We start from the raw sequence: 57,671 nt of genomic DNA on the forward strand, positions 1-57,671 counted from the left end.
GTCTTTGGGGCGATTGGCTTTGTCGCCGTGGTTGCGGCCCTGCTGCTCTGGGGGGATCGGGGTGGATACGATATCGGGTTTGCCGCCGCGATGAAGCTGATGAAGTGGTATCCGCTGCTGACCCTGCCGATGTTCATTTTCATGGGCTATGTGTTAAGCGAATCCAAGATTGCGGATGATCTGTACCGGATGTTCCATGTCTGGATGGGCGGGCTACGTGGCGGGCTTGCGATTGGCACAATCGGTCTGATGGTCCTGATTTCTGCAATGAATGGGTTAAGCGTTGCAGGCATGGCCATCGGGGCGACAATCGCACTGCCCGAGCTGCTGAAACGCGGCTACGACAAACGCATGGTGACCGGGGTGATCCAGGCCGGATCATCGCTTGGCATTTTGGTGCCGCCCTCGGTCGTGCTTGTCCTTTACGCGATGATCGCGCGCCAACCCGTGGGGCAGCTATGGCTGGCCGGGATCGTGCCGGGGCTGATGATGGCCGCAATGTTTGTGGCCTATATCGCGATCCGCTGTCGGATGAACCCCGGCCTTGGGCCGGTGTTAAGCGCCCAGGATCGGGACATGCCCCGCGCCGAGAAACTGCGCCTGCTGCGGGCGGGCCTTCTGCCATTGGTTATCTTTGCGGTGATGATGGTGCCATTTGTGAATGGCTGGACGTCACTGGTCGAAAGTTCGGCCATTGGCGCACTGGCCGCGTTCGTCGCTGCGGTTCTCAAGGGCCGAATGACCCGGGAAGTGTTCGAAAATTCGGTGCGAAACACGCTTGGCATCACATGCATGTTCATGTGGATCATCCTCGCCGCACTTGCCTTTGGGGCCGTGTTTGACGGGTTGGGTGCAGTCAAGGCAATAGAAAGCCTGTTTACAGAGCGCTTGAACCTGAGCCCGTGGATGATCCTTATCCTGATGCAGCTCAGCTTTATCCTGATGGGGACCTTTCTTGATGACACGGCGATGCTGGTCATCGTTGCCCCGCTTTATGTCCCACTTGTGGATGCGCTGGGGTTTGATCTGATCTGGTACGGGATCCTCTACACGATCACGACCCAGATCGCCTATATGACGCCGCCCTTTGGCTATAATCTGTTCCTGATGCGGGCCATGGCGCCGCCCGAAATATCGCTGCGTGACATTTACAGCTCCATTACGCCGTTTGTGCTTGTCATGGTATTTGCCCTGACACTGGTGATGGTCTTTCCGGGCCTTGCCACGTGGCTCCCCGATTTCGTCTACGGAAAATGAACCATAAGCCGGGCCAACCGGCATCTTGCAACAAGGAGAAACGAAGATGACGACAAGACGTAAGTTTATCAAAGGGGCGGCACTGACAGCGCCGGCCGCATTGGCCGCGCCAGCCCTGGCGCAAAGCACAATTACATGGCGGATGCAGACCTATGCGGGGGCCGCATTGGCCGCCGAAGTGATCGACCCCGCGATCAAGATGTTCAACGACATCGCCGGCGACCGGATGCAGATAGAGCTGTTCTACGCCGATCAGCTTGTCCCCACGGGCGAGCTTTTTCAGGCCATGCAGCGCGGCACGATTGATGCGGTGCAATCGGATGATGACAGCATGGCGTCACCGACCGAAGTCACTGTTTTCGGGGGGTATTTCCCATTCGGCTCGCGGTATTCGCTTGACGTGCCGGTGCTGTTCAACCGCTACGGCCTGAACGAAATCTGGGCCGAAGAATACGCAGCCGTTGGCGTCAAACATATCAGTGCCGGCGCGTGGGATCCCTGCCATTTTGCCACCAAGGATCCAATCCGCAGTCTTGCGGATCTGGAAGGCAAGCGGGTCTTCACGTTCCCGACAGCGGGTCGGTTCCTCAGCCAGTTTGGCGTCGTCCCGGTCAACCTGCCTTGGGAGGATATCGAGGTCGCGGTCCAGACCGGCGAGCTTGATGGTATCGCCTGGTCAGGCATCACCGAAGACTACACCGTGGGTTGGGCAGACGTGACCAACTATTTCCTGACCAACAACATCTCGGGCGCGTGGATTGGACACTTCTTTGCCAATATGGACCGCTGGAATGAGCTGCCCGAAGACTTGCAGAAGCTGTTCCAAGTCTGCTGCGAACAGTCGCACTACTACCGCCAGCATTGGTATTGGGGTGGGGAGGCCGACTTGCGGGTCAACGGCACCAAGATGGAACTGACAACGATCCCGGATGAGGAATGGGCGCAGGTCGAAAACGCAGCCCAAGAATTCTGGGAAGAGATTGCCGCCGAAAGTGACACCAAGCGGCGCGTCGTGGACATCTTCAAAAAGTACAACGCCGATATGGTGAAGGCTGGACGGCCCTATCGTTACGGCTGATACATTGGCGGGGGCGGCCACGATCCGCCCCCGCCCTGCATGAAAGAGGATGACTATGCCCGGAAATCTCAGCTTTGATGACCTGAAGGCCCGTGTCGCCGACGGCACGATCGACACCGTTCTGGCCTGCTTTCCCGACATGCAGGGGCGGCTGATGGGCAAACGGTTTCATGCCGTCAACTTTGTCGAGACATCGTTCAAGGAAACCCATTGCTGCAATTACCTGCTGGCCACCGATCTGGAAATGGCAACACCCGATGGATATGCGGCCACGAGTTGGGAAAAGGGGTATGGCGACTATGTGATGGCGCCTGATCTGACGACCATCCGCCTTTTGCCATGGCTGGAAGGGACAGCCATGGTGATCTGCGATATTCTGGATCACCACACACATGCACCGGTACCCCATGCACCCAGACAGGTTCTGAAAACCCAGATCGCCCGACTCAAGGCGCTGGGCTTTGATGCGATGATGGCGACCGAGCTTGAGTTCTTCCTCTTTGAGCAAAGCTTTGACGATATCCGCAAGGGGGGCTTTCGCGATCTGACCCCGATCAGCGGCTATAACGAGGATTATCACATCCTGCAGACCACGAAGGAAGAAGGCGTGATGCGCCCGATCCGCAATCATCTTTTTGGTGCTGGCCTGCCTGTCGAGAATTCCAAAGGCGAAGCCGAAACCGGTCAGGAAGAAATCAACATCCGCTACGCAGAGGCATTGGCCTGTGCGGACCACCACACGATTGCAAAAAACGCGATCAAGGAAATCGCATGGCAGCACGGATGTGCGGCCTCCTTCTTGCCAAAGTGGCACCATGACAAGGTGGGCAGTTCATCGCATGTGCATCAATCCCTTTGGACGGGTGAAACACCGGCCTTCTACGATCCCGAAGCTGATCTGGGCATGTCGGAACTGATGAAAAACTATATGGCCGGGCTGATCGCCTACGCACCCGACTACACCTTTTTTCTGGCCCCCTACATCAACAGCTACAAACGCTTTGCCAAGGGTACCTTCGCGCCAACCAAAACCGTGTGGTCTGTGGACAATCGCACCGCCGGTTTCCGGCTTTGCGGCGATGGCACCAGCGGCGTGCGCGTTGAATGCCGTATCGGTGGGTCGGATCTGAACCCCTATCTGGCGCAGGCCGCGATGCTGGCTGCCGGCATCAAGGGGATCGCGGACAAGATGGAACTGGCCCCGCCAACACGCGGCGACGTCTACGAAGATGCCAAGGCCCAAGACATCCCGCAAACCCTGCGCGCCGCCACCGAAACCCTGCGCAATTCGGCATTTCTGCGCGCCGCGATGGGCGATGATGTGATTGATCACTACACCCGCTGCGCCGAATGGGAACAGGAAGAATTTGACCGCGTGGTGACCGATTGGGAAATCGCCCGCGGGTTTGAAAGGGCATAGACATGATCCGCTGTATCTCTCCGATTGACGGGTCGGTCTATGCCGAACGCCCCACGCTTTCGACCGACGACGCCACTGCTGCAGTGGCGCGGGCGCAAGCGGCCCAGGCCGCCTGGGCCGCCCGACCGCTGGCCGAACGGATCGCACTTGTGCAGGAAGGCGTGGCGGCGGTTGGTCAGATGAATGATGCAATCGTCCCCGAACTGGCCCATCAGATGGGGCGTCCCATCCGCTATGGCGGCGAATTTGGCGGCTTTCACGAGCGCGCCAGTTATATGGCCCAGATCGCCGAGGATGCTCTGGCCGATATCGTGGTCGAGGACAGCGCCGATTTTCGCCGCGTGATCAAGCGGGTTCCGCATGGTGTTGTTCTGGTGGTGGCCCCCTGGAACTATCCCTACATGACCGCGATCAACACCGTCGCCCCCGCCCTGATTGCGGGTAATTCTGTTATGCTGAAACATGCCAGCCAGACCCCATTGGTCGGCGAACGGATGGCGCAGGCATTCCACGACGCCGGCGTTCCCGAGGACGTCTTTATCAATGTGTTTCTGGATCATCAGACCACATCAGACCTGATCGCCGCCCGATCCTTTGGTTTTGTCAATTTCACAGGCTCCGTCGCCGGGGGGCAGGCCATTGCCGCCGCGGCCGCGGGCAGCTTTACCGGCGTTGGGCTCGAACTGGGGGGCAAGGATCCGGGCTATGTTTGCGATGACGCCGATCTGGACGCAGCCGCTGATACGCTGATTGACGGGGCGATGTTCAATTCCGGGCAATGCTGCTGCGGGATCGAACGGATTTATGTGGCTGAACGGCATTTTGATGCATTTGTCCAAAAGGCCGTCGGCATTGTGCAAAACTACAAGCTGGGCAACCCGCTGTATCCCGAGACCACGCTTGGGCCCATGGCGCATAAACGATTTGCCGATGAAGTGCGCGCCCAGATCGCCGAGGCGACTGCGCAAGGCGCCAAGGCCCATATCGCGACTTTTGCCGAAGATGATGGCGGGGCGTATCTGTCCCCGCAGATCCTGACCCATGTGACCCACGACATGCGCGTGATGCGCGATGAAAGCTTTGGCCCGGTTGTGGGCATCATGCCCGTGAAGGATGACGCCGAAGCGGTCCGGCTGATGAATGACAGCAATTTCGGTCTGACCGCATCGGTCTGGACACAGGACGTGACCCGTGCCGAAGCGATCGCGGATCAGATCGACACCGGAACGGTCTTTATGAACCGGGCAGATTACCTTGATCCGGGTCTGTGCTGGACCGGCTGCAAAGATACCGGTCGCGGCGGCGGCCTGTCTGTGATCGGCTATCACAACCTGACCCGCCCGAAATCCTACCATCTCAAGAAGGCCTGACAGATGTCACTTACTGCAAATTGGTCCTACCCCACTGCCGTGCGTTTTGGCGCAGGGCGCATCGCCGAGATCGCCGATGCCTGCGCGGCGGCCGGCATCACCAAGCCGCTGCTGGTCACTGACAGGGGGCTGGCGGATATGCCGATTACAACGCGCACGCTTGATCTGTTAGAGGCTGCGGGCCTTGGCCGCGCGATCTTTGCAGATGTAGACCCGAACCCGAATGAAAAAAACGCCGCCGCCGGTGTGCAGGCCTTCAAGGACGGCGGACATGACGGGGTGGTTGCATTCGGGGGCGGCTCTGGTCTGGATCTGGGCAAGCTTGTGGCCTTTCTTGCGGGCCAGACCCGCCCGTTATGGGATTTTGAGGATATCGGCGATTGGTGGACCCGCGCGGATGCCGATGCCATTGCCCCTATCGTAGCCGTCCCCACAACTGCCGGAACAGGGTCAGAGGTCGGGCGCGCGTCGGTCATCACCAATTCCGAGACCGCAGAAAAGAAAATTATCTTTCACCCCAAATTCCTGCCAAGCGTTGTCATCTGTGACCCCGAGCTGACGGTTGGCATGCCGCAATTCATCACCGCCGGAACCGGCCTTGATGCATTCGCACATTGTGTCGAGGCGTTCTGCTCGCCCCACTACCACCCGATGTCGCAGGGGATGGCGCTGGAAGGGATGCGGTTGGTCAAAGACTACCTGCCGCGCGCTTATGCGGATGGCGCGGATATCGAGGCCCGCGCGCATATGATGTCAGCAGCGGCGATGGGGGCCACGGCCTTTCAAAAGGGGCTGGGCGCGATACATGCGCTGTCCCACCCCATTGGCGCGATGTATCATACGCATCACGGGACAACGAACGCAGTCTGCATGCCGGCAGTCCTGCAGTTCAACAAACCGGCCATCACAAAAGTAATCGGGCAGGCGGCCGATTATCTGGGGATTGCAGGCGGTTTTGACGGGTTCTGCGCCTATGTTGATGAATTGAATGCCTCACTTGCAATTCCCAAAACCCTTGGCGGGCTGGGTGTGACCGATCCTGATATCGACCGGATTGTTGCAGGCGCGCTGAACGATCCCAGTACCGGCGGGAACCCCATAACCATGACGGCGGACAACACACGCAAATTGTTACTTGCCTGTCTGTAGGCGTTTCCGATAGGAAACATCTCAACGAGATATCGGGAGAACCAGACCACTGGTGCCGAAGGAGCAACCGCCTCGGAAACTCTCAGGCTACAGGACCGATATCGGGAAACGACAACTCTGGAGAGTGGTGCCACATGCACCCGCCGAAGGGATAACGATCTCAGGCGCCCGGACAGAGGAGGCACTGGCGCGCAGGTCTGACCCTGCGCAAATGTGGTGCCGCTTGATTGATCTGAAATCTCGCTGGCTTGAAGAAAGCGAGGGCGCGATGTCAGACCTCAAGACCACGCCACTGCATGCATTGCATCTGGCAAACGGGGCCAAGATGGTTCCTTTTGCCGGTTATGACATGCCGGTCCAGTATCCGCTGGGCGTGATGAAAGAACACCTTCATACCCGCGCCAAGGCCGGTCTTTTTGATGTAAGCCATATGGGCCAGGTGAGTGTGCGCGGCCCCCGTTATGCAGACGCCGCTCGCGGACTGGAAGCGCTTGTGCCTGTCGATATTCTGGGGCTTGCCGAAGGCAGGCAGCGCTATGGCTTTTTCACAAATGACGCAGGCGGGATTTATGATGATCTGATGCTGGCCAATCGGGGGGACCACATTTTTGTGGTTGTGAATGCGGCCTGCAAAGCTGCTGACATTGCCCGAATGAAAGCGGCGCTGGAACCGGGGCTGACAGTGACCGAGATCGCCGATCGCGCATTGCTCGCGTTGCAGGGGCCAATGGCGCAGGATGTTCTGGCGGCACTGGATCCGCGGGCAGCGGCGATGACATTCATGGATGTCGCAACACTTGATTTGAACGGTGTGGCGGCCTGGGTGTCACGCTCGGGCTATACGGGTGAGGACGGGTACGAGATTTCGGTGCCTGCCGCGGCAGCCGAAGATATCGCAGGCGCGCTTCTGGCGCATCCGGATGTGGAACTGATCGGGTTGGGCGCGCGCGACTCGCTGCGGTTGGAAGCCGGGCTTTGTCTTTATGGTCACGATATTGATGCCGGCACATCCCCGGTTGAGGGGGCGCTGACATGGGCGATCCAAAAGGTGCGTCGCGCTGGTGGTGACCGGGCAGGGGGCTTTCCGGGGGCTGTGCGGATCCTTGAACAATTGGCCAATGGCGCAACGCGCAAGCGGGTCGGGTTGCTGCCGGAAGGCCGTGCGCCCATGCGCGCAGGCGTGCCCCTGTTTGCAGGCGCGGACGGGGGTGATCCGATTGGTGCCGTCACCTCGGGCGGCTTTGGCCCGACGGTCGGCGGACCGGTCGCGATGGGGTACGTCGCGGCGGATCACACGACAATCGGCCAGACCATCTATGGTGAATTGCGGGGCAAGCGCCAACCGCTGACGGTCACAAAGATGCCGTTCACGCCAGCCAATTTCAAAAGATAGCAAGGGAGAGACATGATGAAATACACCGAAGAACATGAATGGCTGCGCGCCGAGGACGATGTTTATGTTGTTGGCATTACGGAACACGCGACAACGCAATTGGGCGATCTGGTCTTTGTCGAATTGCCCGAAGTTGGCGACACAGTTGTCAAAGATGACGAGATTGTCGTGATCGAAAGCGTCAAGGCGGCCTCGGACATTCTGGCGCCGATTGATGGCGAAATTACCGAAGTGAATACCGCACTGGTTGATGACCCAAGCCTTGCCAATAGTGACGCCGTTGGCGCCGGCTGGTTCTTCAAGATCAGACCGTCCGACCCCGCGCAGCTTGACGCGATGATGGATGAAGCCGCCTATAACGCGATGATTGGCTAGGAGACCGCAGCAATGACCTTCACGCCGACTGACTATCTGCCCTATGATTTCGCCAATCGTCGCCATATCGGACCGTCACCTGCCGAAATGGACGCGATGTTGCAGGTTGTCGGGGCAAAGGACCTGGATGCGCTGATTGACGACACCCTTCCGCCAAAAATCCGGCAGAAGGCGCCACTTGATTTCGGCAAGGCCAAGTCCGAACGGGAATTGCTGCATCATATGCGTGTCACCGCATCAAAAAACAGGGTGCTGACCTCTTTGATCGGGCAGGGCTATCATGGCACGGTCACGCCCCCGGCTATTCAACGGAATATCCTGGAAAACCCGGCCTGGTACACGGCCTATACGCCATATCAGCCCGAGATATCGCAGGGGCGCCTTGAGGCGCTGTTGAACTACCAGACCATGATATCCGATCTGACGGGTTTGGATATCGCCAACGCCTCACTCCTCGATGAGGCGACCGCCTGCGCCGAGGCGATGACCATGGCGCAGCGGATCAGCAAATCCAAGCAGCCCGGCTTTTTCGTCGATGAAAATTGCCATCCGCAAAATATCGCGGTGATGCGGACACGGGCGCAACCGCTGGGGATCGAGATTGTTGTCGGCAATCCTGATACGCTGGATCCGACGCAGGTTTTCGGGGCGATTTTCCAGTATCCGGGAACGCATGGGCATATCCGCGACTTTACGCCCGAAATCGCAAAGCTACATGAGAATAAGGCGATCGGCGTTGTCTCGGCTGATCCGCTGTCATTGACCTTGTTGAAAGAACCCGGTGCCATGGGGGCCGATATCGCGGTGGGGACCACCCAACGCTTTGGCGTGCCGATTGGCTATGGTGGGCCACATGCGGCCTATATGGCGACCAAGGCCAGCTATGCGCGCAACATGCCCGGACGCATTGTGGGCGTTTCCGTCGACAGTCACGGCAACCGGGCTTACCGGCTGTCATTGCAAACGCGTGAACAACATATTCGCCGTGAAAAGGCGACATCGAATGTCTGTACCGCGCAGGCACTCTTGGCCGTTATGGCCGGGTTTTACGCGGTGTTTCATGGCCCCGAAGGCCTTAAGGCAATTGCCCAACGCATCCACCGCAAAACCGCCCGCCTTGCCGAAGGGCTAAAGCAGGCAGGTTTTGCGGTGCGTCCGGCCAGCTTTTTTGACACGATCACCGTTGATGTAGGCCCGCTGCAGGCAGCCGTGATCAAATCGGCGCTGGACGAGGGGATCAATCTGCGTGCTGTCGGGACGACCCAGGTTGGCATCACCCTTGATGAACGGACCCGCCCTGCCACAATTGAAGGCGTCTGGCGCGCCTTCGGGATTGACCGCAAGGACAAGGACTACACCCCGCATTACCAGATGCCAGAAAAGCTGATCCGGACAACCGATTTCCTGACCCATCCGGTCTTTCACATGAACCGGGCCGAAACAGAGATGATGCGTTACATGCGACGTCTGGCGGACAGGGATCTGGCACTGGATCGGGCGATGATACCGCTGGGATCCTGCACGATGAAGCTGAACGCGGCTGCCGAGATGATGCCGGTCAGCTGGCGCGAATTCTCGCAGTTGCATCCGTTCTGCCCCAAGGATCAGGCGGCGGGGTATACTGAAATGATTGATGATCTGTCCGCAAAGCTCTGTGACATCACAGGCTATGATGCGATTTCGATGCAGCCAAATTCGGGCGCACAAGGCGAATATGCAGGTCTGTTGACCATCGCAAGCTATCATCGCGCCAACGGGCAGGGCCATCGCAATATCTGCCTGATCCCGATGAGCGCGCATGGCACAAATCCGGCCTCTGCCCAGATGGTGGGATGGAAGGTCGTGCCGGTCAAATCGGCCGAGAATGGCGATATTGATGTGGCGGATTACAAAGCCAAGGTTGCAGAACACAAAGATAACCTTGCCGGGTGCATGATCACCTATCCATCTACCCACGGGGTCTTCGAGGAAACCGTGATCGAGGTATGCAAGATCACCCATGCGGCGGGCGGGCAGGTCTATATCGACGGTGCGAATATGAATGCCATGGTCGGCCTGAGCCGCCCCGGTGATCTGGGCGGGGATGTCAGCCATCTGAACCTGCACAAGACCTTTTGCATCCCGCATGGCGGGGGTGGTCCGGGTATGGGGCCGATTGGTGTCAAGGATCACCTGATCGCCCATTTGCCGGGCGATCCCAATGACGGCGAAGGTGCGGTCAGTGCGGCGCCTTACGGGTCCCCATCGCTGCTGCCGATCTCATGGGCATATTGCCTGATGATGGGTGGGGAGGGGCTGACCCAGGCGACGCGGGTGGCGATCCTGAATGCCAACTATATTGCCAAACGCCTCGAAGGGGCGTTTGACGTTCTTTACAAGGGCCCTTCGGGCCGGGTGGCCCATGAATGTATCATTGATACCCGCCCCTTTGCTGACAGTGCGGGGGTCACCGTCGATGACATTGCAAAGCGTCTGTCTGATTGCGGTTTTCACGCGCCCACCATGTCTTGGCCGGTTGCAGGCACATTGATGATTGAACCCACCGAGTCCGAGACCAAGGCCGAACTCGACCGTTTTTGCGATGCGATGCTGGGGATCAGGGACGAGATCCGTGCGATTGAGGATGGCGCAATGGACCCGTTGAACAACCCGCTGAAGAACGCACCGCACACGATGGAAGACCTCGTCAAGGATTGGGACCGTCCCTACACCCGGGAAACGGGGTGTTTTCCGCCCGGTGCCTTTCGGGTGGACAAATACTGGCCGCCGGTCAATCGCGTCGACAATGTCTGGGGCGACCGCAACCTGACCTGCACATGCCCACCCATGACCGACTATGCCGAGGCCGCAGAATGAAGTTCGGCCCGGCTGCAGGCAAGGGCGTGATCACGCATTAACATGGACAGCACGACCGGAGTTTGACTTAATGCTGTTACGCATTGCTGATCAACGTCATCAAGTCGTGGATCCAATAGGGGGAAGTATTTCATGAGACTATCTATGGTTTCGTCAGTCGTCGTCGCAACAGTGATCGGCGCATCAACCGCGCAGGCCGAAACGCTGCGGCTGCTGACATGGGGCGGCTATGCGCCCGAAGACGTGATTGCGATGTTCGAGGCCGAGACCGGCCATACCGTCGAGGTGACCACCTCCAACAACGAGGAAATGATCGCCAAGCTGCGTGCCACAAATGGGGGTGGCTTTGATCTTGCGCAGCCAAGTCAGGACCGGATCACAAGCGCCCAGGAAGAGTTCGGCATTTACAAGCCCATCGACATGTCCCGTGTGAATGCGGATTTGTTCATTCCGTCGATGTTGTCCGCAACGGCCGGGAACACCACCTATGACGGCGAGGTTTACGGCCTGCCGCATGTCTGGGGAACCAGTGGTCTGGTGGTGAACACCGCAATGGCTGGCGATGTGCAGGACTATGTCGATCTGTGCGATGCATCGGTTGCGGGCAAGGTGTCTTACCGCCTCAAGCGCCCGACTTTGATCGGGTTTGCCTATTCCATGGGCCTTGATCCTTTTGCCGCCTATGGCGACACCGACGCCTATCAGGGCATCCTTGACGCGGTTGAGACAAAGCTGACCGACTGCAAGCAGAACGTAAAGACCTATTGGGATGGCGGGGATGAGATCAAGAACCTGCTCCGCTCGGGCGAGGTTGTGGCCTCGATGGCCTGGGATACGGGCGGCTGGCAGCTGAACGCGGACAATCCCGATATCACGTTTGTCGCCCCCAAAGCCGGTGCATTGGGCTGGATCGACACGTTTGTGCTGCCTGCCCGCGGACGGGCTGATGATGCGGCTTATGACTGGATCAACTTTGTGATGCGTCCGGATGTTGCCGCGATGATCACCAATACTGCGGGCAACTTCACGGCGGCCGTTGATGGCGATGCAGGGGTCAGTGCTGATCTCAAGGCCCGTTATCAGCGCAGCTTTGATCAGACCGCGATTGATAACATCAAGTGGTACCCGCCCGTGCCTGCCGGGCTGGAAGCGCTGGAAGGCGCCACGCTCGACCGGATCAACGCGGCGAACTGAACCCGTCTAATCAATCGGCAAAAGGGCACCCTGCGGTGCCCTTTTTGATCCTGCGAGGTTGCAGATTTGGCAAGCGCCCATCCCGATCTGGTATGTCAGGACCTGACCAAGGATTTTGACGCGTTCCGCGCGGTTGATCATGTCAGTTTCGAGGTGCCGCAAGGGTCCTTCTTTTCCATCCTCGGCCCTTCGGGCTGCGGGAAGACAACATTGCTGCGGATGATTGCGGGGTTCCAGTCACCGACTGGTGGCGATCTGCGGATCAAAGGCAAGTCGATGATCGGGGTGCCGCCCAACAGGCGGCCGGTGTCGATGGTGTTTCAACATCTGGCGTTGTTTCCGACGATGAATATCGGGGATAATGTGGGCTTTGGGTTGCGGCAGCGCGGCCTTGCCAAGGCCGAGATCAAGACCCGCGTCGGCGAGGTTCTGGAACGGGTCGGCCTGCCCGGGGTGTCGGCCCGCCGGGTGGATCAGCTTTCAGGTGGCCAAAAGCAGCGGGTGGCCATCGCCCGGTGCATGGTGCTGGAACCTGATTTGCTGCTGCTGGATGAACCACTGGGCGCGCTTGACCTGAAGCTGCGAGAACACATGAAGGTCGAGTTGAAATCGCTTCAGGCCGCGTTCAACACAACCTTTGTCTACATCACCCATGACCAGTCCGAAGCGCTGGTGATGAGCGACAATATCGCCGTGATGAACAAAGGCCGGTTCGAACAGATCGGCCCGCCACACGCGGTTTATCACGCACCTGACACGCCCTTTGTCGCGGGGTTCGTTGGCGAGGCGAACAAGATCAACGCGACCATCACCGCGATCAACGGCCAGATGATGACCCTTGCGACCGCCGGGGCCGAGGTCAAGGTGCAGCGGGCGGGTGCCGACCTTGCGATTGGCCAGGATGTGCAGGTCTTTCTGCGTCCCGAGGCGATTGAATTGCTTGCCGCCGATCCGGGCGATGCGCTGAATGTCTGCCGGGGTGTGGTGGATACAGTGCTGTTCAACGGGGCCAACAGCAGCGTGACCATACGCGATGATCGTGGTGGTTTGCTGAAAGTTGCGCTGCCGCAGACCGGCAGTTTCGCAAGCCTGCGCAAAGGTGACACCGTCTTCACCCGCTGGCAGCCGGATCAGGCCCGCTGCTATCCGGCGACGAAGGGGTAGGCCATGAACGCTGACGCCTCTCGTCTGGGGTTCTACCTATTGCTTGCGCCCATCCTTCTATGGCTGGTCGTGCTGATCATTCTGCCGCATATCGGCCTGTTTGTGGTGTCCATCAGCGAACGTGTCGGCCCGCGCGAGTACGAGACCGGCCTTGGGAACTACGCGGCCTTCTTTGGTGAACCACTTTATTGGCGGACTTTTGCGCGCACGGCGATCATGTCGATCCTTGCGACAGCCCTGACGCTGATCCTCGGCTTTCCGATTGCCTATTACATCGCCAAGCTGACCCGGGGGCGGACCAAAACAACCTTGTTTTTGATGTGCATGATCCCGTTCTGGGTGTCCGAGCTGGTGCGCACATTCGGCTGGATGATCCTGTTGCGCGAAACAGGCGTGATCTCGAACCTCTTGCAATATCTCGGGCTGGTCACCGGCCCGGTTGAGATGCTGTATAATGACGCCGCCATCATGGTGGGGCTTGTCTATACGTCGATCCTGTTCATGGTTGTGCCGCTGGTGACGACCCTGGACAGCCTTGACGACAGCCTGATCGAGGCGGGTTATGATCTGGGTGGCACAAGCACGTCCATCATGCGCGAGATCGTGATCCCGCATGCAATGCCGGGGATCGTGTCGGGGTGCATCGTCGTCTTTATGCTGTCACTGGGGAACTACCTGACGCCGATCCTGTTGGGGGGAAAGGACAGCCTGTGGTTCACAGGCATGATCTATACGCAATTCATCACCCGCTTTAATTGGGAACTGGGGTCGGCGTTCGGGTTTTTGTTGCTGGCGCTTTCGTCCTTGGTGGTTTTTGTGGGGCTTAAACTGTCCGGGCAGTCGCTGTCTGAAACGATGGGGCGCCGATGATCCCCACCGTCCCGCAGCCCGGCTTTGCCAAGTGGTGCTACCGCGCCTATGTGACGCTGTTCTTTGTCTATCTTGCGCTGCCATTGACGGTTGTTTGCGTTTTTGCCTTCAACAACAGCGTTTTCCCGTCGCTTCCATGGGAAGGGTTCACGCTGGCGTGGTTTTTCGGAACCGAGGCACCGTTTATCGGCGTTTTTCAAGAGCGGGCGATCATGCGGTCGATCGGGACATCCGCGTTTGTTGCCTTTTGGGTGTCGGGGTTTGCCGTGGCCGTCGGGACCTGCAACGCGTTCCTGTTTGTGCGCCATGATTTTCGGGGCAAGGCGGTGCTATATATGCTGATGCTGTTGCCGCTGATCATTCCGGGCGTGATCCTGGGCATTTCGATCTTGGTCTTTTCCAGCTCTGTTGCGAACGCGCTGGAGGATGCGACTGACATGTGGTTCGACGGGCTGCGCCCCGGCCTGATCCTTGTTATTCTAGGGCAGTTTTCGTTCATCACGACCTTCGCCACGCTGGTGATTTCGGCACGCCTGCAAAAGTTCGATCCAAGCCTCGAGGAAGCCGCATTGAACCTTGGTGCAAGCAAATGGGGGGCGATCCGTCAGATCACGTTGCCGTTTCTGCTGCCGGCGATTGTGGCCTCTGCGGTGGTGTCGGTCCTGATGAGTTTCGAGAATTTCAACACCACGTTAATGCTGGTGGGTTCGGATTCGCCGCTGACAATCACCATGTTCGATAAACTGAAACAAGGATCAACGCCGGTTTTGAATGCGGTCTCGCTTCTCTTGATCATTGTGTCTGCGGCACTTGGGCTTTTGTCGCTATTATTTCAAAACGCCCGGCGCTAATCCGTAATAATGTCGTCTTTCGGCGCGTCCATGGCCACATGCAGACCGGCCTTTCGCCAGCCCTCAAACGCCTTTTGAACAAGTGGCCCGGTGAAATAGTGAAAGACCATTTCGCGAGGGATATCCTGCTCAAAGCTCGGGAACACCTTTAGCAGGGATTGCTTTGCGTCTTCAGCCGCCGCCGCATTCCCAAGTTCGGCATGAAACCATGCCAGATGGGCGTAGTACCATGCAAAGCCCGGCATCGGCACCTTTTCGATTTCAAGCAGTGCAGCCTGCCAGAAGTCACCCAGCGCAAACCGCCATGCATGCGCATAGTGATACCAGCCGGGGTGAATAGGGCTCAACGCGATGGCCTTGTCCAACAGGGGGATAGCCTTGTCAAATTCGCCCAGAAACGCGTGGCAATGGCCGATTTCGGCAAGGATGTCGGCATGCCCGGGATTAAGATCAAGCGCGGTGCGGGCCGCGTCCCGAAACCCGGGCAGATCCCCGCTGTGAAACTGGCACAGCGCAAGGGCCATATAAGCGAACCCGCTTTGCGGGTCGCTGGCAACCGCATGTTTGGCCGCGTCCAGCCCCAGCAAGGTTGCGTTGACATCGAAGCGTTCGTTCAGGTGGTATCGCTGTTCCTCCAGCAATAGCAGCGCGTAGGCAGCCCAGCCGTCAGATGAGGACGGATCGTTCTTTAACAGCGCTGGCAGTCGGTCGCGCAGTTCAAAATGCAGGGCCGGGTCATAGGTCTTGTAGAATTCGTAGAACTGGCCGACAGCAGCATAGACATCCCATGTGGTCGTTTGCCCTGCCCGGGTCCGTGCGCGCAGGCGACTGCCCAGATCCCCATGCTGGCTAGCCACACGCCCGGCCGTCAAAAGGCCGATTTCGTTTTGCACCTCAAAGATGGCGTCGGGCGTACAGGGCCGGTCGAACTGCTCGGACAGCGCGATGTCACCGGTATGCGCATCGCTGACCTGAACAGTGACGCGCATGCGTTCCGGCGCGCGGCGCAGACTGCCCTCGACGATAAAGTCGACGTCATAGGTGGTCACAAGGTCCGCATGCGCGGCACCGGTGGTCTGATGATGGATTGCCGTCAGATGGGACAATACCTTGAGATTGCGAAAGCGGGTCAGGCTGCTGATCACCTCTTCGCTAAGGCCGTCGGCGATGCATCTATCCGCGTCAGATGTGCTGAGGCTGCGAAACGGCAGGACCGCAATCAGGGGCCTGTCCGCCTTGGGGCGATCGGTTGAGGGTATCGGTGTCACCGGCGCCGCAAGCCGAAATCCCACACCATGCACTGTTTCAATGACCGCTTGTGCAGCGCCAGTATCGCCGACGGCGCGCCGGGCCTCTTTTATGGCGGTCGATAATGTTGCGTCGGTGACGATCCGGCCGTCCCAGACCTGGGCGATCAGATCATCCTTGCTGACGATTTGCCCGTTGACTGCGATCAGGGCACGCAGAATGCCCAGCGATTGGCGCGTCAGCCGTGTCACCCGCCCTGCACGGGTAGCTGTCATCTGGTCGAGATCAATCGCGGTATCTGCGAGCATGATTTTCATGGCCCGCAGGCTACCCCGCCGGCCCGCAATAGCAAAGCCTCAGCAAATCTCAGATACTTCTCAGGTTTCTCTCAAGCTTGGCGGGTCCGGGCGGCGTATCTGCTTTCTCAACCCCGCGCTGGGGCGCATGATGGAAAGGATCGCAGATGAAATATCGTAACGCCTTGCCGCAGCTTGCCGGCAAACAGATGATCACAGATGGCGGGCTGGAAACCAGCCTGATTTTTCGCGACGGCATTGAACTACCCCTTTTTGCGGCGTTCAAGGCGCTTGAGACTGATGCGGGTATGGCCGCAATCGACAGCTACATGACACAGTTCGCCGAAATGGCGCGGCGCGAAAAACGCGGGTTTGTGATGGACACGCCGACCTGGCGGGCCAGTGCAAGATGGGCTGCCGAACTGGGCATGACAGAGGATATGCTGCGCGCGCTGCACCGCGAAACCGTGTGCTATCTGGATGGATTGCGGGACCGGCTAGAGGTGTCAGGCGACAGCCCGTTTGTGATCAATGGTGTCATTGGGCCGCAGGATGATGGCTATGCCCCAGCCCGGATACTCAGCGTGGCGCAGGCCGAGGCTTATCACGCCGCACAGGTCGGCTGGTTTGATGCGTTTGGCGCCGATATGATCTCGGCGCTGACCATGACCTACACCGCCGAGGCGCATGGCATTACCCGCGCTGCCAAAGCCCGCAACATGCCTGTTGCGATTGCGTTCACCGTTGAGACCGACGGGCGGTTGCCATCGGGTGAACCGCTTGGCAACGCGATTGCCGCGATTGACGCCTGCACCGACAGCTATCCGGCCTATTACATGATCAATTGCGCCCATCCCGATCACTTTGCCCATGTGTTGCAGGGCGATTGGACGGGTCGGATCATGGGGATGCGCGCCAATGCATCACGCATGAGCCATGCAGAGCTGGACGCGGCCGAGGCGCTGGATGATGGCGACCCGGCTGAGCTGGGCGCGCTTTACGCCAGTCTGTTATCCGTGTTGCCGAACCTGCGGGTTCTGGGCGGCTGCTGTGGGACCGACCACCGGCATGTGGCAGCAATCTGCGCGGCCACCAGCGGCACCTGAAATATCGAAATGCCGGGTGCGACACGCACCCCCAAAAGAACTGCCGCCTGCGAATTTCACCGCAGGTGTTCAGTGAACATGACCCCAAAACACATGATTGAAAGGAAACGAAATGTTCAAATCTACGCTCTCTGCTCTGGCCCTGGTGGCCAGTACCGGTTTTGCCACTGCCGGTGGCGCGCCCATGTCCTTTGACGTGGCCGAAGACCTGTCGCGCTTTGTCTTTGCCCAAGCGCCGGTTTTTGATGACGGCATGCCCGCTTTTGGCAATGCCTTTATTACCCAAGGCTATATCTACGAAGACGGCACACTTGATGGCGGCGCCGAAGGTACGCTTGCCGATGGCAGCTCGGCTTTTCCCGATAAGGTCATCGGTCGCTGGACCTGTGACGGCTACTTTGTGGGCGAGGGGGCGCGCACCACGTCCGGCGCAATGGTGATTACGCGGCAGGTTTTCGAATTCGACACGGGTGAAATCCTGATCAATCAGGGCGCTGAACTGGCGGATGTCAATGTGATTGCCCCCCGGGTGATTACCGGCGGTACAGGTGCCTTTGCCAAGCTCAGCGGTGAGATGACACAGACGCTGCTGGGCATGACTGACGGCTATGGCGTGCGTTTATCCGTCGATGTCGCACCAGAGCAGCATGCATCACTTGACGTGCAATTGGATGAAATCGTTGATGATTGATCCGCATCACCCCTGGCGCGCAAGCGTCGGGGGTGCTGTTTGGGTTGTCTTGGACGACACAGAAAGAAAGGAACAGGATATGTGCATACTGCATCCGCCATTCCGGCTTGCCAACGCGAATGATGCCAGCCGCCTGGCAGCACTTGTGAATTTCGCAGGCGATGGGTTGCCGCTTTATCTATGGCAGAAACGGGCCAAACCCGGTGAGGACCCCTGGCAGATCGGTCGTGATCGACAGGCTGAAAAGGCAACGGACGGCACGGTTGTCGTCATGGATGATGGCGACGGTGCTGTGGCCAGCCTGACCGGCTACGTGATCGGGGCAGGGCCCGAGCCGATTGATCCGGGCCTTTCCGCATTGCTGCGTCCGTTGCTGGAGCTTGAGAATATGGCTCTGAACAGCTGGTACGTGAATGTGCTGGCTTGCTACCCGGCACGGCGGGGCGCGGGGATTGGCACAGGCCTCTTGGACATTGCCGAACAATTGGCGCGGGCGGCGGGCCTAGGCCGCATGAGCGTTATTGTTGCCGATGACAATACCGGCGCCCGGCGGCTTTATGAACGGCACGGTTTCAAATTCGCGGCCAGCGCCCCCTGTGCCAAACAAGACTGGGACGCAGCCACCAAGGAATGGCAGTTAATGATCCGGACGCTTTCGCCGCGAGGGTCCTGACCCTAGAATGCGTCCTCAAGCGCGCCGGCATCGACAAGTGCCTGATATTTTTCCTGGTCAAACCACCAGAAGTCGACACCGCGGTTAAAGTCATAGGGGGCGGGTTGATCAGGCATACCAAAGATATCCCAGACCGCGACCCGGTGTGCGCCCAGATGCCAATTTCCGATCCAGATGTTCTTGACCCGCAGCACCCGGTCCAGTGCCCGCGCGGCGACCGTTAGCTCTTCGCGGGTTTCTGACTGCACGGCACGTTCGATCAGCGCATCCACAACAGGGTCGGCGAGACCTGTAAGGTTGTTGCTGCCCTCGGCTGCTGCCGCTTCCGAGCCGTAAAAGGCGCGCAATTCGGCACCGGGCGTGATTTGCACCTGCCAGGCCGTCGCAGACAGATCAAAATCGAATGTCTGGCGGCGTTCACTCCATGAGCTGGGGTCCAGAATTTCGAAATTGACGTCGATGCCAAGGGCCTGAAGGTTCTCGGTGAATGGCACCATCACCCGTTCCAGGCTGCGGCTGTCATCGGGGAATTCCAGCGACAACAGCTTGCCATCGGCGTTGCGCCGCATCCCGTCATCACCAACGATCCATCCGGCATCATCCAGCAGTTGCGATGCGGCGCGCAGGGCGGTGCGGTCCCGGGGGCTGCTGCTGCCAGCGTAAGGGATGTGCGGGGGTTCGGTGAAGACCTCGGGCGGTAGCTGATCGCGGAACGGTTCCAATATGGCCAGTTCCTCACCTTCGGGCAGGCCTGTCGCCTCCATATCGGTGTTTTCGAAAAAGCTGTCTGTTCGGTTATAGGTGCCGTAAAACAGTGTCTCGTTGGTCCATTCGAAATTAAACGCATATTCAAGCGCTTGCCGGACCCGGATATCCTGCAATATCGGTCTGCGGGTGTTGAACCAGATACCCTGCGCATTCGCGGGCCGGGCATCGGGAAGCAGCATTTGCTTGACCCAGCCTTTCTGGGCTGCGGGAAAATCATAACCCGTGGCCCAGGAGGCTGACCTGTACTCGACCCGCATGGTGTATTCACCGGCTGCAAATGCCTCTAACCCGACGGTGTCATCAACGAAATATTCGTAGGCAAAGCAGTCGAAATTGTTGCGCCCCACATTCACAGGCAGATCGGCTGCCCAGTAATCCGGGTCTCTGCAAAACGTGATCGTGCGGGGGGCATCCACGGATGTGACCATGTAGGGGCCAGAGCCAAGCGGCAGTTCCATCCAGGTTTCGTCAAACGGATTTTCGTCGTAGAAATGTGCGGGCAGGATTGCCAGCTCGGCCAGATCGCCGGGAAATGCGCTGCCCGCGCCTTCGGCAAGATCAAAGCGAACCCGCTGATCGCTCTCGGCGGTGACAGCAACCACATCGGCAAGCAAATTCCTGTAATAGGGGTGCCCGTCGGTCTTTAGCGCATTGATGGTGAATACAACATCATCCGCCGTGACCGGGGTGTCATCGTGAAACCGGGCCTCGGGGCGCAGGTTGAAGGCGACATATGATAGGTCTTCAGGATATTCGATGGTCTCTGCGAGCAGCCCGTAAAGGGCATCCGGCTCATCATAGGCCCGCGCCATCAGGCTATCATAGATATGCTGGCTGACCTCGGGGGCGCTGTCGCCCTTGATGATGAACGCATTGAGACTGTCAAAGGTGGGGGTCCCGAAAAGCTGCCGCTGGCTCATCGTGCCGCCTTTGGGCGCGTCCGGGTTTGCAAAGTCAAAATGGGTGAAATCAGGTCCATATTTCAGATCACCAAAGGCAGAATAGCCGTGGCTGATGGTGACCTCTGCATGTGCGGATGCGGCAACCACAATGGCTGTCAGGATCGCGGGGATACGTATGTTCATTGTGGTCTCCGGATTGGGTGCATCCAAGACACAACTCAACCGCAAAGGTGTCAAGGGATGCGCGTCCGGCACGATGTCGCATCGGCGCGAAATACGTGGTGTTGCGCCGACAATTGTGGTGGCTTGGGTGGTAAACTTGGCCGTGATCGGCATTTATCTTGATTGCGGATGAAAAATCATTTCCCATTTCGATGAATTGGGCGTATGAAATTTTAGGTAAAAATTTCATGAGATGACCCATGTCAGAAATCAGACCCATAAACCGAAACTCGCTTGGGGCTGATTTGCGGTCGTTGCGCAAGGCGCGGCACATGACATTGGCAGAACTGGCAAGCCGCCTTGACCGTTCTGTTGGATGGATGAGCCAGGTTGAACGCGACATTTCCGTGCCGACAATTGCGGATCTGCGCGCGCTGGCGGACGCGCTTGACGTCTCGGTGTCCAGCCTAGCGCATACTGGCGCGGTCGCGGGCGAAGAGGGTCTGATCGTGCGCAAAAATGCCCGCCGCCCCATTGGGTCACGGGCCCCCGGCCTTGTGGAATCGCTGCTCTCGCCGGATCTGACGGATGATTACGAGGTGCTGCATTCGACCTTTGCCCCGGGCGCAGTCAGCCCCGAGGCGCTGTGCCGCGACACAACAGAGATTGCGTATCTGATCAAAGGCCATTTCGATCTGTGGATCGAAGGCCGGTTGTTTCGGCTTGGTCCGGGCGACAGTTTCCGCCTGCGGGGGGAAACCTTCCGCTGGGCCAACTCTTATGACGAACCCTGCGAGATGATCTGGGTGATCTCGCCGCCGGTTTACTGATGGGGCATGTGATGGCAACCGGACGCTGTGAATGTGGGGATGTGGCGTTTGAGGTCACCGGACTGCGCCAGACCGTGACGTTTTGCCATTGCAGCCAATGTCGCCGGACCAGTGGGCATCAATGGGCCGCGACCAACGCGCCGTTCGATCAGCTGACATTCACGCAGGACAGGGGCCTGCGCTGGTATACCTCATCGGATTGGGCCAAGCGCGGATTCTGCGGCACCTGTGGGTCCAGCCTGTTTTACCGCATGAATGACGAAACCGGCATCGGGATTGCCGCGGGTTGCATCGACAGCCCAAACGACCTGAAACCGGGTAAACACATCTTTTGTGCCGACAAGGGCACATATTACGAAATCGCGGACGATGCGCCGCATATCGAGAAATATTAGGGAGCGACCATGTCAGATTTTCCAAAAACGGCCCGCGTGGTCATCATCGGTGGCGGTGTTGTCGGTGTCTCGACCCTTTATCATCTGGCCAAGGCTGGCTGGACCGACTGTGTTCTGCTTGAAAAGAACGAGTTGACCGCTGGATCTACCTGGCACGCGGCCGGTAACTGCCCGAACTTTGCCCCCAACTGGGCGGTCATGAACATGCAGCGCTATTCGCTGGATATGTATCGCACGCTGGCTGATGATGTTGATTATCCGATGAACTATCACGTCACCGGTGCGCTGCGCCTGGGCCACACCAAGGAACGCGCCCAAGAATTCCAGCGCGTCTGCGGTCAGGCGCAGGCCATGGGACTGCCGCTTGAGATGATCGGCATCGAAGACATGAAGAACTACAACCCATTTGTGGAAACCCATGATCTGTCTGCGGTTCTGTGGGACCCGCTGGATGGTGACATTGACCCCGCCCAGCTGACCCAGGCGCTGGCCAAGGGCGCCCGTGATCTGGGCGCCCGGATCGAACGGTTCTGCCCGGCGACGGGCGTGACGCAGAAAGACAGCGGTGATTGGATTGTCCATACTGAAAAGGGCGACATCACCTGCGAAAAGCTCGTCAATGCAGCTGGATATTACGCCGCCCGGGTCGGTGAGTGGTTCAAGCCCTATGGTGGTCGCGATGTGCCGCTGACGGTCATGTCCCACCAGTATTTCCTGACCGAGGAGATTGACGAGATCAAAGCCTGGACCAAGGAAAACGGCAAGAAGACCCCGATGATCCGGGACGTCGACAGCTCGTATTACTTACGGCAGGACAAGAACGGCTTGAACCTTGGCCCTTACGAGCGGAACTGCAAGGCGCATTGGGTGACCAAGGATGATCCGATGCCGCATGATTTCAGCTTTCAACTGTATCCTGACGATCTTGAGCGGTTGGAATGGTATATTGAGGACGCGATGGAACGCGTCCCAGCGCTTGGCACCGCTGGTGTTGGCCGCAACATCAATGGCCCCATTCCCTATGCCCCCGATGGCTTGCCCATGATCGGCCCGATGCCCGGCGTCAAAAACGCGTTTGAGGCGCATTCATTCACCTTTGGCATCGTGCAGGGCGGTGGTGCAGGCAAGGTCATGGCCGAATGGCTGATCCATGGCGAGACCGAGATTGACATGTGGGCCGTCGATCCACGCCGTTACACCGACTATGCCGATTTCGATTTCTGCCACGCCAAAGCGCTGGAAACCTATGGCCATGAATACGGCATGCATTTCCCGCACAAGATGTGGCCCGCCGGGCGGAACAAGAAACTGTCGCCGAACCATGACCGTCTGATCGCGGATGGCGGCCAGATGGGCGCATACAACGGCTGGGAACGGGCGAACTGGTTTGCCCACGACGGCGAAGACACATCTGTTGAGGCGACCGAAACCTGGGAGCGTGAGGGCCCTTGGAAAGCGGGTGTTGCTCGTGAAGTTGAGGCGGCGACCAATGATGTTGCCGTTCTCGATATGCCCGGTTTCTCGCGCTACACACTGACCGGGGAAGGTGCCGCCGAATGGCTGCGTGGCCAGATTGCGGGTGCGCTGCCCAAGGCGGGCCGCATGAACCTGGGCTACTTCACCGACAGCCGTGGCCGGATCGTCACCGAGGTCACAATCATTCGCTGGGGCGAGGATGACTTTTGGCTGATGACCGCTGCCGTGGCGCAATGGCACGATTTTGAGTTTCTGCGTGATCGCTTGGCCCCAGGCCTGACGATGACCGACATCACCAAAGACTGGTCAACGGCCCTCGTGTCCGGCGCAAAGTCGCGCGACCTGATGGCGCAGATTTCGGATGGCGATTTGTCCACCGGCTGGCTGACCATTCAGGATGCGACTGTTGCAGGCAAACCGGCCAAACTGTTCCGCATCAATTTCGGCGGCGAACTGGGGTGGGAAGTGCATACGTCCTTTGATGATGCCGCTGCCGTTTATACCGCCATACGCGACGCAGGCGCCAAGCCGTTTGGCATGTTCGCCCTGAACGCCATGCGGATCGAAAAGGGCTACCGGACATGGAAGGGCGATCTTTCAACAGATTACACCCTGCTGGAAGGCGGGATGGAACGGTTCATCCGGTTCAACAAACCACAGGATTTCCCCGGCAAGGCCGCGTTGCTGAGTGAACAACAGCAGGGGCGCAAGAAAGGCTTTGCGACCATGACGCTCGACAATCCGGGGCCGGCAGACGCGCCCTATATGTCGCCCATCTGGGCAAATGGCGAGGTGGTTGGCGAAACCACGTCGGGCGATTGGGGGTTCCGGATCAACAAATCCGTCGCGCTGGGCATGGTGCGGTCGGACGTCAATATCGTCGGCGGCAAGGTCGAGATCGAGATCTATGGCGAAAGATACGCGGCCACCATCCACGAAGATCAGCCCCTGTGGGATCCTGAGAATGAACGTATCCGTGCATGACGGATATCACTTTACTTGACGGGGGGATGGGGCAGGAACTGGTCCATCGCGCTGGTGACAACCCGACCCCGCTTTGGTCGACCCAGGTGATGATCGACCACCCCGGCCTGGTCGCCGCGGTGCATGCTGATTATCGCGCCGCTGGTGCCACAGTGCATACGACGAATACCTATGCCATTCACCGCGACCGGTTGGCGGGCACCGGGCTAGAGGATCGCTTTGCTGCGTTGCATCAGGCTGCCGTGGCCGAGGCCGCCGGTGACGGACGCATTGCCGGGGCGATTGGCCCCTTGGCCGCATCATACCGTCCGGATTTGCATCCCGATCATGATACGGCTGTTCGCCTTTATGCAGAAATCGCGCGTTTGCTATCGCCGGGCATTGATCTGATCATTTGCGAAACTGTTGCGTCCGTCGCCCATGCCCGCGCGGTATTGGAAGGCGCGCAGACCATTGGCAAACCCGTCTGGCTGGCCATGACGGTGGATGATCAGGATGGCAGCCGGCTGCGGTCGGGTGAACCACTGGCGGATGTTTTACCCGTGACGACGTCCGCGAAGGCCTTGCTGGCCAATTGTTCAGCCCCCGAGGCGTTGCATGGGGCCATGGACGTGTTCGCGACGCAACGCCTGCCCTTTGGGGGGTATGCCAATGGGTTTGAGCAGATCACAAATGACTTTCTGCAGGACAAGCCAACCGTCGACAGCCTGTCAGCCCGCCGTGACCTTGGCCCGGACGCATATGCCAGACATGCGATGGGCTGGATCGACAAGGGGGCGACGATTGTTGGTGGCTGTTGCGAGGTCGGCCCACGCCATATTGCGACGCTTGCAGACGCGATCAGGGCGGCTGGACACCGGATTGTCTAGGTCATGGCAACCGAGGTCCATTTTGACATTGCACTGGCCGACGGGTTCATCCTGACGGAATTGGCCGGTGTGGTTGATGTGTTGCGCCTGTCCAACAGGATCAGTCGACGGCCGGTGTTCCGGTGGCACTACAGGTCCGTTGCGGGCGGCAATGTGACGGGCAGCAGCGACGCCATCATCCAGACCACAGCACTGCCCGCGCGCCCTGATGCCGACTATCTTTTTGTCCTTGGCAATGCTGACGCGGATTGCCCGGCACTATCGCTGGGGGCAACTCTTGCCAACTATACGAACCGGCAGGCGCGGGTCATCCTGCTGTCCGAGGCGGCCAGCCGCTATATCGCCGATAAACGGGATGCGGGGGCCAAGCATACCACCCATTGGGAAAACCGGGCCGTGCTTTTGGAACGACTGGGGTTGTTTGACACAAAATCCGCGCTTGTCGTGGATGCAGGGTCTGTCATTACCTGTGCCGGTATGGGGGCGACGGTTGATGTGGCCTTGTCACTTGCCAGCCAGCACATGTCGTCAGCTGCGATGATGACGGTGGCGGACATCCTGCTGCATGAACGCATCCGGCACTACAACACCTTGCAGCCCTTTGCCGGGCGGGCGGCCTTGGCGACGGGCGATCAGGGGCTGGATGCGGCGATTGAACTGATGCAGGCACATATCGAATTTCCGCTTTCGATCAGCCAGATCGCCAGCGAAACCCGCCTTTCGAAACGGTCACTTGAACGCAAGTTCAACGCGGTCCTGCGCGCCACGCCAAACGGGTACTATCGAGAGCTACGGTTGAACAAGGCCAACAACCTTTTGCTGAATACAGACATGCGCATCAACGAGATCGGGCTGGCATGCGGGTTTCCCAGCGGTTTCACCGCGATCTACAAAGACATGTTCGGCATGACCCCCAGCACCGCCCGCAAGAAAGGTCGACAGAAGTAGTAAGATGCGCCAAAAATGGCGTTTTTCATACAGACGATTTTCGGTGCCATGGCAATTGTGACGCAAGTTCAAGATCAAAGGAATCGCATAATGGCTCTCCCCCCTTCTTCCGCGCGTGTTGTCATTATCGGCGGCGGTGTGATCGGATGTTCGGTGGCATACCATCTGACAAAACTGGGATGGAAAGACGTTGTCCTGCTAGAGCGCAAGCAGCTTACATCGGGGACAACCTGGCATGCGGCAGGGCTGATTGCGCAATTGCGGGCGACGGCGAACATGACCAAGCTCGCGAAATATTCGCAAGAGCTCTACGGCAATCTGGAAGCCGAGACCGAAGTGGCCACCGGTTTCAAACGTTGCGGTTCGATCACCGTTGCGCTGACCGATGAGCGCCGCGAAGAGATTTTTCGCCAGGCCGGCATGGCCCGCGCCTTTGGTGTCGCGGTTGAAGAGATTTCGCCGACCGAGGTGAAGCAGCGTTATGAGCATCTGAATATCGACGGCGTGAAGGCCGGTGTGTATCTGCCGCTGGATGGTCAGGGTGATCCCGCCAATATCGCGCTGGCATTGGCCAAAGGCGCCCGCCAGAACGGCGCGCAGGTGATTGAACGTACCCTCGTTACGGGCGTGAAACGCGATGGGCGCCGGATCACCGGCGTTGATTGGGAACAAGGGGCCGAGACCGGGCATATCGCCTGCGAGATGGTCGTCAACTGCGGGGGCATGTGGGGCCATCAGCTTGGCAAGATGTTGGGTGTCAACGTCCCGCTGCATGCTTGCGAACACTTCTATATCGTCACTGAAAACATCCCGGGCTTGCAGCAACTGCCTGTGTTGCGGGTGCCGGATGAATGCGCCTATTACAAGGAAGACGCAGGCAAAATCCTATTGGGTGCCTTTGAACCCAACGCAAAACCCTGGGCCATGGACGGGATTCCAAAGGATTTTGAATTCGACCAATTGCCCGAGGATTTCGACCATTTCGAACCCATCCTCGAACAGGCTGTCGAACGTCTGCCAATGCTGGCCGAGGCTGGAATCCATACATTCTTCAACGGTCCCGAAAGCTTTACGCCTGACGACGCCTATCATCTGGGGCTTGCGCCCGAGATGGATAATGTCTGGGTCGCGGCGGGCTTTAACTCCATCGGTATTCAATCTGCTGGCGGGGCGGGCATGGCCCTGTCGCAGTGGATGGATACGGGCGAAAAGCCGTTTGATCTGGGGGATGTTGATATTTCCCGAATGCAGCCCTTCCAAGGCAACCGAACCTACCTGTTTGAACGGGCAAAGGAATCGCTGGGCCTGCTTTACGCCGATCACTTCCCGTTTCGTCAAAAGGAAACCGCGCGCGGCATTGGTCGGTCGCCCTTCCATGAACATCTGCTGGAACGCGGCGCTGTGATGGGCGAATTCGCCGGTTGGGAACGGGCCAACTGGTTCGCCCGCGAGGCACAGGAAGCAAAGTACGAATATAGCTGGTCGCGTCAGAACTTTTTCAACAATGTCCGCGAAGAGCATATGTCGGTCCGCCAGAATGTGGGCATGTATGACATGTCATCCTTTGGCAAATTCCGGGTCGAAGGGCCGGATGCCATGGCCTTCATGAATTACATTGGCGGGGGCAATTACGACGTTCCCGTGGGGAAGATCGTTTATACGCAATTCCTGAACAGGTCCGCCGGGATCGAGGCGGATGTGACCGTCACCCGGATCGAGCAGGATTGCTATCTGGTTGTGACACCTGCGGCATCGCGGGTGGCCGACTTTACATGGATGCGCCGCAACAAGGGTGATTTCAGCGTTGTGATCACCGATGTCACAACCGGCGAAGGGATCCTTGCGATCATGGGGCCACGGTCGCGCGAGTTGCTGCAAGCCGTGTCGCCCAATGATTTCTCGAACGACGTAAACCCGTTTGGCACCGCGCAAACGATTGAAATCGGAATGGGCATGGCGCGCGTTCACCGTGTGACCTATGTGGGCGAATTGGGGTGGGAGGTCTATATCCCCACCGATATGTGCGGCCATGTTTTTGAGACCATTGCGAAGGCGGGGTTCGACTTTGGCCTGCGCCTGTGCGGGATGCATATGATGGATACCTGCCGGATGGAAAAAGGGTTCCGCCACTTTGGCCACGACATCACATCAGAGGATCACGTGCTCGAAGCAGGCCTTGGTTTTGCGGTCAAGACCGACAAAGCTGATTTCGTCGGGCGCGACGCGGTGCTGCGCAAGCGCGAGGAAGGCCTGTCCCGCCGTCTGGTGCAATTCAAACTGACGGATTGGGAACCGCTCTTGTACCATAACGAACCGGTTTTACGGGATGGTGAGGTTGTCGGCTACCTGTCATCGGGTGGCTATGGTCACCATCTTGGTGCGGCGGTTGGCATGGGCTATGTGCCCTGCGCGGAACCGGGCGAAAAACCTGCCGACATGTTGGCCAGCACCTATGAAATCGACGTGATGGGCGCACGCGTCCGGGCCGAGGCGCAACTTAAGCCGTTCTATGATCCGAAAGGTGAGCGCGCAAAGGCATAGGCCGGGCCGCACCTTAGCCGTCAATCGGCAGTATGACGTCGATGCATGCGGGGTCCGATGTCGTGCGCAGACGCAGCTCGGCGCCCAGCATGCGCAAACAATGTCGGGCCAGGGGGCTTGGCTTATATTCGTTTTCGGTCAGTTCATTTTGCCATGTCAGCACCGCGTGCGCTTCATCGGCGGCCGATATTGTCGCGGTGATTTGCGCCGCCTCGGGGGGTGCTGATCGCCGCACATCGCTGACGAGGTCGCCCAGAAACAGCATGAACGCAGACACCTTGGCGGGGAGCATGCGGGGGGCGGTCTCAATGTTAAGGTTCGCGACCGGCAATGCGCCCTGGTCAGGGTAAAGCCAGTCACCCAATGCGGCCTCAACAATGTCCGGCACACCCACCAGCGCGCCCGAAATCGCCGTATGCTCGGCGGCGAGCGATGACAGCGCGTGCGCGTTTGCCATGGCGGTGATTTGCCCGTTCAGCAGTGCAGCAAATTCTTCGACACTTTGGGCTGACCGTCGTTCGATATTGACGAGGGCCCGCATGACCGCAAAGGCGTTCTTGACCTGGTGATCCAGTTCGGCGGTCATCTTGTCTTGCTGGTGCAGCAAATCCTGTGGCATTGCCGCATCCCAAATCACCCCGACCACCCGTTTCAGGGTGCCGTCGGGGGATCGGCTGATCACCTTGCCGCGGATACCCAGCCAATGCTGGCGGCCCCGATCCAGATGGCGTAGCATGATCTGCGCGCTATCTTCACCGCTGCGCAACCGGGTCGACAGGATGCCGATCTTGCCCAGATCCTCGCGATGCAACCGGGCCAGAACCTTGCGCAAGGACCATGGCTGCGGCCGGCCGGCCTGCCCAAGCAGATACCCGGCAAGCGGATCGCCCATGATCGTGCCGGGTTGCAGATCCAGCGACCAGCTGGCCATGCCGCCCGCGTCCAGCGCCATCGCGGCCCGCAAAGGCGCGGATGGGTCCGGCCGTGGCGGATGCTGCATCAGATTGTGCTCTGCCCGCGTTTGCATCGGGGGAAAGCGCGAAACATTCGACATGTAGGGACCTCTAACTCTGCACGGGTGCAGAGGATTGCTGCTTGACCGCAGCAAGCAGATGCGCTTCGGAAATCGGTTTGGATAATGTCACCGCCTCGGGAAATTCTTGCCGCAGACGCGCCTGATTGGCGTTGCCTGTGTGAAAAATCAGCGGTGTATTCTGCGCCTTCAGCCGTGCGGCCAGCGCATAGGCATCGCCGTCAGGCAGCCGGATATCCAGCACCGCCGCATCAAACGAACCGGTGCTCAGCGTATCCGCCTGCGCCAATGTCGCGGCACTTATCACGGATGCGCCGGCATCCTCGAGTATGAATTTCATATCGAGAAGAATCAGAAAATCATCTTCCACGAGGAAGACGTCGAGGCCTTTTAGCGAGTGTGACACAGGAAACCCTTTCGCGCCCGTTGCAGGCTGCGACGCCACTCTATCACATCCACAAGAGCAATGCAACTTATGGTTGTTTTATTTGGTGCGGATTTTGGACTGCGGCCGGACAGGCTGCAGCCCGTAGTCTTTGGCTATTCGGCGGCGAGTGCTGTGGGGCCGAGCGCGTTCAATCCTTTCAGGATATCAATGGCATAGGCGAGCTGGTAGTCATCCTCGCGCAGTTGCGCGGCCGCTTCTGCCCGGGCGCGGTCTTCTTCGATTTGCAGAATTTCGTCTTCTGTCAGGCTGTCATTGTCCAACGACCCGCGCAAATCCGCTTCAGAGCGCTGGCGCGGCTGATCGCTGTCATCGCCTTCCTCGTCAACGCGGGGGACGGGCTGTTCAACGATGATATCGGGTGAAATGCCCAAGGCCTGAATGGATCGACCGGACGGGGTGTAGTAGCGCGCGGTGGTCAAGCGCATCGCGCCTTCGCCCCGCAGCGGCACAACAGTCTGGACAGAGCCCTTGCCAAAGGATTTTGTGCCAACGACGATTGCCCGGCGATGATCCTGCAGCGCGCCTGCCACAATTTCCGAGGCCGAGGCCGAACCGCCATTGATCAGCACGACAATCGGTTTGCCCTCGGCAAGGTCGCCCGGTTCGGCGTTGAACCGTTCGCCATCTTCAGGATCGCGGCCGCGGGTCGAGACGATCTCGCCCGCGTCCAAAAAGGCATCTGACACATAGATCGCCTGGTTCAGCAATCCGCCCGGATTGTTGCGCAAGTCAAGGACGATCCCGTCGATATTGTCGATCCCGCCTGCATCTTCGATTTGCTGTTCCATCCCCTCGCGCAGGTTGGGGAATGTCTGATCGTTGAATGTGGTGACCCGCAAGACGACTGCGTTCCCTTCGGTCCGGCTGCGCACGGCTGTCAGTTTGATTGTGTCGCGAATGATCGAGACGTCAAATGGTTCGGTTTCGCCATCACGCACGATGGTAATGATGATCTCGGACCCAACCGGGCCGCGCATCATCTCGACCGCATCATTCAGGGTCAGCCCAAGAACGCTTTCGCCATCAACGGCGGTGATGAAGTCCCCCGCGATCACGCCGGCAGCCTCTGCCGGGGTCCCATCCATGGGCGAGACCACTTTGACAAAGCCTTCTTCCTGCGTCACTTCGATCCCCAGGCCACCAAATTCGCCCGAGGTCTGGACCCGCATGCGCGCGGCATCATCTGCGGACAGATAGCTGGAATGCGGATCAAGCGATGTCAGCATGCCGTTGATGGCCGCCTCGATCAGTTCCTTGTCATTGACGTCTTCCACATAGCCGGCCCGGATCCGTTCGAAAATGTCGCCAAAAAGATCCAGCTGTTCGTAGACATTGCCGTTATCGGCTGCTTCCTGCGCGAGTAAGGGGCCAGCAATCTGGCTTGTGGCCAGCAGCCCCAGAACAGCACCGCCGGTTGCGGCTATCATCAACTTTTTCATTCCAATTCCTACTCTACTCAAGCGCAAACCAAGCGTCAGGGTTCACGGGACTTTGCCCTTGTCTGACCTCAAGATAAAGGCTTTGCGTGGATTGACCCGTCTCAATTGCATAATTTTCGCTCAATTCGGCGTCATCAGCGGGCGCTGCGCCGCCAAGCATGCCGACCGGGCTGCCTGCCGGAATAATCTGGCCGACCGTACCAAAGGTCTGTTCCAGACCCGCAAAGATGAACAACAGATCAGCCGCCGGTTCCAGAATGATGACAGTGCCATAGTCCAGTAACGGCCCCTGAAACAGCAAGGTGGCCGGGACGGGCGTGGTGACAAGCCCGTTTGCAGGCCCCGCAATACGCACGCCAGGCCGGCCAGAGCCATCGTCAGGCAACGCGTAGCCCCGCACCGGCAATGGCAGATCGCCCGCCGGTTCCAGTGCGGCCTCTGCCGTCGGAAGCTGCGCTGTCAGCGCATCTGTGAATGCGGCCAATGTCGCGGTGCTGGCCAGCAAAATGGCCGTCTGGACCGGGTCTTCGTCAAAGCGGGCGGGCAAGTCACGCCGTTCTGAAATCGCCAGACCCAGGGCGCTTCGGGCGTCCTGCGCCCCGATTAACCCGGCCTGCAACCTGGCCGTCGTTTCCTCGCGCGACGTCCGGAGCGCGCCAATTTCGTCGATCTGGGTGCGCAATGCGTTGGCGCGGGTTTGCAGGGCCGGTGTCAGATCGGCCAACACGCCCGCCGCACGTGCTGCTGCCACAACCCCTTGCGGATGTGCGTTGATCACCGGTGCGGGCGTGCGGGCAACCGATTGCAACGCGCCCAGCAGTTCACCCAGCTCGTCCTGGGTTGCGTCAAATGTTGCTTTCAGTGCGGCTTCACGGGCTGCGATCTGGCGCAAGCCGTCACGCATGGCGGCCAGGCCTTCCTCGTAGGCGCGAACGGTTTCGGTCAATGCGGCCACCCGCTCGCCCGAGGTTTGCGCGGCTTGCAATTGTGCGTTTGCCGCCTCCAGCCGGGCAGCCGCTGTTTCTTCGGGCGTTTGCGCGGCCAGCGGCATTGCCAGACAGATAAGGAACGCGGCCAGTCTCATTTGATCAGGCTGCGTCCTGTCATCTCGGGCGGCAGATCAAGACCCATCAGGTCCAGCAATGTCGGGGCGAGATCCGCAAGACGGCCGTCACGCAGGGTGGCGTTTGTCGGACCGCCGACAAGCGCCACAGGCACCGGATTGGTGGTATGCGCGGTATGCGCACCGCCTGTTTCGGGATCAATCATGACTTCGCAATTGCCGTGATCCGCGGTGACGACCATGGCCCCACCCGCCGCTTGCAGCGCCTCGAGAACTTGGCCCAGACCTTGGTCCACCGCCTCGCAGGCTTTGATAGCGGCATTCAGGTCGCCGGTATGCCCCACCATATCGGGGTTGGCATAGTTGGTGATAATCAGGTCATACCCCTCACCGATTGCCTGGACGAAACGCGCCGTGACCTCGGGCGCAGACATCTCTGGCTGCAGATCATAGGTGGCGACATTCGGCGATTTGGGCATGTACCTGTCTTCGCCATCCGCCGGGGTTTCGATGCCGCCATTAAAAAAGAAGGTCACATGCGGATATTTTTCGGTTTCTGCCAACCGGAATTGGCGCAGACCCTTTTTCGCGACCCAGGCCCCCAAAGTGTTCTGGATATCGCGTTTGGGGAAAACGGTGTCGAACCACGCATCATGACGGTCGGAATAGGTGACCATGCCCAGCCGGGCCGCCAAGGCAGGTTGTTTGCGCTCAAACCCGTCAAAATCCGGATCGGCAAGTGCCGCAAGGATTTCGCGGGCGCGGTCAGAGCGGAAGTTCAGGCAGAAAAAACCATCTTCCGGGGCGATCCCGGCATAATCCCCGATGACCGTTGCAGGAATGAACTCATCCGTTTTGCCCGCGTCATGGGCCGTTTGAATGGCGGATGCGGCCGTGTCTGCCCTGTCACCCTGACCATCAACCATGGCCGCAAATGCCGTCTGCACCCGGTCCCAGCGATTATCACGATCCATCGCGTAATAGCGGCCGATCACCGTCGCGATTGTGGTGTTGCGGGGCAGGGCATCTTGCAGTTTTTGCAGGTAGGTCGGCGCGGATGATGGCGCGACATCCCGGCCATCGGTGATGGCATGCACAACAACCGGCACACCGGCGTCGACAAGGGCGTGCGCGGCTGCAACGCAATGTTCCCAATGGCCGTGCACCCCGCCATCGGACACCACGCTCATCAGATGCGCAGCCCCACCGCTTTGCCGCAGCTTTGCGGCAAATGCCTGCAATGCATCGGCTTTGGCAAAGCTGCCATCTTCGATAGCAAGCTCAATTTGTCCCAGATCCATAGCCACAACGCGGCCTGCGCCGATATTTGTATGACCAACCTCTGAATTCCCCATCTGGCCGGTGGGCAGACCCGCATCGCGGCCATGGGTCAGCAGTTGCGCGTGTGGGCCTTGCATGATCCGGTCAAAGTTGGGTGTCTGCGCCAATTTCGGGGCGTTCCCGTCCGTGGCGTCCCGCGCGCCCCAACCATCCAGAATGCACAGAACGACAGGTTTTGGGACGGGCATAGGATACTCCTTTAAAGACTTGCGGCTGATTTAACGCAACATGCCCATAGAAGAAACAAGCAGGCCGTCATTTCGGCGAAAAAGCGGGGAATCGGGGTCAGGATCAGGCCCGATGGTACGGACCGCCCGACAGAATGCTTGCAGCACGATAAAGCTGTTCCGACAGCATCACCCGTACCAGCATATGCGGCCAGACCATTGCCCCGAAACTCAGGGATGCATCCGCGCGGGCGCGGAGGGCAGCGTCAATGCCATCCGCCCCGCCAATCACAAAGGCCAGGTCAGTGCGCCCGTTATCGCGCCATTTGGCCAAAAGCCGTGCAAAGTCGGGCGAGGACATCACCTTGCCGCGTTCATCAAGGGTACAGATCAGGGCGCTGTTGGGGATTGCGCGGTCGAGCAGCGCCGCCTCTGCCGCCATGCCGCCGCCTTTTTTGTCTTCGACCTCGTGCAGTTTGGACGGGCCAAGGGCCAGCGCACGGCCGGTCCGGTCAAACCGGGTCAGATAGTCATCATACAGGTCGCGCGCGGGGCCTTTGCGTAACCGCCCCACCGCGCAGATATGGACACGCATTAACCAGCTGTGGCCGATCCCGGCTGCCACATTTTCTCGAGCTGGTAGAATTCGCGCACTTCGGGGCGGAAAATGTGAACGATGACGTCGCCAGTATCAATCAGGACCCAGTCACCGGCACTTTTGCCCTCGACCTTCGAGATCACACCGAATTCCTGCTTAAGCCGGTCGGTCAGTTTCTCGGCCATGGCTGTGACCTGCCGGGTCGAGCGCCCGGAGGCGATAACCATATAGTCCCCAATCTCGGACTTGCCGCGCAGATTGATCTGCACAACGTCTTCGCCTTTGTCATCATCAAGAGATTTCAGGACAGCCGCCAGAAGAAGTTCGCTGGTCGCGGTCGTCTTGGCGCTCATCTGCGGGGCGCCGTTATTGGCTGATGTATCAGCCGATGCGGAAAGAGACAGTTCATTGTCCTCCTTAAAACACGTCGACATGGCCCCGACGCCGGGCATGGGTCAAACCTAGCAACAGTCTGCATCATTTTCAACAATGGCTGGTCAATATGCGTCACAATGATCGTGGATGCGCGGCGGTCGGGCCGCCGCGCAACATCTTGGGGACTATCGCTGACCGATCCGGACAACTGCGCCATCAAAGGTTGGCACCGACATCACAAATTCATCTGTCGGATAGCACAGGGCCTGTTCCTCCAGAATGCCCAGGGCAATCTGCTCGCCCATCCGCAGACTGTCGTAATAGTCCGAGAAGTAATGCACGCCCGCCATGTTCCGCCCGATCGAGATATTGGCGGCAAGCTTGTTCAACTCACCTTCCAATGTCAGGGGGCAGCCATTTTCGGTGGCGATGCATTTGAGGTTTTCACCTTTCTCGATCACCTCGAAATGCGCAGGTGTGGTGCCTGTCAGGGCGGTTCTGAACGCGACCTTGCCGGTCATGTCATGTGCGAGCACTGCGCTGGTATCGAAAAACGCCTTGAGCATTGTCACACAGGCCCCGGCGACGGTGGCATGACCTGCACCATAGGTCGGATGCATGGGCGAGCCTTCGGCAAAGGCCATCGGCAAAAGTGCCGTATCGCCGTTAAACGCCTTGATCGCTTCGACCGTGCCGCAGATCTGATGGCGCAGCTTGCCGAATGCGCCGCACGTGCTGGGGTGCTTTTCGTCGATGATCGCGGCCTTTTCGACACGTGCGGCAAGGGCCTCGGGGCGCAGTCGCAGGTGATTGTTGAACTTCTGATAGCGCACGGCCTTGAGCGCGCGGGTTGCGACCTCTGTGACGAGGGTCAGAATATGCGGGCCGCCATAAAGGGCAAAGCCCCCCGCATTCGGCGCCAGTTTCGTGTCGGTGGCCGCGTCATAATAGCCGCGCATGCCCGACAGATTGGCAAAGGCCGGATCAAACGGCGCGCCCATCCCCAACAGCAGCAGACAGGCATTCAGATAGGCCTGATACAGCGCGTCATAATGCACATAGGTCGCCAGATCACGGGGGGTGCAGATGAACCGGCGGGCGCCAAGCTCCTGACCCGGGCCGCCATTATTGACGTCATGCCCTTGCTGGACGCTGTGCCATGATGCCCAATCCTGCATATAATCCTTGCCGGGTGTGGCCGTCAGGACCCGCTGATCAATCGCCAGCGCGCCGTAGTTGATATAGCCATCAATCTCGGCGTGGTTGCCGGCCTGATCACGACTGCCCATCACCATGAATTGCGACAGATAGGGGCCGTTTTCGACCCCCGGGGCAGAGCCGCGAAAGATCGTCTGACCGGTCAGTTGGCCCGCCGCATCGGTCTTGCGCGGTCGGCCCTGAAACTTGCCCGTCGCGTAATCAAGCCCGTTCAGTCGCGCCACGGATGCATTCAATGCAGCTGTACCCGTTTCATTGAAATCGCTAAGTGGGACATCGCGAACGAGCGCCAGCTCGTAGACTTCTGCCATTTCAAATGCCAGCTCGTCCGAGCACAGGGCCGGGGCAGGCGGCATCGTCACGGCCTGACAATCCGGCCCCTGCAGATCATAGGCCAGGCCCGCTGTGGGGGCTTCCCACAATCGGCGCGGTTGGTCCTTGGGGACGGGCACGCCAGTGGTAAAGGCATGCATTTCGCCGGCATCAATGGCCTGGCGGAAGGCCTCGAAATCGGCCTTGTCATCGACCAGTCCCGTTTCGGTCGAATGGTCGAGGCCCTTGGTAAAGCTCATCGGATAGTGGGCCAGCGCAAAGCGTTGCTCATCGCCGTTGGCCTGATGGTCTGGATGTGTCCGATGATGGGCGAGATGGGCGGCGTCACGGCGAACCTGACGCGCCCGAATGGTGCGTTCCTCAGTCATTTGGTTTCCAATCGTTTTTTCAAAATAGACGTCGTCCCGAAATAATTGGGACGGAACAAGCATCTTGGGTTCCGATGATTGTCTCAAGTATGGAAACACTGACTTCGGCCAATCAGCGCCGAAAAGGGCGATTTGCCTACTGGCGAGGGTCGATAAACGCCTTGCCATCTGGCTGCGCCAACAGAGGGGGAAGGTCGGTCATTGCCGCCGACAATGGCACAATTCCTGCCACATCGGTTGTCCAGCGACCGTCTACATAGCGCGCCTGAATTTCAGCAAATGCCTTGGCGATTTCACCTTTGCCCACCTGCCGCATCCATTGGGTCAGCCAAAACCCTTCGATGGATTTGTTCTGAAAGATCAACTGCCCCATTTTGTCCAGCTTGGGCGATTGTGCGGACAGCTTGCCATAGCTGATCCAGCGGGCGTTTTTGGGCATCGCAAAGAACAAATCGGCCGTGATCTGATCGCCAACAGCGTCCAACAGGATGGTTGGCTTGAGGTCACGCATGACGGCTTGGACCTGATCCAGCGGCAGGGCGTCGGCGGCGACGATCACGTCGGCTGCACCAAGCGCGCGCAACTCTGCGGCTTGCGCCGCTCGACGGATGACGCCGATGGGCTGGACGCCGTTATCCCGCCCGAGTGCGATCAAAAGCTTGCAGAGTTGTGACCCGGCAGCGGTCAGCACCATGCTTTTTGTTTCTGATTTCGTGACAATGCCGAACATCGCCATGGCCGTCAGCGGATTGACGATCAACCCGGCGGCGTCAATCTCGGCCAGATCGGGACGGCAGGGGACGAGGGTCGCGGCATCCGTCAGCGCGTATTCCGACCATGTGCCAGAACCTGTTGCATAGAAACTGACCCGCTGCCCCAGCAGTGGCGTGTCACCCGCAACCACCTCGCCAACCGCTTCGAACCCGGCAGGTGCCCCCTTGATCCGCGGCTGGCCATATTCGCCCTTTATGAAATGGATATCGGACGGATTGATCGCCGCAAGATGCACCTTGATCAGGGCTTGCCCGGGCCCCGGTTGCGGAACAGGCAGGTCGCGATGTTCCAGATAGGGCGCAAGATCGGTCACATGTGGGCCGGTAGCAGTATCGACATAGCCATCCGCTGTTTGCACAAGGGCGGTCATTGTGTGGGGCAGGGTCACAGACCGCTCCTTTGGTTCAGTTCTGTGTGGGTATCAAAGATCGAAACTTGCAAATACCGGGGCATGGTCGCTGGGCTTTTCCCAGCCGCGCGCGGCGCGCAGAACCCGTGATGAATGGGCCGCGTTCTTGATATCCGGGCTGGCCCAGATGTGATCCAGCCGGCGCCCCTTGTCAGCAGCATCCCAATCCTTGGCGCGATAGGACCACCAGCTGTAAAGCTTGCCATCTGGAATATCGGCACGGGTGACGTCTGACCAATCGCCGGCCGCCATGACATCATTGAGGTGATCGACCTCAATCGGCGTGTGGCTGACGACCTTCAACAGCTGCTTGTGGCTCCAGACATCATCTTCGCCGGGTGCGATATTCAGGTCGCCCACAAGGATGGATTTCTGCGGTTTGCTGGCATGAAAGGCGTCCCGCATGTCGGTGAGGTAATCAAGTTTCTGGCCGAATTTTTCGTTCACGGCACGGTCGGCGACGTCGCCACCGGCGGGAACATAATGGTTGTGGATCGTCACACCATTATCCAGACGGGCCGCGATGTGGCGGGCGTGGCCAAGCCCGGCATAGTCTTCGGCACCGGCCTCGACCATCGGGATTTTTGAGAAAATCGCGACGCCGTTGTAACCCTTTTGACCGCGCGCGACCATATGCGTGTAGCCGAGCGCCTCGAACTGCGCGAGCGGGATTTTGTCGACGGGGCTTTTGCATTCCTGCAGGCACAATACATCGGGTGCCTCGTCACGCATCAGCTGTGCCACGATGGGTTCGCGCAGCCGGACAGAGTTGATGTTCCAGGTGGCAAGGGTAAATGGCATCGCGTCTCTCTTTCTTATATAACGTCTTGGTTGCGCGGGCGCGGTGACCAGTGCACTGCCTTGTGATCAGGCGTTTGGGTCAGGGGCGTTCGATGGCGATTGCCGTCCCTTCGCCGCCGCCAATGCAGATCGCGGCCACCCCGCGTTTCAGCCCGCGCGCCTCGAGCGCGTGCAGCAAGGTCACGATAATCCGCGTGCCAGAGGCACCAATCGGGTGTCCCAATGCACAGGCACCACCGTTCACATTCACGATGTCGCGGGCAATGCCCATTTCGCGCATAAAGGCCATCGGCACGACGGCGAAGGCCTCGTTGACCTCCCACAGATCGACATCGTCCGCGGACCAGCCGATTTTCGCAAGCAGCTTTTGTGCGGCCGGAACAGGGGCCGTGGTAAACCAGCCGGGCGCCTGTGCGTGGCTGGCATGGCCCAGGATGCGCGCGCGGATATTGGTTGCCGTGTCATCGGCAAGCACCAATGCAGCAGCCCCGTCCGAGATGCTCGAGGAATTTGCCGCCGTCACGGTGCCACCATCGCGAAAGGCGGGCTTGAGCGTGGGGATCTTTTCGGGGCGGGCCTTGCCGGGTTGTTCATCTTCGGCAATCACAACCTCGCCCTTGCGGCTGCGCAGGGTGACTGGCGCGATCTCGGTGGCAAAGCCGCCATCGCCTTGTGCGGCTAATGCGTTTGACAGGGATTTCAGCGCGTAGTCGTCCTGATCCTGTCGGGTGAACTGAAATGTCTCGGCGCAATCCTCGGCGAAGGTGCCCATCAGGCGGCCCTTGTCATAGGCATCTTCAAGGCCATCCAGAAACATGCTGTCCTGAATGACCTGATGGCCGATACGGGCACCAGCGCGCATTTTCGGGCTGAGATAGGGGGCATTGGTCATGCTTTCCATGCCACCCGCGATCATCACATCGGTGTCGCCAAGGGCGATCTGGTCAAACGCCATCATCGCCGTTTTCATGCCGGAACCGCACATCTTGTTCAGGGTCGTCGCAGGGACGTCCTCGCCAAGCCCGGCCAGAAACCCGGCCTGTCTTGCCGGCGCCTGGCCCAGCCCGGCGGGCAGCACGCAGCCCATCAGAACCTCGTCAACGGTGTCTATACCGGCGCCTGCCATCGCGGCCTTCATCGCGGTGCCGCCAAGGGTTGGTGCGTCAACATCTGCAAAGGCACCCTGAAATCCGCCCATCGGTGTGCGCGCCGCGCCTGAAATAACAACCTGTCTCATATCGTCCCCCATTCGCTACGCGCGGAAACTACGCGGACCTGCAAAAAAGGAAAAGCCCTCAAACTGCCACAATGCGATCATGCTTGCGCCCTGATCGGTTGGCAAATCATGTGACATAGCCAGTTTGGCTGACCCCGACGCTGTTTGTTCATAGCCCCCACCCATGTAAGCAGCGTCGGGACCAAACTCCTCCCCCCAAGAATGTGATTGCAAGCAGACCCATTTGGCCTAGGTTCAACCCGGTCCGAAAATGGGGAAGAGCATCATGCGGGATTTTCACAAACCTGGCAGGTCGGCTGTCTATGCCAGCAATGGGATCTGCGCGACCTCGCACCCGTTGGCCGCGAAGGTCGGCGTGCAGATGCTCGAGGCTGGCGGCAATGCCATGGATGCGGCCATCGCGGGCGCAGTTCTTTTGGGAATATGCGAACCGCAGATGACAGGCATCGGCGGTGATTGCTTTGTGATCATGACCCCACCCGGTGAGGACCGCGTGGTGGCCCTGAACGGATCAGGCCGCGCGCCTGCGGGGATTGAGGCGGCCAGTCTGCGGGCCAAGGGTGATGTGATCGCGCCATACTCCGCTGACGCGGTCAGCATCCCCGGCGCGGTTGATGCCTTTTGCCGTCTGTCCAGGGATTGGGGCAAACTGGGGCTGAAGGCGGTCCTTGCCCCGGCAATCCACTATGCCGAGGCCGGCGTTCCGGTGCATGAGCGGGTCGCATTCGACTGGGCGCAGGCGGTTGGTAACCTGTCCGGCGTCGCGCGCGATCTCTATTTGCTGGATGGTGTCGCACCTCGGCCCGGGCAGATGTTCCGCGCCCCAAAACAGGCCGAGATTCTGCGGCGTATCGGCATGGATGGCCGCGATGCATTTTACGAAGGCGAAATAGCCGAAGATATGGTGAACAGCCTGCGGGCGCTGGGGGGGACCCATACGCTTGACGATTTTGCCAATACCCAATGTGAGTATACCGACCCGGTGCTGGGCAGCTATGGCGGTCTTGATCTGTACGAGCATCCGCCAAACGGGCAGGGGGCCACGGCGATCCTGCTTTTGAATGTTCTCAAGCATTTCGACATTGCGGGCATGGACCCGTGGGGCGCCGCCCGGGCGCATATCGAGGCCGAGGCGACAAAGCTCGCCTATGACGCCCGCAATCGCTTTGTAGCTGATCCAGATCACATGACGCGGCTTGACCATATGACGGCGCCTGAAACAGCCGCGCAGCTGGCCGGCTTGATTGACCCGAAAAAGGCGATGCCGGGGGCTGTGCCGGGGGCCGAGGCCGTGCACAAGGACACAATCTATATCACTGTTGTCGACAAGGACCGGATGTGCGTATCGCTGATCTATTCTGTCTTTCATTCTTTTGGATCGGGGATCGCGTCTGACAAGTTCGGCGTGCTGTTCCAGAACCGCGGGGCGGGTTTCACGCTTGAACAAGGACACCCGAACGAGGTCGGCCCGGGCAAACGCCCGATGCATACGATCATACCGGCCATGCTGAAAAAGGACGGCAAGGCACATATGCCTTTTGGGGTTATGGGCGGGCAGTATCAATCAACCGGCCATGCCCGGTTTGTGAGCAACATCACGGATTTCGGCCTTGCGCCGCAAGCCGCCATCAACGCCCCGCGCTGCTTTGCCGAAGGGGATGTGTTGAACGTGGAAAACGGGTACAGCGACGCGGTCAAGGCCGAGCTCAGCGCGCTTGGGCACACCGTCCAGACCCCCGCGACTGCCATCGGCGGGGCGCAAGCCATTCTGTTGCACGAGGACGGGGTGCTCGAAGCTGGCAGCGACCCGCGCAAAGACGGCTGTGCTGTGGGGTATTGAGGATCAAGACTGGCGCAGGTGGTCGAAAGACGGCTTGTGATTGCAGATAACTCTGGGCACAGGCAACGTCAGCTTTGAGCCCAAGGGGGGTATTGTGATTTTCTGCTGCGTGCGCACCCAGCGCAAAAATTTGCTGCAGGAGCGCGGTATTCGGTGCTGCAACGCGGCTGGGAAACCGCCCATTCATTCCCGATGCAGCATAGGGAGCTTTCCGAATTTACAGTTCACGGACAAACCATGATTTCGCCGTGGTTGCATCAGTGACAGCTTCGTGCGCCGATCCGTGCAAACAACTTGCCTGGCTCATGCGTGCCATGAAGCCTCGAACGCCTTCGCCGTTTCGGTTGGACCCCGTGAAACATTGGCAGATCGTCGCCCAAGGCGCTGGCAAAGATTTCAGTCACATCTCTGGCAATCAAGTCTCGGCGGTTCTTTTGAATATCAGTCGAAATAATTGCTCGGGCTGAGACCGGTCGCCTTGATGAACATTGTCGAAAAACTGCTTGGGGTGTTGTAGCCCAGCCGATAAGCAATTGTGCTGACGCTGTCGCCCAAGGCCAGACCTTCTATTGCTTTGACGACCTTTAGCTGCTTGCGCCATTCGCCAAAGCTCATGTGTGTGGCTGCCCGAAATTTGCGGGCAAATGACCGCTCGCTCATACCTGCCATTGCGGCCCAATGCGCGATTTCGTTCTCATCGCCGGGCTCGTCTTTCAGGTGTTCCGTTACAAGTCGGATTTGCGGATCATGTACGTCGGGCAAACTGAGCGGGGCATCGGGTAGCACGCGAATTCTGTCGATCAGGACAAGACATAAACGGTGGTCCGGCCCGTCTGCGTCGTACTCCCAATCCATATCAGACACTTCGTTGATCAGGGCGCGCGTTAGCGGATCGACCTGAACCACGCTGCAACGCTCGGGCAGATCGCGGCACAGCTCAGGTGCGAAAAAAATGCCGCGGAACGCGAATTGGCGCGGAAAGAATGCGCCATGTTTGCAATTCGGCGGAACCCAGACGGCGCGGTTGGACGGGACAACAAAAATCCCGTCCTGCGATTGAAATGTGATCGAACCGCGTTCGGTGAACACAAGCTGGCCACGCTTGTGACTGTGCATCGGGATTTGGCGCGGCCCGACCCCGTTCCGCGCAATGCCGACGATCATGTTGCGGGCCACATCTGCCGCATCAGGGTTTTTTTGCATTTTGGCTGCTTCTCAAACAATTTTGGCAGAACATCGTTTGCTGGCCATTCAACGACGACCTAAGTCAATTTGCAAGAGCAAGCTGGGAACCAAAAGCGAGGATCGGGAATGTCGAAATTCACACTGAACGGCAAAGTCATCGAAGCGGATGTTTCAGACGACATCCGGCTGCTGTTTTTCTTGCGTGAAGATCTTGGTTTGACAGGGACAAAGTACGGCTGCGGGGTTGCCGCCTGCGGTGCTTGCACTGTGCATGTCGACGGCGAAGCACAGTTTGCGTGTCAATTATATGTGGTCGATCTGGATGGCACAGAGATTACCACCATCGAAGGGTTGTCGGACGCTGGTGATCACCCTTTGCAGAAAGCATGGGTAGCAGAACAGGTGCCACAATGCGGGTACTGCCAATCGGGGCAGATTATGCGGGCGGCCACCCTGCTTGCCAGCAATCCCTCCCCCAGCCGCGACGAAATTCGCGACCATATGCGCCCGAACCTGTGCCGGTGCGGAACATACGCCACGATGACGCGCGCCATCGAACGCGCCGCCAGGGAGGCATGATGATGGACGGGACCCACGCAAGCAGCAAACCCTCACGCCGCAGCTTTCTGGCTGGCGGCGGAGCGTTGATCTTTGTCATCGCCGCTGATGGACAATTGTCGGCGCAGACGGTCGCAGACGACATGCCGATGCCCGCACCCAACATCTGGCTGCAGATCCGCCCCAGTGGTGCGGTACATATCACCTACCCCAACACGGAAATGGGGCAAGGCAGTTCTTCGGCCCTGCCAGCCATTCTGGCCGATGAGCTGGATGCCGATTGGGACGACGTGGTTGTCGAACAACTCAGCGACAATGACCTGCGTTACGGGGACTCCCGTTTTGGCGAGCCGCTGCTTTACACTGCGGGTAGCGGCACGGTTATTGCCTATATGACCAAGATGCGGCTTGCCGGTGCGCAAGCGCGCAAAACCATGATCGCGGCGGCCGCTGCACATTGGTCCGTGCCTGCGGAACGGCTGCGGACGGAGCCGGGCCGTGTCATTGACCCGGAAACGGGTCAAAGCCTGCCCTATGGTGATATTGCCGCAAACTGGACTGGCACGATTGCGATCCCGGATGTGACCGAGACAGACCTGAAAGACCCTGCAACGTTTCGCTATATTGGCAAGGATTTCGCGCGCCACGATGTCTTTGCGAAATCTACAGGGCAGGCAACATATGCCATCGACGTCCGTTTGCCGGATATGGTCTATGCTGCTGTCTTGCGTGCCCCGGTCGAAGGGGAAACAGTCCTGTCGATCGACGATGCAGATGCCCGTGCAATGCCTGGTGTCATTGATATCGTGCCGCTACCCGATGGTATCGCGGTGGTGGCCACCCATATCGAAAATGCCCTGATCGCCCGCGATATGTTGTCGGTCGCGTGGACGGAAACCTCGCCCTTCCGGACGGCGGATAGTGAGGCAGATCTGCAAAGCTATCTGACTGCGGCAATGGACCCGGCTACCGCCACTATTCCGTTTCGCGCTGCCGGTGATGCACCAGCGGCCATCGACGCGGCCCCGCGCCAGTTGGAACGCACCTATCTGTCTGACTACGCCTATCATGCACAGATGGAGCCAATGGCCGTTGTTGCGTCAGTCGATGATGATGGCAAAGGTGCCGATGTCTGGGCGGGCACACAAACCCAAACGCTGACCACCAAGACCATCATGGCAGTGTTGGGCACGTCGCAGGATCGCGTGCGATTGAATATGATGACCATGGGCGGCAGCTTTGGGCGTCGTGTCGAATTGATGCAAAACTATGTGCGCGATGCGCTGCTCGCATCAAAGGCCGTCGGCAAGCCGGTCAAGGTTATCTGGACCCGCGAAGATGACCTGAAGTTCGGCGCATTTCGCCCCATCGCTGCGCAAGTGATGCGTGCGGGGTTGACTGAGAATGGGCAGGTTACGGGCTGGCATCACCGCGTCGCGACCCCGTCTGTCATTGAATATTTCAATCCAGAACGGTGGGAAGCAGCCGCGCCACGCGACGGTATTTCGGTGTCCGGGTCGCAAAACCCCTATTACGGCATCCCGGATTTTCTGTCCGAACATGTCAAAACCGAACGCCGGGCGCGGATCATGCCATGGCGGGCGACCGCATCCAGCTACACGTTGTTTGCCGCGGAATCTTTCGTGGATGAGCTGGCCGCGGATGCCGGGCGCGATGTTGTGGACTTCCGGCGCGATCTGTTGGCGCAAAACCCGTCAGGCAGCGCGATGCTGGAACGGGTTCTGGAGATGTCGGATTGGGACCGACCGCGCACCGACACAGCCCTGGGTCTTGGGCTTGGGTTGCATTTCAGCAGCCACGGTCTTGCCGCTGTCGAGGTCTCGGTCGACCGGGATAGTGGCGCAATATCGGTACACAATATCTGGGGCGCGTTTGATCCGGGTTTGGTTGTGTCGCCGCAAAATGCACTGGCCCAGATCGAAGGCGGGCTGATGTTTGGCGTCAGCTGCGCACTGAAGGAAGAGCTGGTCATCAAGAACGGCGAAGTCGAGCAGAACAATTACTATGACTACGAAATTCTTCGGGCGGATCAGGCACCCAATATCGAACTGGAACTTATGCCCACCGGCGACAAACCAGGCGGGATTGGCGAGCTGTCGACAGGCATGGTCCCTGCGGCCATTGCCAATGCAATGTTCCGCCTGACCGGGCGGCGTTTGCGGCATCTGCCTTTCACCCCCGCGCGGGTGAAAGCGGCGCTCGCTTGAAGCTCAAAAACAACGACAGAGGATTTGACGATGGGTCACACATCTCTTTGCAAGGCCCTTTGTGCGGGTATCGCCATTCTATTGGCACCAGCAGCACAGGCACAAACGGCGGTCAGCGATCCAAGCTATTTGCAGCTGGTAGATCGGCTTGACCGTCCACAGGATGGGTATTGCCTGGATGTCGTTGGGTCCGGCGGGCGCTACGCCTTTGACCGGCCACTTGTGGTGCACAACTGCAAGCCCGGCCAGGCCGCGGATGAAATCGTCACACATATGAGCGATGGAAGCATCCGGTTTCCGGCCTTTGACCTGTGTCTGACCGCGATGGGCGGTGGGCGCACGGTCTTGCCCGGCATCAGCCTGGCATTGCGCGATTGCGGCGAAAACACCGGGATCAGCCTGCTCGAAGTCCAACAGCAGTTCCAGTTTCAGGCAGACGGCAAACTGAACCTCAAGGGCAGTGATCTGTGCCTCGTGGTTGGGCCGCGATCGGCTGAAACCGCAAGTTCAGCGCATCGCTGGCGGCCCATCTACATGGATGTCTGCGACACCGCCCCTACGGATCGCGCAACCTGGGCGCTGATCCCGCCAATGACCTAGCACGCAATACCCATTTCGCGACCGAACGACGAGAAAGGAAAGGCACAAAATGACCACCTACGACCGAATTTCGAGACTGAACCACTGGCTGACCGCATTGCTTTTTGTGGCGATGCTCGGCTTTGGTTATTTTCTGGCATATGGCGGCCTGGCGCTGCCTGAAAAACTGCCGCTCTTGAACAATCACAAGGCCATGGGCGTCCTTTTGTTGATCTTGGCCCTGTGGCGGGTCGGGTATCGGATGATCCAGGGCTTTGCAGAGCCTGTGGGAGCGTTGCCAGCCTGGCAGGAACGCGCGTCGACGGTCAGTCACAAGGTGCTGCTGGCCTGCGTCTTGCTGATGCCGGTGTCGGGCCTGACTCTGGCGGTTTTCTCGGGGATTCCGACAAATGTCTTTGGGCTGTTCACAATACCGGCGGTCGAAAAAGTCGACGCCATGGTGATCGGCGCGCGGATGGCGCACAAGATTGTAGCCTATTTGTTGACGATAACACTGGCCGTCCACATCGCCGCAGCCCTTAAGCATCATCTGGTTGATCAGGACAGAACGCTTTTGCGGATGCTGAAGGGTTAGCACATTCGCGCGTCAATCTTTCAGCGATGAAAAACGCGTGGAGGATCAGCCTGCGCGCCCACAAACAAAGGAAAACCCGCCGATGTCATCGGACAAAACACATGATGCTTCGGCGTCGCCCGGAACAGCCACGACAATTGCGGTCTTGGGTATCTCAAGCCTCACCATAATGGCCAACGCGACGATTGCACCGTCACTACCCGGCATGGCGGTGCACTTTGCCAATGTTCCGGAAGTCGAAGCGCTGCTTGGGCTGATGCTGAGCCTGCCATCGGTTGCGATCATCCTGTCTGCGGCATTGTTTGGTGTTATGGCAGAACGATTTGGGCGTATGCCAATGCTTATGATCGCGCTTTCGCTATATGCGATGGGGGGTGCGTCCGGGCTGTTTGCTGACACCATGACCAGTATCCTGATTGGTCGCATAGTGCTTGGGGTTGGGGTTGCCGGTACGATGACCATCGCCATGATGCTGGCGGGCGAGCTGTGGAACGGCCCGGCCCGTATGAAGTTCATGGGCAAACAATCCGCCACAATGAGCCTTGGGGGAGTTGTATTCATAACCTTCGGTGGGTTCTTGGCAGAAATCTCGTGGCGGGGGGCCTTCGCGTTGTATCTGCTGGCACTACCCGTCGCAGTTCTGGCGCTGATGTACATCAAACCGCAGCCAAAGCCACACAAACGTGCCGGTGGACAAAAAGTACCGCTGGATTGGGGTGTGTGTCTGAAAATCGGGGCGCTTGGGTTTATGACAATGGCGATCTTCTACGTCATTCCTGTGCGCCTTCCCTTTGTTTTGGCTGATATAGGGGTCACGTCGACAGCGGTATCGGGCATGATCCTTGCGTCAGTGACCTTGTCGGGTGTGCTGACGTCGATGAATTTTCAACGGATCGGCCGGGCGCTTTCGCCGATTGCGATCTATGCGGTTTGCTTCGGCTTGTTTGCAATCGGCTACGGGCTGATTGGCACGGCGACAACTGTTTTCCAGATTGTCATCGGGACGCTGACAACCGGGTTGGCGCTTGGTGCCATCATGCCAAACCAGAATTCCTGGCTGATGAGCGTGATAGCCCCCGAGGCGCGGGGGCGTGCCGCAGGGCTTATGACAACATTCGTTTTCCTGGGACAGTTTTGCGGCCCAATGTTCGCGGGGCTGCTTGGGATGTTTCTTTCCCTGAAAGGGATTTTCATCGCCTTCGCTTTGGTGGCTGCCAGTATTTCTGCGTTGTTGTTCTTTGTTGCGAGGATCAGCGCAGGCAATGCGGCAGCAAGTGCAGACCGCGTGTAGCTGACCTTTTTCCGCGATGCCAATTTGATCTGTTGTTGACATCATGTCCTAAATATATAATAAGCGTTGTTGATTATATGCAATCGACATTATGCGCGCAGGACACTGATCTTGCGCAGAGTGATCGTGGCTAACGGGAGGAGAAATCATGTTTGCTCAGGTTATCAAGGATGGTTGTTTTGTCGCTGCGCTCAGCGCCGTGCAGCTGATGCTACCGGGACTGGCATCTGCCGAAACCAAGTTGATCGACACACCGTCTGGCACTTATACAGCGGATGCCAACCACACCACGTTGGCATTCAAAGTCGGGCATATTGGCCTGTCGACCTACGTGGCGCGATTTATTGGGGTGGAGTCGACCATTGCGTTGAATGCAGACGACCCCACACAGTCGCATGTTGAACTGACAGTTGATCCGTTATCCATCAAGGCCGACTATGCCGGAGACTACAGCGCCATTTACCCTGACTCGACTTTCGCGGGCTGGGACGAACATCTGGCCAAGCACGAAAACTTCTTTCAAGCCGACACCTTCCCCGAGATTTCCTTTGTATCGACATCCATAGAGCCAACGGGCGACAATACGGGTATCGTCAAGGGTGAGCTGACGATGCTGGGCAAAACGCTGCCGCTGGACATGGACGTCACGTTCAATGGGGCGCTGGCGCAGCATCCGTTCATTCCCGGCTATGCCGTGGTCGGCTTTTCCGCAACCGGCACCGTGAAACGGTCGGACTACGGGATGACGTTCCTGCTTGAGCCACCCTTCGTGACGGATGAGGTCATGATCGAATTCGAAACCGAATATCTGATGCCAAACGCGTCGTAACAACCCTGCTGGACACAGCCAAAGCAAAGGACACTCCAATGACAAAAATTGCCGCGGTACAGGCTGCTCCAGAATGGCTGGATGCAAAGGGCACGACCGACAAGACCATCGCATTGATCGAACAGGCCGGCCGGCAAGATATTCGGCTGCTGGGGTTCGGTGAGTCGTGGTTACCTGGCTATCCACATATGATCTTTCTCCATCCGCCGATGGAAACGATGCCAATGGTGATGAAATATCGCGAGAATGCGATCTGCATTGATGGCCCCGAGATGAAGGCCATTCGCGAAGCCTGTGAACGGGCGGGCGTCTGGGTCATGCTGGGATTTGCCGAGCGTGACAAGGGCAGCATTTATGCAGCCCAGGCCTTGATTGATGATCATGGAAACCTGCGCATGACCCGCCGCAAGCTGCGCCCGACCCATATGGAAAGGACAGTTTGGGGCGAAGGGCCCGCGACCGATATCAAGGTCGTTGAAACCCCCTTTGCGACTGTCGGGGGGCTGGTGTGCTTTGAGAATGTGCAGCCGATCATGCGCCATGGCATGTACGCCTTGGGTGAGCAGATCCACGTGGCCTGCTGGCCGTCCTTTGGTCTGTTCAAGGGGCTGCGCAAGACCTATGCCTTCTCGAAGGAAGCCAATCTGAACGAATGCTTCAGCTACGCGTTGCAGGGCCAGTGTTTCGTAATTGCGGCCAACTCGATCATTCGCCCCGAAGATATTGATACCGTCACCATGGGCAATGACGCGCTGAAGGAATTCATCCAGCCCGGCGGTGGTGCGGCTGCTGTCTATGGCCCGGACGGATACCGGCTTACCGAGCCGCTGGACGAGCACGAAGATGGCTTTGCAATTGCCGAGTTTGATGCATCCTATATCGAAAAAGCCAAGATCTTTGCCGATCCGGCTGGCCACTACTTCCGCCCGGACGTCGCGAAGCATATTTTTGAGGGCAAGAACACGTCAGTCGTGGCGCAGGACGCGGCTGATCAGCCTGATCCCGAACGGCTGACTGCGGCGGACTAACCCGCCGCAGCCTTTGCGCTATCAGAGCACGCCGTCACAAACTGTCGACTGGCGTGCTTTCACCTTCGAGGATGATGTCAATGAACCGGTCGAATTCCTTGCGCTGCGACTTCGACAGCTTGTCAAGGAAGCGGGCCCTATTTTTCTCGACCATCGGAACACATTGATTAAGCAAATCAATGCCCTTCGGGGTAAGTTTCAATAGACGTGATCGTCCGTCCAGCGCGTCCAGCACCTGATCTATCAGACCCTCTTTGCGCATCTGGACCAGCACACGCGACGTTGCCTGACGCGTCACGCCGATATAATCGGCCAGTTCCGATGACGTACTGATCTTGCTTAGTCCGATACTTGCAAGGACGCACCATTTCATCCGGGTCAAACCAATCTCGGCCAGCTGGCTTTCAAGCCGGGTCTGTATCAGCCGGGAAATACGCGACAGACGATATCCGGCGCTGAGGTGCAGCCGATAATCAGTGTCTAGCAGCCCTTCCACGACAAACTCCTTTGCTGCTTGGTTCATGTTCTTTTTCTACTTTCTGTTCGAGTTGTTGCGGCGAGTCTAAACCACCAAATGGTCGCTGGCCAACTAATATCTCACCAACATATAATAACCAATGTAGATTATAACTTGACAGTATAATACTACATTAGCATTGTAAGCACCATCAAATCCGGCACCGAGTCGGACCAGGAATGAGGGATATGCGGCTTTGTCCACGTGGACGGCACGCATTCTGTTTGGGAGGACATAATGAAGATCAAATCGTTTGCCATTGCCGCAATCAGCGCAATCACACTTGCATTGCCAGCGCAGGCGGAAACCTTGTCGCTGGCCTATTTCATGGGGGCCAATCACCCGATGAACAAGGCGTTCCTGACGCCGATGGGCGAAATGATCGCCGAAGAGACCGGTGGCGCCTTGACGGTCGAGCATTATCCGGGGGGTGCTTTGAATGGTGTCCCTTCTAAGCAATACTCTATCATGCTGGATGGTGTTGCTGACATCGTGTTCATGACCCCAAGTGCCACCAGCCGCCTGTTTCCCAAAACCTCTGTGATCAGCCTGCCCAATCTTTGTGAAACGGCCGCCGAATGCACCACGATGCTGCGGGCCGCGGAAAGCGAGATCGCGACAGAGTACCGGGGCAAGATTGTCGGCCTTTGGACAGCCTCACCACCGGTTCTGATCACACGCGATACGCCTGTTCGGACGCTTGATGACATTCGGGGCATGAAAATCCGGGTTCCTGATCCGACCGCTATTCCCTTTGTCGAAGCTCTGGGTGCATCGCCAGTTGCGATACCGGTGACAGATATCAACCAGGCGCTTGCGAATGGGGTGATCGACGGCATCATGATCGACCCCTCGGGTATCTTGTCTTTCAAGCTGGATGAGCCGGGCAACTATGTCACGAACTGGTTTGCTGGTGGCGCACCTACATTTGTCGTCGCCATGAACCAAGGCGTCTACGACGGGCTTGATGATGCGGGCAAAGCCGCGGTGGACAAGGTTGCAGCGTCGGATCTGTCGATGCAGGCCGCCGAAATGTACTGGAACATCGGGCGCCAGGGCCTGGCACATGCCGAAGAAAAGGGCCTTGAGATCATCGAATTCTCTCCTGAAGACCGCCAAGAGATCGATGCCGTTGTTGCAGAGGTGATGGCGACCGTGTCGGCAGAAGACGCCGGTGATCGCACAGTTGGCGACATCGTAGCCCTCTTGAAGGGCCAATAAGATGCAAGGGCGCCGTCTGGGGGTTGATCGGTTTTTCGACGGCTCCGGCGGTGTCATTGCCGTGATCGGATCCATTGGGCTGTTGGGGCTGGTCTTTTTGACGGTTGCCGATGTGGTCTGGCGTTACGCGCTCAATGACCCGATCTTTGGCCTTATCGACGTGTCGATGATGGTCTCATCAGCGGTCGTGGCATGTTCGGTCACCTGGGCGGCGCTGAAGAAGGCCCATGTGACAATCGAACTGATCGAAGGGCATTTCGGTGTGAAATCCCTTCTGTATCTGGGCCGCATCATCGAGACGCTGACCGCCTTGCTTTTTGCAACCGCCTGTTATGCGCTGATCAAGAAAAGTACTTGCGGCTTTGCCTGCGGTGACATCACCGACAATCTGGCCATTCCGCACGGGCCCTTCTATCTGGCGCTGGCAGCGTCCATGGCATTTTGCGCAGCATTAAGTCTCTGGCGCGCATGGCGCCCGCATCCCACCCCTGTCGAAGAAAGCTAGGTCATGGACTTGTTCGCCATCGCAATCGGCGGTTTCGCCGTACTGTTGTTGTTGCTTTATCTGCGGATGTCCGTGGGCGTCGCCATGATGCTTGTCGGGGCTGCGGGGATCTACCTGATCCGCCCACAAGCGGCCCTTCCCAAGCTGGCACTTGAGATATTTGGCGAGGCGACAAGCTACCCATTGTCGATCATCCCGCTATTCGTGCTGATGGGCAATCTGGCAGGCGTTTCAGGCATGAGCCGGGACATCTACACGGCGGCCCATACCTGGATCGGGCATTTCCGGGGTGGGCTGGCCTCGGCCGCGGTTGTGGGCTGTGCGGGGTTTTCGGCCCTATCCGGGTCCTCGCTCGCCTCGGCCATGACGATGGGGCGCGTTTCCCTGCCGGAAATGAAGCGGTTCGGCTATAATGACAGCCTTGCGACCGGAGCCATCGCGGCAGGTGGCACCCTTGGCATTCTCATTCCGCCATCCGCTGGCTTCGTCGTGTTCGCGATCCTGACGGAGGAAAGCATTGGACGGCTCTTTCTGGCTGGCATCCTGCCGGGGATCATGCTGACATCACTCTTCATTGTGGCGATCTGGCTGTGGACCCTGCGTAATCCCGAAATCGCGCCGCAAAACACCGAACGGTTTTCGTGGGGTCAGCGGTTTTCGGCCCTTGGCCGTGCCAGCGCCATTCTCAGTATCATCTTCCTGACCATCGGCGGCATCTATGGCGGCGTCTTTTCAGCGACCGAGGCCGCCGGGATCGGGGCGTTCCTGACGCTGGTTGTCGCGTTGCTGCGCAGATCGCTGAATAGAGAGAACATCAAGACGGTGTTCAGTTCCACGCTGCAGGCGACTGGCACGGTCTATCTGATCCTGTTTGGCGCGTTCATGTTCAAGTCGTTCATCGGCTTTACCGGCATCACGCTGTTTCTGGCAGAATATGTCGGTGGGCTGGGGCTGAGCGGCACACAGGTGATGATCGCTTTTCTACTGGTCTTCATCATTCTTGGCATGTTCCTGGACAGCTTCGCGATGCTGGTCCTGACGGTTCCCCTGATCCAGCCAATTCTGGAGCCACTTGGCGTGGATATGATCCTGTTTGGCGTCTTGGCGGTGATTGCGCTGGAAATGGGCCTGATCTCGCCGCCAGTGGGGATGAACGTGTTCATCGTGAAAAGCGTCGCACCGGATGTGAATATCGGCACAATCTTCCGCGGCATTTGGCCGTTCTGGGGTGCGATGCTGGTGGCATTGGTGATCCTGCTGCTCTTCCCGCAGATCGTGCTGATGCTGCCCGACACGATGCTGGGCGCGCGTTAGGTGCCGCGCATTCAGGGCAGAACGCCACCGGCGCCCGCCCTGCAACCTGTCCCGAAACTTGTCATAGATCCAGTGTGATGGTCTCGCCTGCCGTTGCTGCACGCGACTGGCAGGTGATCATCGTGGTCTCGCGCTGTGCCTTGGACAGTACGAAATCCCGGTGTTCAACTGCGCCCGCTGTCACGCCGCATTTGCATACGCCGCAAATCCCGTCACCGCATTTCAGGTCGATCGAAATGTCGTTCTCGTTCAGCACGTCGGCAACACTTTTGCCGATGGGGACATCAAACTCCTGCCCGGAACTGGCGATGCGCACGACAAAGGGATGATCCTCGTATTCCGGTGCTTCTGGAACAGAGAAATATTCCAGATGCCTTGCATCCTCCGGGAAACCACATGCCTCTGCCGCGTCCATTACGGATTGCATATAGGCCTCTGCCCCACAGGTGTAGACATGGGCACCGGGCGTATATGTCAGGATTTGGCTCAGATCCGCACGGGACCCTTCATCGCTAATGTGCAACTTGACCCGGTCAGCCCAGGCGAAGGCCTGTAGGTCATCGAGAAAGCCCATGTGTCTGCGGGACCGGCCGGAATAGTGCAGCTCAAACTCTGCACCGATGGCGTGCAGCCGGTGCGCCATGGCCATCATCGCGGTGATCCCAATACCGCCTGCCATCAGGTAGGTTTTGGAAGCGCTTTCAACCAACGGGAAATGATTGATCGGGCGAGAGACGAAGACCTTGCGCCCCTGGGTGAAGATGCGGTGCAACAGCTTGGAGCCACCGCTCCCTTCGTCCTCGCGCAGGACGCCGATCTGGTATTTGCTCCGGTCACTGGGGCAGCCGGACAGGGAGTATTGGCGTAAATACTCGGGTGCGACGACGATATCCAGATGCGCGCCCGCTTCCCATTCAGGAAGGACATGGCCGTTTACCGCTCGCAATTCGTATTTGGTTACCCCCTCGGCCATTACCTCGGCCTTGGCGATTTCGACCTGAATGGCGGGGTTTTCGCCCTCAACTGTGTATTCGTTGATCAGCCCGTCGGTATCACCACGCGCCATCCGCTCTTTGTAAACCTCTGCTGTGACCATGGCTTGATAAGCCTCGATCCCGTCCTCGCGATTAAGCGGTGAAGGGAAGGGGTGCGGTGGCGGCGCAAGGGCGGGTGTGACGACCGCAAGGGTCTGATCCTCGTATTTCAGGTCGAGATCTTTCTGCAGCGCGCGTTCATTGACCGGGTGCTTGGTTGGCCGGAATGCGCCGTCCTCCTGCACTTCCAGATCCCACCACCACTTTTTGACCGGATTGATCTGCCCGCGATCCAGCATGTCATCAAGTTTCGCCAGCGCGGGTGCCGTCCCCGGCACTTTCATCGCGGTCCATCGCCAGGCCGCATCAGCCAAAACACCCTCCAAATTCCAAGGGCAGGTCTTCATGCAACGCCCGCACATGCCCCCACCAAGGTTACTGACCCGGTATGTCGCGCATTTCTGACTATCGGATTTCCATATCTCATAGCCATTATGCATCAGCTTCGGGCCCGCCGTGATCGCACCAGACGGGCATTCCCGCGCGCATTTCTTGCAGCTGTCGCAGAATTTCTGCAGACCGAAATCAATGGGCTTGTCATGGGACATTGGCAGCTCGGTCGTCACAACGCCGGATTTGAGCCTTGGACCCAGATAGGGGTTCAAAATGACCTCGCCAATCCTGCTGACCTCGCCTAGGCCGGATAATAGCAGAAGGGGCGGTTGGATAACCTCGCCCTCAACCATCGTGTGTGCCTTTGCTGGGTAGCCAACATTCCTGATCTGATGTGCGATCACCCCGCCCAGGAGTGCAAAGCGCAGATAGCCCCGCATGGATTGCGCGACCGAAATCCAATCATCGCCGCTGGCCCCTTCCATTGTGTCAAAGCCCTGATCAATCACCATCGAGATCGCCTGATCATGGGATGGGATGACTTCTTCGCCAGCGGCGTTATGGGAATAGTAGGCCCAATCAGGGCAACGAGAGACGCCAACACCATCAACACTTAGAAAATAGGTGGCGGCTTTGACGTGGTCATGCGCCTCTTGCGGGGTGTAGGGGATTTGACATTCCGCAACTGGCCCGTTTTGCAATAGGGCAAAGGCACTGAGTGGGCGACGCTGCGCGGGGGAGGTGGGGCTTTTCATTGTTGCATAGCCACCCTTCCACTTTTGCTGAAGCGGTTTGCCGAGGTCACCAAAGGCCGCGCGGATCAGCATGTCAGACCGCTTTGGCAGCCGTGCAACATTGCCTTCGTCGATATATGTTGTGGGCGCATCAACGCGCTTGATCTTCTCGAACGGATGCGCGCCATCCTTGAACCGGCGCTTGGCATAAAGCATGGCTTTGCTCTTGGGCAGCTTTGCAGCGACCAGCGGCAAATCGGTGCCAACCGGATAAGAGGTTGTCACCGCCGCCATGCCAAAACGCGACCCGATAAATGGTGCGCTTACCTGCCCATCCACAACAGCAGCAAGGCCGGTGGCAACAGCCAGCTTGTTCAGATCAATATCCGCGCTGCTTGCTGTATGCGCCCGCGCGCTGTGGCCCAGCTGCCGCAAATAGGTCGCCACAACGACGGCAGCTTCGGATGCCAGAAGGGCCGAGCGGTGATCTTCTGCGCCCATGATCCAGTCGGCGCCCGGTTCATCCGGGTCCGGTGTCCGGGGATGTTCGAACAAGTAGACGATAGCATGGGTATGCGTGTCGATGGAGCCGGGAGGAGCTTCCATCGACTCGCGCAACTCCGCCATCAGCAGGTCGTGACCGGGTGCCAGCGATTTGCTTTGACGCGTGCGCAGAACCTGCGCCAGTTCTGCGATCCCCTCGTTCAGATAGGGACGGGTCAGGATCGCCTCGGACGGCAGTTTTCCAGTCGACGCCATGGACGCGCCGCAAAAATACCCAAATGATTTCAGATGGTTTGAGCGCTCTTCAAGATCATCCGGTGTTTCAGAGACCAACCCGTTCACGGTCCCGTCACGGATGGCATCCATCATCGCCTGATGTTCGCGCATGGCGTTCACGAGGCTCTGGGGCCTGTCCCTGTCGACAAAGGACAGCGGCACAAATGGCGGTACGTTTTGCAGGTCTGTGTCTTGTTGGCGCGTGGCGTTCTCCAGGGGGAAGCGCCCCAGATGCATGGGCCGGTTTTTCTGAGAGCGGAATTGATTGAACATATCGTTTTGACCTGCCTTGTGTTCCGTTCGACCGATGATGACCGTGGGTCGCGGACTTGGCGTCGGGCCAAGGGCGAGGTCAACTCAGGCTTATATAATCCTAAATCAATATAATAAACCTTGCGTATGATAATCAAGCATTATAACTTGCGCTTGCGTCTTCAAGCGATGCTAGGCCGCTGAGCAAGGCCATAAATGTCTAAAATTCGCCGCCGACGCATGGGCCGGACGGGTCGAAATGGCAGCCAAGGAAAAAGGGAACACCGATCATGTCAGATCAACAAAGCCGCACAGAAA

Annotated in this window: 50 protein-coding genes and 1 riboswitch (2 of these 51 running past the window's edge); of the genes, 33 read left to right on the plus strand and 17 right to left on the minus strand. The window is 58.6% G+C overall.

Annotation, left to right across the window (positions count from 1 at the left end):
• From AABB31_RS17795 to AABB31_RS17850, 12 genes are all read left to right on the plus strand, one after another.
• Window positions 1-1,257, plus strand: the 3' portion of a protein-coding gene (locus AABB31_RS17795; RefSeq protein ID WP_342076868.1) for a TRAP transporter large permease subunit. The gene continues 69 nt to the left of window position 1, outside the view; the window shows 1,257 of its 1,326 coding nt (coding positions 70-1,326); its start codon lies off the left edge, out of view; the stop codon is at window positions 1,255-1,257.
• A 46-nt stretch (window positions 1,258-1,303) separates the two neighbouring features.
• Window positions 1,304-2,335 carry a TRAP transporter substrate-binding protein gene (locus AABB31_RS17800; RefSeq protein WP_342076867.1) on the plus strand — a complete coding sequence of 344 codons (1,032 nt, stop codon included), beginning with the start codon at window positions 1,304-1,306 and terminating at the stop codon, window positions 2,333-2,335.
• Window positions 2,336-2,390: 55 nt separating this feature from the next.
• Complete coding sequence (locus AABB31_RS17805; protein ID WP_342076866.1) at window positions 2,391-3,755, plus strand: glutamine synthetase family protein; 1,365 nt, start codon at window positions 2,391-2,393, stop codon at window positions 3,753-3,755.
• A 2-nt stretch (window positions 3,756-3,757) separates the two neighbouring features.
• Window positions 3,758-5,125 carry an aldehyde dehydrogenase family protein gene (locus AABB31_RS17810; RefSeq protein ID WP_342076865.1) on the plus strand — a complete coding sequence of 456 codons (1,368 nt, stop codon included), beginning with the start codon at window positions 3,758-3,760 and terminating at the stop codon, window positions 5,123-5,125.
• A gap of 3 nt (window positions 5,126-5,128) precedes the next feature.
• Window positions 5,129-6,274: an iron-containing alcohol dehydrogenase gene (locus AABB31_RS17815; protein WP_342076864.1), complete on the plus strand. Its 1,146-nt coding sequence runs from the start codon at window positions 5,129-5,131 to the stop codon at window positions 6,272-6,274.
• A 23-nt stretch (window positions 6,275-6,297) separates the two neighbouring features.
• A riboswitch (glycine riboswitch) is annotated at window positions 6,298-6,382 on the plus strand.
• A gap of 160 nt (window positions 6,383-6,542) precedes the next feature.
• Entirely contained in the window at window positions 6,543-7,667 is a 1,125-nt protein-coding gene (gene gcvT / locus AABB31_RS17820; protein WP_373635815.1) for a glycine cleavage system aminomethyltransferase GcvT, read from the plus strand.
• A gap of 15 nt (window positions 7,668-7,682) precedes the next feature.
• Complete coding sequence (gcvH, locus tag AABB31_RS17825; protein WP_342078950.1) at window positions 7,683-8,042, plus strand: glycine cleavage system protein GcvH; 360 nt, start codon at window positions 7,683-7,685, stop codon at window positions 8,040-8,042.
• 12 nt (window positions 8,043-8,054) lie between these two features.
• Window positions 8,055-10,898, plus strand: coding sequence for an aminomethyl-transferring glycine dehydrogenase (gcvP, locus tag AABB31_RS17830; protein ID WP_373635094.1), 2,844 nt, complete (start codon window positions 8,055-8,057; stop codon window positions 10,896-10,898).
• Window positions 10,899-11,030: 132 nt separating this feature from the next.
• Window positions 11,031-12,092 carry an extracellular solute-binding protein gene (locus tag AABB31_RS17835; RefSeq protein ID WP_373635095.1) on the plus strand — a complete coding sequence of 354 codons (1,062 nt, stop codon included), beginning with the start codon at window positions 11,031-11,033 and terminating at the stop codon, window positions 12,090-12,092.
• Window positions 12,093-12,158: 66 nt separating this feature from the next.
• Window positions 12,159-13,256, plus strand: a complete 1,098-nt coding sequence (locus tag AABB31_RS17840; RefSeq protein WP_342076863.1) for an ABC transporter ATP-binding protein — start codon at window positions 12,159-12,161, stop codon at window positions 13,254-13,256.
• Between the two features lie 3 nt (window positions 13,257-13,259).
• Window positions 13,260-14,126, plus strand: a complete 867-nt coding sequence (locus AABB31_RS17845) for an ABC transporter permease (protein ID WP_373635096.1) — start codon at window positions 13,260-13,262, stop codon at window positions 14,124-14,126.
• Window positions 14,123-14,977, plus strand: coding sequence for an ABC transporter permease (locus AABB31_RS17850; RefSeq protein ID WP_342076860.1), 855 nt, complete (start codon window positions 14,123-14,125; stop codon window positions 14,975-14,977). Before AABB31_RS17845 ends, AABB31_RS17850 begins: the two co-directional genes overlap by 4 nt.
• Here AABB31_RS17850 and AABB31_RS17855 read toward each other — a convergent pair.
• On the minus strand, window positions 14,974-16,542 hold the full coding sequence (locus AABB31_RS17855) for a winged helix-turn-helix domain-containing protein (RefSeq protein ID WP_342076859.1): 1,569 nt from the start codon (window positions 16,540-16,542) through the stop codon (window positions 14,974-14,976). The two genes, AABB31_RS17850 and AABB31_RS17855, sit on opposite strands and share 4 nt — an antisense overlap.
• 146 nt (window positions 16,543-16,688) lie before the next feature.
• Between AABB31_RS17855 and AABB31_RS17860 the strand changes: the two genes are divergently transcribed.
• From AABB31_RS17860 to AABB31_RS17870, 3 genes are all read left to right on the plus strand, one after another.
• Window positions 16,689-17,627, plus strand: a complete 939-nt coding sequence (locus AABB31_RS17860; RefSeq protein WP_342076858.1) for a homocysteine S-methyltransferase family protein — start codon at window positions 16,689-16,691, stop codon at window positions 17,625-17,627.
• Between the two features lie 112 nt (window positions 17,628-17,739).
• Complete coding sequence (locus tag AABB31_RS17865) at window positions 17,740-18,318, plus strand: hypothetical protein (protein WP_342076857.1); 579 nt, start codon at window positions 17,740-17,742, stop codon at window positions 18,316-18,318.
• A gap of 79 nt (window positions 18,319-18,397) precedes the next feature.
• Window positions 18,398-18,991 (plus strand): GNAT family N-acetyltransferase, encoded by a 594-nt coding sequence (locus tag AABB31_RS17870; protein WP_342076856.1) that lies wholly within the window; start codon window positions 18,398-18,400, stop codon window positions 18,989-18,991.
• Window positions 18,992-18,993: 2 nt separating this feature from the next.
• On the opposite strand, the gene AABB31_RS17875 is transcribed toward AABB31_RS17870, so the two are convergent.
• The gene (locus AABB31_RS17875) at window positions 18,994-20,844 is read right to left on the minus strand and encodes an extracellular solute-binding protein (protein ID WP_373635098.1); all 1,851 of its coding nucleotides are present in this window, start codon (window positions 20,842-20,844) and stop codon (window positions 18,994-18,996) included.
• Between the two features lie 239 nt (window positions 20,845-21,083).
• Between AABB31_RS17875 and AABB31_RS17880 the strand changes: the two genes are divergently transcribed.
• The 6 genes from AABB31_RS17880 to AABB31_RS17905 all read left to right on the plus strand — a co-directional run bounded on the left by AABB31_RS17880 (window position 21,084) and on the right by AABB31_RS17905 (window position 28,866).
• Entirely contained in the window at window positions 21,084-21,653 is a 570-nt protein-coding gene (locus tag AABB31_RS17880; protein ID WP_373635099.1) for a helix-turn-helix domain-containing protein, read from the plus strand.
• A gap of 11 nt (window positions 21,654-21,664) precedes the next feature.
• Window positions 21,665-22,048, plus strand: a complete 384-nt coding sequence (locus AABB31_RS17885; protein WP_342076854.1) for a GFA family protein — start codon at window positions 21,665-21,667, stop codon at window positions 22,046-22,048.
• A gap of 9 nt (window positions 22,049-22,057) precedes the next feature.
• A complete protein-coding gene (locus AABB31_RS17890) occupies window positions 22,058-24,508 on the plus strand; it encodes an FAD-dependent oxidoreductase (protein WP_373635100.1) in 2,451 nt (816 codons plus the stop codon).
• Complete coding sequence (locus AABB31_RS17895) at window positions 24,505-25,377, plus strand: homocysteine S-methyltransferase family protein (RefSeq protein ID WP_342076852.1); 873 nt, start codon at window positions 24,505-24,507, stop codon at window positions 25,375-25,377. The genes AABB31_RS17890 and AABB31_RS17895 overlap by 4 nt, the downstream gene beginning before the upstream one ends.
• Before the next feature lie 3 nt (window positions 25,378-25,380).
• Window positions 25,381-26,325, plus strand: coding sequence for a helix-turn-helix domain-containing protein (locus AABB31_RS17900; RefSeq protein WP_342076851.1), 945 nt, complete (start codon window positions 25,381-25,383; stop codon window positions 26,323-26,325).
• A 90-nt stretch (window positions 26,326-26,415) separates the two neighbouring features.
• Window positions 26,416-28,866 carry an FAD-dependent oxidoreductase gene (locus AABB31_RS17905; RefSeq protein ID WP_373635102.1) on the plus strand — a complete coding sequence of 817 codons (2,451 nt, stop codon included), beginning with the start codon at window positions 26,416-26,418 and terminating at the stop codon, window positions 28,864-28,866.
• Between the two features lie 13 nt (window positions 28,867-28,879).
• Here the strand turns inward: AABB31_RS17905 and AABB31_RS17910 are convergent, their stop codons facing one another.
• The 11 genes from AABB31_RS17910 to AABB31_RS17960 form a co-directional block, all read right to left on the minus strand.
• Entirely contained in the window at window positions 28,880-29,920 is a 1,041-nt protein-coding gene (locus AABB31_RS17910; protein ID WP_373635103.1) for an HWE histidine kinase domain-containing protein, read from the minus strand.
• A gap of 10 nt (window positions 29,921-29,930) precedes the next feature.
• Window positions 29,931-30,305, minus strand: a complete 375-nt coding sequence (locus AABB31_RS17915; protein WP_342076849.1) for a response regulator — start codon at window positions 30,303-30,305, stop codon at window positions 29,931-29,933.
• 134 nt (window positions 30,306-30,439) lie between these two features.
• Window positions 30,440-31,786: a S41 family peptidase gene (locus tag AABB31_RS17920; protein WP_342076848.1), complete on the minus strand. Its 1,347-nt coding sequence runs from the start codon at window positions 31,784-31,786 to the stop codon at window positions 30,440-30,442.
• A 13-nt stretch (window positions 31,787-31,799) separates the two neighbouring features.
• Window positions 31,800-32,870, minus strand: coding sequence for a hypothetical protein (locus AABB31_RS17925; RefSeq protein ID WP_342076847.1), 1,071 nt, complete (start codon window positions 32,868-32,870; stop codon window positions 31,800-31,802).
• Window positions 32,867-34,378 carry a 2,3-bisphosphoglycerate-independent phosphoglycerate mutase gene (gene gpmI, locus AABB31_RS17930; protein ID WP_342076846.1) on the minus strand — a complete coding sequence of 504 codons (1,512 nt, stop codon included), beginning with the start codon at window positions 34,376-34,378 and terminating at the stop codon, window positions 32,867-32,869. The genes AABB31_RS17925 and gpmI overlap by 4 nt, the downstream gene beginning before the upstream one ends.
• 103 nt (window positions 34,379-34,481) lie before the next feature.
• On the minus strand, window positions 34,482-34,952 hold the full coding sequence (rlmH, locus tag AABB31_RS17935; protein WP_342076845.1) for a 23S rRNA (pseudouridine(1915)-N(3))-methyltransferase RlmH: 471 nt from the start codon (window positions 34,950-34,952) through the stop codon (window positions 34,482-34,484).
• Window positions 34,952-35,407 (minus strand): ribosome silencing factor, encoded by a 456-nt coding sequence (rsfS, locus tag AABB31_RS17940; protein ID WP_373635104.1) that lies wholly within the window; start codon window positions 35,405-35,407, stop codon window positions 34,952-34,954. Before rsfS ends, rlmH begins: the two co-directional genes overlap by 1 nt.
• Window positions 35,408-35,515: 108 nt before the next feature.
• Window positions 35,516-37,249 (minus strand): vanadium-dependent haloperoxidase, encoded by a 1,734-nt coding sequence (locus tag AABB31_RS17945; RefSeq protein ID WP_373635105.1) that lies wholly within the window; start codon window positions 37,247-37,249, stop codon window positions 35,516-35,518.
• A 136-nt stretch (window positions 37,250-37,385) separates the two neighbouring features.
• The gene (locus AABB31_RS17950; RefSeq protein ID WP_373635107.1) at window positions 37,386-38,411 is read right to left on the minus strand and encodes an alcohol dehydrogenase catalytic domain-containing protein; all 1,026 of its coding nucleotides are present in this window, start codon (window positions 38,409-38,411) and stop codon (window positions 37,386-37,388) included.
• Window positions 38,412-38,444: 33 nt separating this feature from the next.
• The gene (locus AABB31_RS17955; RefSeq protein WP_342076842.1) at window positions 38,445-39,233 is read right to left on the minus strand and encodes an exodeoxyribonuclease III; all 789 of its coding nucleotides are present in this window, start codon (window positions 39,231-39,233) and stop codon (window positions 38,445-38,447) included.
• 79 nt (window positions 39,234-39,312) lie between these two features.
• Window positions 39,313-40,470, minus strand: coding sequence for an acetyl-CoA C-acyltransferase (locus AABB31_RS17960; RefSeq protein ID WP_342076841.1), 1,158 nt, complete (start codon window positions 40,468-40,470; stop codon window positions 39,313-39,315).
• A gap of 265 nt (window positions 40,471-40,735) precedes the next feature.
• Here AABB31_RS17960 and AABB31_RS17965 point away from each other — a divergent pair, with 265 nt between their 5' ends.
• A complete protein-coding gene (locus AABB31_RS17965) occupies window positions 40,736-42,310 on the plus strand; it encodes a gamma-glutamyltransferase family protein (RefSeq protein ID WP_342076840.1) in 1,575 nt (524 codons plus the stop codon).
• Window positions 42,311-42,751: 441 nt separating this feature from the next.
• On the opposite strand, the gene AABB31_RS17970 is transcribed toward AABB31_RS17965, so the two are convergent.
• A complete protein-coding gene (locus AABB31_RS17970) occupies window positions 42,752-43,513 on the minus strand; it encodes a helix-turn-helix domain-containing protein (RefSeq protein ID WP_373635108.1) in 762 nt (253 codons plus the stop codon).
• A 108-nt stretch (window positions 43,514-43,621) separates the two neighbouring features.
• On the opposite strand from AABB31_RS17970, the gene AABB31_RS17975 reads away from it, so the two are divergent.
• Genes AABB31_RS17975 through AABB31_RS17990 form a run of 4 tightly spaced genes read left to right on the plus strand, consistent with a single transcriptional unit; the run spans window position 43,622 to window position 47,455 of the window.
• On the plus strand, window positions 43,622-44,074 hold the full coding sequence (locus AABB31_RS17975; protein ID WP_342076837.1) for a (2Fe-2S)-binding protein: 453 nt from the start codon (window positions 43,622-43,624) through the stop codon (window positions 44,072-44,074).
• Window positions 44,074-46,281 (plus strand): molybdopterin cofactor-binding domain-containing protein, encoded by a 2,208-nt coding sequence (locus AABB31_RS17980; protein ID WP_342076836.1) that lies wholly within the window; start codon window positions 44,074-44,076, stop codon window positions 46,279-46,281. Before AABB31_RS17975 ends, AABB31_RS17980 begins: the two co-directional genes overlap by 1 nt.
• A 30-nt stretch (window positions 46,282-46,311) precedes the next feature.
• Window positions 46,312-46,881: a ricin-type beta-trefoil lectin domain protein gene (locus tag AABB31_RS17985; RefSeq protein ID WP_342076835.1), complete on the plus strand. Its 570-nt coding sequence runs from the start codon at window positions 46,312-46,314 to the stop codon at window positions 46,879-46,881.
• Window positions 46,882-46,930: 49 nt separating this feature from the next.
• Window positions 46,931-47,455 (plus strand): cytochrome b, encoded by a 525-nt coding sequence (locus tag AABB31_RS17990; RefSeq protein WP_342076834.1) that lies wholly within the window; start codon window positions 46,931-46,933, stop codon window positions 47,453-47,455.
• A 45-nt stretch (window positions 47,456-47,500) separates the two neighbouring features.
• Here the strand turns inward: AABB31_RS17990 and AABB31_RS17995 are convergent, their stop codons facing one another.
• Window positions 47,501-47,662, minus strand: a complete 162-nt coding sequence (locus AABB31_RS17995) for a hypothetical protein (RefSeq protein ID WP_342076833.1) — start codon at window positions 47,660-47,662, stop codon at window positions 47,501-47,503.
• Between AABB31_RS17995 and AABB31_RS18000 the strand changes: the two genes are divergently transcribed.
• The 3 genes from AABB31_RS18000 (at window position 47,661) to AABB31_RS18010 (ending at window position 50,603) form a co-directional block, all read left to right on the plus strand.
• Complete coding sequence (locus AABB31_RS18000; protein ID WP_342076832.1) at window positions 47,661-48,746, plus strand: MFS transporter; 1,086 nt, start codon at window positions 47,661-47,663, stop codon at window positions 48,744-48,746. The two genes, AABB31_RS17995 and AABB31_RS18000, sit on opposite strands and share 2 nt — an antisense overlap.
• Before the next feature lie 148 nt (window positions 48,747-48,894).
• On the plus strand, window positions 48,895-49,575 hold the full coding sequence (locus tag AABB31_RS18005) for a YceI family protein (protein WP_342076831.1): 681 nt from the start codon (window positions 48,895-48,897) through the stop codon (window positions 49,573-49,575).
• 38 nt (window positions 49,576-49,613) lie between these two features.
• Entirely contained in the window at window positions 49,614-50,603 is a 990-nt protein-coding gene (locus AABB31_RS18010; RefSeq protein ID WP_342076830.1) for a carbon-nitrogen hydrolase family protein, read from the plus strand.
• A gap of 34 nt (window positions 50,604-50,637) precedes the next feature.
• Here the strand turns inward: AABB31_RS18010 and AABB31_RS18015 are convergent, their stop codons facing one another.
• Entirely contained in the window at window positions 50,638-51,126 is a 489-nt protein-coding gene (locus AABB31_RS18015; RefSeq protein WP_373635109.1) for a MarR family winged helix-turn-helix transcriptional regulator, read from the minus strand.
• Between the two features lie 231 nt (window positions 51,127-51,357).
• On the opposite strand from AABB31_RS18015, the gene AABB31_RS18020 reads away from it, so the two are divergent.
• Genes AABB31_RS18020 through AABB31_RS18030 form a run of 3 tightly spaced genes read left to right on the plus strand, consistent with a single transcriptional unit; the run spans window position 51,358 to window position 54,160 of the window.
• Window positions 51,358-52,341, plus strand: coding sequence for a TRAP transporter substrate-binding protein (locus tag AABB31_RS18020; protein ID WP_373635110.1), 984 nt, complete (start codon window positions 51,358-51,360; stop codon window positions 52,339-52,341).
• A gap of 1 nt (window position 52,342) precedes the next feature.
• The gene (locus tag AABB31_RS18025; RefSeq protein ID WP_342076826.1) at window positions 52,343-52,846 is read left to right on the plus strand and encodes a TRAP transporter small permease; all 504 of its coding nucleotides are present in this window, start codon (window positions 52,343-52,345) and stop codon (window positions 52,844-52,846) included.
• 3 nt (window positions 52,847-52,849) lie between these two features.
• The gene (locus AABB31_RS18030; RefSeq protein ID WP_342076825.1) at window positions 52,850-54,160 is read left to right on the plus strand and encodes a TRAP transporter large permease; all 1,311 of its coding nucleotides are present in this window, start codon (window positions 52,850-52,852) and stop codon (window positions 54,158-54,160) included.
• 61 nt (window positions 54,161-54,221) lie between these two features.
• Here the strand turns inward: AABB31_RS18030 and AABB31_RS18035 are convergent, their stop codons facing one another.
• The gene (locus AABB31_RS18035; RefSeq protein WP_373635111.1) at window positions 54,222-57,374 is read right to left on the minus strand and encodes a 2Fe-2S iron-sulfur cluster-binding protein; all 3,153 of its coding nucleotides are present in this window, start codon (window positions 57,372-57,374) and stop codon (window positions 54,222-54,224) included.
• A 269-nt stretch (window positions 57,375-57,643) separates the two neighbouring features.
• On the opposite strand from AABB31_RS18035, the gene AABB31_RS18040 reads away from it, so the two are divergent.
• A protein-coding gene (locus tag AABB31_RS18040; RefSeq protein ID WP_373635112.1) for a glutathione S-transferase family protein crosses the window boundary here: on the plus strand, window positions 57,644-57,671 show its 5' end (the start). Its footprint extends 1,007 nt past the window's final position; 28 of the gene's 1,035 nt are visible here — the first part of the coding sequence; it begins with the start codon at window positions 57,644-57,646; the stop codon falls past the right edge of the window.

Origin of the sequence: Yoonia sp. SS1-5, from assembly GCF_038443705.2 — a bacterium.
In the GTDB taxonomy this organism is placed as follows: Bacteria; Pseudomonadota; Alphaproteobacteria; order Rhodobacterales; family Rhodobacteraceae; genus Yoonia; species Yoonia rhodophyticola.

Excerpts from the sequence above, each read along its gene's own strand:
- AABB31_RS17800 (WP_342076867.1), top strand. The coding sequence starts at position 1,304 with ATGACGACAAGACGTAAGTTTATCAAAGGGGCGGCACTGACAGCGCCG.
- AABB31_RS17805 (WP_342076866.1), top strand. The coding sequence starts at position 2,391 with ATGCCCGGAAATCTCAGCTTTGATGACCTGAAGGCCCGTGTCGCCGAC.
- AABB31_RS17810 (WP_342076865.1), top strand. The coding sequence starts at position 3,758 with ATGATCCGCTGTATCTCTCCGATTGACGGGTCGGTCTATGCCGAACGC.
- AABB31_RS17815 (WP_342076864.1), top strand. The coding sequence starts at position 5,129 with ATGTCACTTACTGCAAATTGGTCCTACCCCACTGCCGTGCGTTTTGGC.
- gcvT (WP_373635815.1), top strand. The coding sequence starts at position 6,543 with ATGTCAGACCTCAAGACCACGCCACTGCATGCATTGCATCTGGCAAAC.
- gcvH (WP_342078950.1), top strand. The coding sequence starts at position 7,683 with ATGAAATACACCGAAGAACATGAATGGCTGCGCGCCGAGGACGATGTT.
- gcvP (WP_373635094.1), top strand. The coding sequence starts at position 8,055 with ATGACCTTCACGCCGACTGACTATCTGCCCTATGATTTCGCCAATCGT.
- AABB31_RS17835 (WP_373635095.1), top strand. The coding sequence starts at position 11,031 with ATGAGACTATCTATGGTTTCGTCAGTCGTCGTCGCAACAGTGATCGGC.
- AABB31_RS17845 (WP_373635096.1), top strand. The coding sequence starts at position 13,260 with ATGAACGCTGACGCCTCTCGTCTGGGGTTCTACCTATTGCTTGCGCCC.
- AABB31_RS17850 (WP_342076860.1), top strand. The coding sequence starts at position 14,123 with ATGATCCCCACCGTCCCGCAGCCCGGCTTTGCCAAGTGGTGCTACCGC.
- AABB31_RS17855 (WP_342076859.1), bottom strand. The coding sequence starts at position 16,542 with ATGAAAATCATGCTCGCAGATACCGCGATTGATCTCGACCAGATGACA.
- AABB31_RS17860 (WP_342076858.1), top strand. The coding sequence starts at position 16,689 with ATGAAATATCGTAACGCCTTGCCGCAGCTTGCCGGCAAACAGATGATC.
- AABB31_RS17865 (WP_342076857.1), top strand. The coding sequence starts at position 17,740 with ATGTTCAAATCTACGCTCTCTGCTCTGGCCCTGGTGGCCAGTACCGGT.
- AABB31_RS17870 (WP_342076856.1), top strand. The coding sequence starts at position 18,398 with ATGTGCATACTGCATCCGCCATTCCGGCTTGCCAACGCGAATGATGCC.
- AABB31_RS17875 (WP_373635098.1), bottom strand. The coding sequence starts at position 20,844 with ATGAACATACGTATCCCCGCGATCCTGACAGCCATTGTGGTTGCCGCA.
- AABB31_RS17880 (WP_373635099.1), top strand. The coding sequence starts at position 21,084 with ATGTCAGAAATCAGACCCATAAACCGAAACTCGCTTGGGGCTGATTTG.
- AABB31_RS17885 (WP_342076854.1), top strand. The coding sequence starts at position 21,665 with ATGGCAACCGGACGCTGTGAATGTGGGGATGTGGCGTTTGAGGTCACC.
- AABB31_RS17890 (WP_373635100.1), top strand. The coding sequence starts at position 22,058 with ATGTCAGATTTTCCAAAAACGGCCCGCGTGGTCATCATCGGTGGCGGT.
- AABB31_RS17895 (WP_342076852.1), top strand. The coding sequence starts at position 24,505 with ATGACGGATATCACTTTACTTGACGGGGGGATGGGGCAGGAACTGGTC.
- AABB31_RS17900 (WP_342076851.1), top strand. The coding sequence starts at position 25,381 with ATGGCAACCGAGGTCCATTTTGACATTGCACTGGCCGACGGGTTCATC.
- AABB31_RS17905 (WP_373635102.1), top strand. The coding sequence starts at position 26,416 with ATGGCTCTCCCCCCTTCTTCCGCGCGTGTTGTCATTATCGGCGGCGGT.
- AABB31_RS17910 (WP_373635103.1), bottom strand. The coding sequence starts at position 29,920 with ATGTCGAATGTTTCGCGCTTTCCCCCGATGCAAACGCGGGCAGAGCAC.
- AABB31_RS17920 (WP_342076848.1), bottom strand. The coding sequence starts at position 31,786 with ATGAAAAAGTTGATGATAGCCGCAACCGGCGGTGCTGTTCTGGGGCTG.
- AABB31_RS17925 (WP_342076847.1), bottom strand. The coding sequence starts at position 32,870 with ATGAGACTGGCCGCGTTCCTTATCTGTCTGGCAATGCCGCTGGCCGCG.
- gpmI (WP_342076846.1), bottom strand. The coding sequence starts at position 34,378 with ATGCCCGTCCCAAAACCTGTCGTTCTGTGCATTCTGGATGGTTGGGGC.
- rlmH (WP_342076845.1), bottom strand. The coding sequence starts at position 34,952 with ATGCGTGTCCATATCTGCGCGGTGGGGCGGTTACGCAAAGGCCCCGCG.
- rsfS (WP_373635104.1), bottom strand. The coding sequence starts at position 35,407 with ATGCCCGGCGTCGGGGCCATGTCGACGTGTTTTAAGGAGGACAATGAA.
- AABB31_RS17945 (WP_373635105.1), bottom strand. The coding sequence starts at position 37,249 with ATGACTGAGGAACGCACCATTCGGGCGCGTCAGGTTCGCCGTGACGCC.
- AABB31_RS17955 (WP_342076842.1), bottom strand. The coding sequence starts at position 39,233 with ATGCCATTTACCCTTGCCACCTGGAACATCAACTCTGTCCGGCTGCGC.
- AABB31_RS17960 (WP_342076841.1), bottom strand. The coding sequence starts at position 40,470 with ATGAGACAGGTTGTTATTTCAGGCGCGGCGCGCACACCGATGGGCGGA.
- AABB31_RS17965 (WP_342076840.1), top strand. The coding sequence starts at position 40,736 with ATGCGGGATTTTCACAAACCTGGCAGGTCGGCTGTCTATGCCAGCAAT.
- AABB31_RS17970 (WP_373635108.1), bottom strand. The coding sequence starts at position 43,513 with ATGCAAAAAAACCCTGATGCGGCAGATGTGGCCCGCAACATGATCGTC.
- AABB31_RS17975 (WP_342076837.1), top strand. The coding sequence starts at position 43,622 with ATGTCGAAATTCACACTGAACGGCAAAGTCATCGAAGCGGATGTTTCA.
- AABB31_RS17980 (WP_342076836.1), top strand. The coding sequence starts at position 44,074 with ATGATGGACGGGACCCACGCAAGCAGCAAACCCTCACGCCGCAGCTTT.
- AABB31_RS17985 (WP_342076835.1), top strand. The coding sequence starts at position 46,312 with ATGGGTCACACATCTCTTTGCAAGGCCCTTTGTGCGGGTATCGCCATT.
- AABB31_RS17990 (WP_342076834.1), top strand. The coding sequence starts at position 46,931 with ATGACCACCTACGACCGAATTTCGAGACTGAACCACTGGCTGACCGCA.
- AABB31_RS18000 (WP_342076832.1), top strand. The coding sequence starts at position 47,661 with ATGGCGGTGCACTTTGCCAATGTTCCGGAAGTCGAAGCGCTGCTTGGG.
- AABB31_RS17995 (WP_342076833.1), bottom strand. The coding sequence starts at position 47,662 with ATGCCGGGTAGTGACGGTGCAATCGTCGCGTTGGCCATTATGGTGAGG.
- AABB31_RS18005 (WP_342076831.1), top strand. The coding sequence starts at position 48,895 with ATGTTTGCTCAGGTTATCAAGGATGGTTGTTTTGTCGCTGCGCTCAGC.
- AABB31_RS18010 (WP_342076830.1), top strand. The coding sequence starts at position 49,614 with ATGACAAAAATTGCCGCGGTACAGGCTGCTCCAGAATGGCTGGATGCA.
- AABB31_RS18015 (WP_373635109.1), bottom strand. The coding sequence starts at position 51,126 with ATGAACCAAGCAGCAAAGGAGTTTGTCGTGGAAGGGCTGCTAGACACT.
- AABB31_RS18020 (WP_373635110.1), top strand. The coding sequence starts at position 51,358 with ATGAAGATCAAATCGTTTGCCATTGCCGCAATCAGCGCAATCACACTT.
- AABB31_RS18025 (WP_342076826.1), top strand. The coding sequence starts at position 52,343 with ATGCAAGGGCGCCGTCTGGGGGTTGATCGGTTTTTCGACGGCTCCGGC.
- AABB31_RS18030 (WP_342076825.1), top strand. The coding sequence starts at position 52,850 with ATGGACTTGTTCGCCATCGCAATCGGCGGTTTCGCCGTACTGTTGTTG.
- AABB31_RS18035 (WP_373635111.1), bottom strand. The coding sequence starts at position 57,374 with ATGTTCAATCAATTCCGCTCTCAGAAAAACCGGCCCATGCATCTGGGG.